This window comes from Collinsella aerofaciens (genome assembly GCF_040915545.1).
Lineage (GTDB): Bacteria > Actinomycetota > Coriobacteriia > Coriobacteriales > Coriobacteriaceae > Collinsella > Collinsella aerofaciens_BE.
This window is the reverse complement of record NZ_JBCPDH010000002.1, coordinates 57,672-115,342: the sequence shown is the minus strand read 5'-3', so window position 1 is coordinate 115,342 and position 57,671 is coordinate 57,672. Positions and strand designations below refer to the sequence as shown.

Here is a 57,671-nt window from a genome sequence, read left to right as displayed (position 1 = left end):
CGCCGAGATTTACGATGAGCTGGGCGAGGACACCATCGTCAACCCGACCTTCGTGTGCGATTACCCCATCGAGGTCAGCCCGCTTGCCAAGCGCTTTGAGGACGACCCGCGCCTGACCCACCGCTTTGAGCTGGTCATCGCCGGCCACGAGTACGCCAACGCATTCTCCGAGCTCAACGACCCGGTTGACCAGGCTGAGCGCTTTGCTGCCCAGATGGCCGAGAAGGCCGGCGGCGACGATGAGGCCATGGAGTATGACGAGGACTACGTGCGCGCCCTCGAGTACGGTATGCCTCCCGCGGGCGGCATTGGCATTGGTATCGACCGCGTGGTCATGCTGCTTACCAACCAGGCTTCTATCCGCGACGTGCTGCTGTTCCCGCACATGAAGCCCGAGAAGGGTTTCCAGTCCGGTGCCGCTGCCGCCAAGGCTGCCGAGGCCGGCAACGCCGCGAGCCCGTTCGTTAAGTCGCTTAAGCCCACGCTCGATTACTCCAAGATCGCCGTTGAGCCGCTGTTCGAGGAGTTCGTCGACTTCGATACCTTCTCCAAGAGCGACTTCCGCGCCGTGAAGGTCAAGGCATGCGAGGCCGTCAAGAAGTCCAAGAAGCTGCTGAACTTTACGCTCGACGACGGCACCGGCACCGACCGTACCATCCTCTCCGGTATTCACGCTTATTACGAGCCCGAGGACCTGGTCGGCAAGACCTTGCTCGCCATCACCAACCTGCCTCCGCGCAAGATGATGGGCATCCCCAGCTGCGGCATGCTCATCAGTGCCATCCACGAGGAGGATGGTGAGGAGCGCCTCAACCTGATCCAGCTCGACGCCTCCATCCCCGCCGGCGCAAAGATGTACTAATTTGTTACGCGGTTCTACGAACCGCGTAACGGTTCGACGCTGCGCGGGCCGCATTTGGACAATCTGACGTTCAACTTCAAGGGCGCGACCAAAAGGTCAGCGCCCTTTCGTTTCACGTCACCTTGTCACAAATGCGACCCGCTCGCTGGCGTTGCCAATACATCGACGTTGTCGGAGTAGTCATTGGGGACGTTCTTAAACGACTAGTCGTTGGGGACGTTCTTAAACGACTACCCAATGGCTATTGCGAACATGGCTCGCATGACAGCCGTCTCTTTTATGTTTCCTTTAGCCGTCGCTGTCTAGGATGGGGGTTAGTCGATAGGAAGGGAGCACCGGGATGGACGATGCGAGCGAGCGCGCGATTGAAGAGGACATGCTCGATCAGTTCAATTACTTTGATGATGAGGACGAGGAGCTGATCGACCGTCGCGAGCCAGCGCCGCTTGATTCCTTTGATCTGGTCGATGAAGAGGCTGATGAGGTTGAGGGTGAATCAGTGGAGCCCCCACAGCCTTCGCGCCTTGACTCGCTGCTTTCGAGAGCCCCCATGCACCACGGCGTTCGTGCCGGCGCGCTCCATATGAAAACTGACTGGCATCAGATCGTGACGGCAGGCGATGAACTTGCCGTCGATGCGCCGCTCACCGATAAGTCATCCATCATCTGCCGCACCGGCATGCTTATGCTCGCGAGCGGAACGGGTGCCTGGCGTGTACGCGATACCATGAATCGTGTTGCTGACGTGCTCGGCGTCACAATTCACGTCGACCTGAGTCTTCTGTCGTTTGAGTGCACTTGCATCGAAGATGGCCACTGCTTTAACGAGGTTGTCAGCCTGCCCACAACGGGAGTCAATACCCATCGCATTTGGATGATGGAGAGTTTCCTCAAGGAAATCGAGACCTATGGTCGTCGCTTCACGGTACACGAGTATCACGAGATGCTCAGGACCGTTGAGAGCTCAAAGCCCGATTACTCTCCCTGGCAACAGGGCCTTGCGGCAGCCTGTGCTTGCGGCGCCTTCGTCTTTTTGCTCGGCGGCGGCCCTATCGAGATGGCCTGCGCGTTTGTGGGCGCGGGTGTCGGCAACTTTGCCCGCTCCCATATTCTCAAGCAAGGCCTTGGTCAGTTCAGCGCGCTGACGACCGGCGTTGCGCTCGCTTGCGTTTCGTATCTGCTGGCATTGCTCGGCCTTGGCCAGGTCATACCGGGGGCAATGTCGCACCAAGAAGGCTATATCGGCGCCATGCTCTTTGTGATTCCCGGCTTTCCGCTCATTACGGCGGGCCTCGACATCGCCAAGCTCGACATGCGAAGCGGTATCGAGCGCCTTTCATATGCCGTATCGATTATTGTGATGGCGACGCTCGTAGGTTGGATGGTTGCCGAGTGTGTTGGCCTGGCGCCGGACGACTTTGCCCCACTGGGCCTTTCGCCGCTTGCCCTTACGCTCCTGCGCGTGGTGATGAGCTTCGTTGGCGTATTCGGCTTCTCGGTGATGTTCAACAGCCCGGTAAAGATGGCCGCGGCAGCTGGGTTGATCGGCGCCGTGTCCAATACCCTGCGTCTGACCCTTGTCGATGCGCCGACGATGATTCCCTTCCTGGGCCTCAGCACGGGAATGCCTCCCGAGGCAGCAGCGTTTATCGGCGCGCTGGTATCGGGTCTGCTGGCAAGCTTGGCCGAAGTCAAGCTCACCTACCCGCGCATCGCCCTCACGGTACCTTCGATTGTCATTATGGTGCCCGGTCTGTATCTCTATCGCTCTATGTATTACATGTGCACCTTCGACACGGTCAACATGCTCGGCTGGTTTGTGCGCGCAGTGCTCATCGTGGCGTTTCTGCCCGTTGGCTTGGGCGTGGCGAGAACCCTCACCGACCCTCGCTGGCGCCATACCAGCTAATTGGTGCAAGGGGGACAGGTTACTTTGCACCAAATGAGTTGCGGTGAAATAGGGACTGAATTGTTGCTTAAAGGGTCAAAACAGTCCGTATTCCACCGCAACTTAGGGGGTCGGGGGATTATTGGTGCCCTGCATCTTCATAAACTCAACGCTTACGAAGCGCGGGGTTTTCGTGCTAGGCTGGTTCCACCACATAAGTAGTCGCAGACGCACGTATCACGGGCGGGCGAGATGAAGTCCCAACAGCTCCATCTTGCCCGCCCGTTTTTGTTGCGTGATGCCGCGGCGTAACACGGAAAGGACCATGCCCTTTATGCCTATCAACAAACGAGAGAGCCTGCTGTTCACCTTTATCATGTGCTTTTGCATGGTGCTCTGGATGAGCATTTACAACGTTGCCCTGCAGCACGGGGCCATCAACGGCGAGGTCGTTGCCGCTGCGTGGCTCGGCTTCCCCGTTGCCTACATTTTTGCCATGTGCTGCGACTGGTTCGTCGCCAGCCCGCTCGCCAAGGGTTTCGCCTTTAAGTACTTGGTCGCGCCGGGCAAGAGCTCGCCGCTCGCCATGACGCTCGCCGTTAGCTCCTGCATGGTCGTTCCCATGGTCATCATCATGTCGCTCTACGGCGCGTGCGAGGGCCTGACGCACATGCCCGGCGGCATCCTTGCGAACCTGTATTCCGTGCCCGCGATCTGGATGATCAACATCCCGCATAATTTTGTGATGGCGCTGCCGTGGAACCTTTTGGTAGCCGGTCCGATTTCCCGCTTCGTCTTCCGTCGCGCCTTCCCTGTGGGGACGGTTTTCGAGGAGGAGCATGCCGAGCTCTTGGAGCAGGCTATGGCTTCTGAGTGCGAGTAGCTCGCTTAGGGACCTGCTGAGCGCGGGCGACTTGCTTGGTTGGAGCCCTAAGCGTGGATAGCTCGCTCGGCGACATCGCGGGCGCGAGCGGTGCGCATGACCGGAGGGCCCGTGCTGCTCCGTTGCCCGACGTGCTAGCGCGCAGACAATCTGTTGGTGCATTCGGCGGCTGCTGAAGCGTTTCGGCAGCCGCTTTTTATACGGAGTTTAAATACAACAGTCTGTTGTATTACGTAGAGTGGTATATCTCTAGCAGGAAAAATGCGAGAGACGGAGCATTATGGCGTTGCTAGTAGGACTGGACGTAGGGTCGACGACGACCAAAGTTTACGCGATGCACGAGGATATGACCGAGGCGTGGTGGGGATATCGCCGCCACGGGGCGTGTCAGACAGCGAGCGTGCGCGCCATGCTCGGCGAGCTCGCCGAGCGCTTTCCCCATGAGTCGCTGCGCGTTGCGGTGACCGGCTCGGGTGCGCGCGATATCGCGACCGCGCTGGGCGCCTCGTACGTTCAGGAGGTGGTCGCCAACGCGCTCGCGATCAGCAGGTTCTATCCGCAGACGCGCTGCGCCATCGAGCTGGGCGGCCAAGACGCCAAGATGATCTTCTTCCGCACCAACGATAAGGGAGACATCGAGGTTGCCGACATGCGCATGAACGGCTCGTGCGCAGGCGGTACCGGTGCATTTATCGACGAGATGGCAAAGCTCATGGGGGTCGGCACCGAATCGGGCGAGTTCGAGCAGCTCGCAAGCCGGGGAACGACCGTCCACGAGGTCTCGGGCCGCTGCGGCGTGTACGCAAAGACCGATATCCAGCCGCTGCTCAACGAGGGCATTCCTACCACCGACCTGGCGCTTTCGGCGCTTCACGCGGTCGCCCGCCAAACGATCGGCGGTCTGGCCCAGGGTATCGACATCGAGCCGCCGGTAATCTTCGAGGGCGGTGCGCTCGCCTACAACCCCACACTGGTCCGCGTGTTCCGGGAGCAACTGAATCTATCGGACGATCAGGTTATCGTCCCGCGCGATCCGCAGATCATGGTCGCGCGCGGTGCCGCCCTGTCGCTGACCGACATGTTCGCATCGTCCCAACCGATCGACCTTCCCGACGCTTTTGTCCGGCTGGATAAGCTCGAGACGGTCGCGCCCGCAAGCGGGGAGGGACGTCTTGCCCAGCCCTTTTTTGCCACACCTGCCGAGCAGGCGGATTTTACGGCACGCCATGGCAAAGAGACGCCGGCAAAGGGTCCGGATGCGTATGCGCCCGGAGAGACGGTGCGTGTGGCGCTCGGTATCGATTCGGGGAGCACGACGACCAAGTTCGCCCTGGTCGATGAGGCGGGTGAGCTTGTCGATTCGTTCTACGCGTCTAATAACGGCAGACCGCTCGACGTCGCCCAACAGGGTCTTGTCAGCTTGAAGAACCGCTGGGAGACAGCGGGAGTCACGCTTGCGATCGATGCCGTGGGCACCACGGGATACGGCGAGGAGCTTTTCGCGCGCGCGTTCCACGCCGACTACCATACGGTCGAGACGGTCGCGCACGCCCGCGCCGCGTGCGCATGCGTTCCCGATGCGACCTTCGTGCTCGACATCGGCGGACAGGATATGAAGGCCATCTGGCTCAACCACGGCGTGCTGACCGATATCGTCGTCAACGAGGCGTGCTCTGCGGGCTGCGGCTCGTTCCTCGAGGGTTTTGCCAAAAACCTCGGAATAGCCGTTGAGGATATCGCGACCGAGGCATTTTCGTCCAAAGCCCCCGCCGTTCTCGGCAGCCGCTGCACGGTGTTCATGAACAGCAGCGTCGTTTCCGAGCAGCGGCGCGGTAAGGGTCCGGGCGACATCATGGCCGGTCTCTGCCGTTCGATTATCGAGAACGTGTTCACCAAGGTCATTCGCGTTTCAAATCTCAACCGTCTGGGCGACAAAGTCGTCGTCCAGGGCGGCACGTTCCGAAACGACGCGGTGCTGCGCGCATTCGAGCAGTATCTGGGCAAACCCGTCACGCGTGCGCCCCACCCGGGGCTGATGGGCGCTATCGGTATCGCCCTGCTCGCGCGCGAGGAATGCCGCAAGGGCGACGCCGGCACGTCGTTTATCGGGCTCGATGCCGTGGAGCGCTTCGAGCATCGCGAGTTCGGCGGCGTTACCTGCCGTCGGTGCAACAACCGCTGCCAGCGCGCGGTCGTGGCATTTGGCGACGGCTCGCTTTACGTCACGGGCAATCGCTGCCCGCGCGGCGGCGCCATCTCATGGGATGAGCTCGTGCGCGAGGTTCCCGCGGCGGAGGAGCTGCGTCCGCAGGGTGCTTGCGAGGCACAGGCACCCGGCACGGGGCGCGACCGGACCGCGGCTGCCCCCAATCTCTTTGTCGACCGCGAGAAGCTGCTGTTCGAGTCGTACCCCACGGTTCCCGTCTGCGGGGGGCGCGATGTCACGATCGGCATTCCCCGTGTGCTCGAGTTCTGGGACACCATGCCGTTCTGGTCGACGTTCTTCAGCACGCTCGGCTTTAAGGTGCGCGTCTCGGGACGCAGCACCAAGGCGATGTACGAGCGCGGTCTGGCGCACGTCACATCCGACACCGTGTGCTTCCCGGCCAAGCTCGTCCACGGGCACATCCGCAATCTCGTCGACGCCGGCGTCGACCGCATCTTCATGCCCATCATCACGACGGTGCCCACCGAAAACACCGCCTCTACCAGCGAGTGGATGTGCGCCGTCGTAAAGGGATACCCCTACGTGATGCGCAATTCCGATAACCCGGAGGAGCGTTTCGGCGTTCCGTTCGATACGCCGCTGTTCCACTGGTACGACGAGGGCGACCGAAACCGCCAGCTCAAGGCGTGGTGCAAGGAGACCTTCGATATCGATGCCGACCTGGTTGCCAAGGCGACCGAGCAGGCGGACCGCGCGCAGGAGACGTTTGAGAACCAGCTGCAGCTGCGCGGCAGGCAGGTGCTCGAGAACGTGCGCGAGGACGGCGGCTACGCGGTGGTGATCGCTTCGCGCCCGTACCACAACGACCCGCTGGTCAACCACGGGCTGCCCAAGCTCTTCTCTGAGCGCGGCATCCCCGTGCTGACGCCCGATGCGGTGCCGGGGGTCTGCAACGTCGATCTTTCCAACAGCCGCATCGACATCGTGAACAACTACCATGCGCGCATGCTGTCGTGCGCGGTCATCGTCGCATCGACGCCCGAGCTCGAGCTCGTGCAGATGGGCAGCTTCGGCTGCGGCCACGATGCGTATCTCACCGACGAGATCGCGCGCATGATGGGCGAGATGGGCTCCAAGGTTCCGATGATGATCAAGCTCGATGAGAGCGACGTCGCCGGTCCCATGGGCATTCGCGTGCGTTCGTTTATCGAGTCGGTCAACCGTCGTCGCGCGGAGGAGCGTGCCGAGGGCGCCCGGGTGCACGCGGTCCATCCGCTCGACGACCCGTATAAGGTCAAGTACACCAAGCGCGACCGGCACGACAAGATCGCGCTGGTCCCCAACACCTCCCATGCGTTCTGCAGGCTCATGACCGCGGCGATGCGCAATCAGGGCGTGCGCGCCGAGGCCCTTGATATCGGGCGCGAGGATGCCATCCGCCTGGGCAAACGCTATGTGCACAACGACATCTGCTTCCCCGCGCAAATCGTGATCGGCGAGGCGCTCGCGGCACTCGAGAGCGGTAAGTACGACCCGCACGACGTCGCCGTGGTGACTGGCAAGTATATCGGCGACTGCCGCCTGACGCACTACATGCCCCTGCTGCGCCGCGCGCTCGACGACGCGGGATACGACTATGTCCCGGTGCTCACCAACGACGACGTCGATGCCCACAATGCGCATCCGGGCTTCAAGCTCGGCCTTGGCCCGAGCATCCAGATCGCCTACGGTCTTCCCATGATCGATGCCCTCGAGGCCATGCTTAGGCGCATCCGTCCCTACGAGCTCGAGAAGGGCGCGGCGGACGCTGCGTTCGACCGCGCGCTCGATGAGGTTATCGAGGGCATGGAGCGCTCCGGGCTGAGAGGCCAGGCGACGGGCTTCAAACGCGCGCTTGCGATCATGGACGCCGTTCCGTACGACCGCTCGAACCCGCATCCGACCGTTCTCATCGTGGGCGAGTACCTGCTCAATTTCCATCTCGGCGCCAACCACGAGATCGAGCGCTACCTCGAGGACAACGGGCTCGAGGTTATCGAGGCGCGCATGACCGACGTGATCCGCAAAACCTATTTCTACAAGCATGCGCAGTCGCGCGAGTTCCACGTCGACCTGTCGCTGCCCGAAAAGGCCTGGTACGCCACGGCGGACAACCTGTTCGAGCTCGCGCACGACCGTTGCGACCGCCTGGGCGCGGCGAGCCCGCTCTACGAGCCGCCGACGCGCATGCCCGAGCTCGTGCGCGCGAGCGATAAGATCCTGCACCATACGTTCGATGCGGGCGAGGGCGTGCTGATTCCGGCGGAGATCCTCGAGCACGCCAAGCGCGGCTGCCGCAACTTCGTGATCCTGCAGCCGTTCGGGTGTCTGCCCAACCATGTCGTGGGGCGCGGGCTCATCCATGCGCTCAAGGAGCAGTATCCCACGGCGCAGTTCCTGCCGCTCGACTACGATCCCGACGTGAGCTTCGCCAACGTGGAGAACCGTCTTCAGATGCTCATCATGAACGCCAAGGCGCAGGGGTGCGGTGAGGCGCATGGCGAGACCGCGTAAGGACGCCGATGCGCCCGATGCACGCACCCGTATCATCGAGGCGTTTTGGGAGCTCATCGAGAACAACAGCATCTTCGAGCTGTCGGTTGGCGAGGTGACCCGCGCCGCCCAGTGCAATCGCGGAACGTTTTACTACTATTTTCACGATTTCGATGAACTCGTCGCCATCGCCATAGCCCAGCTGCTGCAGGATAACGAGCTCATCACCGATGCCCTCTGGCATTTTTCGAGCGAGGGCGACCTTTCGGCGTTCGACCGGCGCGACGTCCGCTGCCTGCTGCGGCGCATCGTCATCACCATGAGGGCGGGTGCCGCCGAGCAGGTCGTGCAGGGCATCCATATGATCATCATCGACCGCGTGAGAGAGATCGTCCACCCCGACGGAGAAGAGCTCAAGGCAGATTCGAGCTTTGCGGTGGGCTTTCTGGTCTCGGGCATCATGGGCTTTGTGATGGCGGTCGGCTTTGCCCGGGAGGGCGGCGAGGAGATAGACCTCGAGCAGCCGGGGGACAGCGCGTGCGCGTACCTGAGGGCGGTTGCCATGCAGACGGTGGAAACGGTCGCGCAAGTCGAGGGCGTCGATACATCCGAGCTGCTCGAACGCGTCTCCAAGGAGGCCGATGCCTATCGCGCATCGCGTGCGACGAGTCCCGACGTGGTGAAAGACGCCTAGGGTTTCTCTTGCGGGGCGCCTGTCGCGCATCGCGCGGTGAGTCCCGCGATGCGGTCATAACTTGCATTCATGTGAGCCGGGTTTATAGATATTCCTCCAGCTGTTAACATAGACAACCTGTGGGTAAAGAGACAAAAGCGCCGCCGACGGGCGGGCGTTTTGATTTCGATGAACTCATGTAAGGAAACGAGCATGTTAGATAGATTTACCGATCGAGCGCGCAAGGTCATGTCGATGGCCAAACAGGAGGCGCTCGATCTGCACTCAAATAAGGTGGGCACCGAGCACCTGCTGCTCGCACTCGCCAAGGAGGACGAGGGCATCGCTGCCGAGGCGCTGCGCTCGCTTGATATCTCCTACGACGACATCATGGACACCCTCAAGGAGGTCCAGACCACGGTTCCCGAGCCCAGCGAGGAGACCGAGGCTGCCAAGCTTGCCTTTACGCCGCTCGTCATCAGCGTGATGGAGCGCTCCTTCCGCGTGGCACGTGAGAACAACCAGACCTACGTGTCGACCGAGCACTTGCTGATTGGCATCGTCGAAGAGGGTAACGGCATGGCCATGGACATCCTCATGCGCCTGGGTGTGTCGTCCGCCTCCATCAAAAAGGCTATCGAGAAACTTACCGCCAAGGACCAGGACAAGAAGCGTCCGCTCGCCGGCGCCGGTGCCGGGCGTCCCGGTGCGGGCCTGCCGTTCTTTAGCGGCTCGGACGCGTCGCAGCAAAAGGGGAGCGGCACCGATACGCTCAAGCAGTTCGCCACCAACCTCACGCAAAAGGCGCGCGATGGCGAGCTCGACCCTGTAATTGGTCGCGAAAAGGAAGTCCAGCGTATGATGGAAATTCTTTCGCGCCGCACCAAGAACAACCCGCTCATTCTGGGCGACCCCGGCGTGGGCAAGACGGCCATCGTCGAGGGCCTGGCTCAGCAGATTGCAGCCGGCAACGTGCCCGAGAACCTCATGAACCAGAATATCTGGACGCTCGACCTGCCGGGTCTTGTCGCGGGCGCCAAGTATCGCGGTGAGTTTGAGGAGCGCCTCAAGAACGTGATCCAGGAGGCCACCGAGGCTGACGACGTCATCCTGTTTATTGACGAGATGCACACCATCATCGGTGCCGGCTCTGCCGAGGGCTCCATCGACGCGAGCTCCATGCTCAAGCCCGTTCTCGCACGCGGTGCTTTCCAGATCATCGGTGCCACCACGGCCGAGGAGTTCCGCAAGTACCTCACCAAGGACCCGGCCTTCGAGCGTCGCTTCCAGACCATCGATGTCGAGGAGCCGAGCGTCGAGGACACGGTCAAGATCCTGACTGCGCTCAAGCCGCGCTACGAGGAGCACCACCATGTGCGCTATACGCAGGGTGCTATCGAGGCCGCCGCGAACCTCTCCAACCGCTACATCCAGGATCGCTTCCTGCCCGATAAGGCCATCGACCTCATTGACGAGGCCGGCGCCCGCGCCCGCATCGCCGCCAACCGCGCGCCCGAGCCGGTGCGCGAGGCCGAGCATCGCATAGAGGAGCTCAAGGCCGCCGCGCAGGAGGCCACCGAGAGCGACGACATGAACAAGGCCGCCGAGATCACCGAGCAGCAGAAGGCCGCCGAGATTGAGCTCGCCGAGGCCAAGGCCGCCTGGACCGCCGAGCTCGACGCCAGCCCGCTCACCATCGACGTCGCCCAGATTGCCGACATCGTGTCCGTGACCTCTGGCGTGCCGGTTTCCTCGCTCACCGAGAGCGAGAGCCGGCGCCTGCTGCAGACCGAAAGCGTGCTCAAGACCCGCATCATCGGCCAGGACGAGGCTGTCGAGGCCGTCGCCAAGGCCGTGCGCCGCAGCCGCTCGCCGCTCAAGGATCCGCGTCGCCCCGGCGGCAGCTTTATCTTCCTGGGTCCCACCGGCACGGGCAAGACCGAGCTCGCCAAGACGCTCGCCGAGTACCTCTTTGGCAGCAAGGACGCGCTCATCAGCTTCGACATGTCCGAGTTCGGTAGCGAGTTTGAGGTCTCCAAGCTCATCGGTAGCCCTCCGGGTTACGTGGGCCACGACGAGGGCGGTCAGCTTACCAAGGCCGTTCGTCGTCACCCGTACTCGGTCGTGCTGTTCGACGAGATCGAGAAGGCGCACCCCGACATCTTCAATATCCTGCTGCAGGTGTTGGAGGAGGGCCGTCTGACCGATAGCCAGGGCAAGACGGTCGACTTCCGCAATACCGTGATTATCATGACGTCCAACGTGGGCGCCCGCGAGATCGCGCAGGATGCGAGCGTCGGTTTTGGCACCACCGGTGAGCAGGGCCTTACCTCGAGTGAGATCCGCGGCCGCGCGATGGGCGAACTTAAGCGCCTGTTCCGCCCCGAGCTGCTCAACCGTATCGACGACATCGTGGTGTTCCAGAAGCTTTCGGGCGAGAACCTGACCAAGATCGCGCACCTGCTGGTGGACGACCTGCGCCAGCGCCTGATCGCAAACGGCATGAACATCAAGCTCACCGATGCGGCCTATGACAAGATCGTGGCCGAGGGCACCGACCTCACCAACGGTGCGCGTCCGCTGCGCCGTGCTATTCAAAAGCTCATCGAGGACCCGCTGTCCGAGGAGCTCCTGGCCGGCGAGTGGGGCGAGGGCGATACCGTCCTGTGCGACGTGGCCGATGGCAAGTTTGTCTTTAGCCACGGCACGGGCGAGATCCCGGCACCGCGTCCGGCGGGCACGCTCGGTGGCGATACCGCCCCGGCGGCACCGCACACCGGCAACGCCGCGCCCGTGAGCGGCGGCGTGACCTCGGGCCCCGGCGGCATGATGCAAGCCGGTTCCGGCGCGCTGTAGGGATTAAACATACCTTGTATAACGGGGGCGTTTCCGATAAGGAGGCGCCCCCGTTTCTATTGAAATGTGCTTCAATCTGCCGTGCTATACTGAAATTGAGATTCAGTATAGCAAAGGAGTTGATATGCCTACATCAATACTCGACACGCGGCCAGTTCAGATGAACGTGCGTATAGATCGCCAGCTCAAAGAGGCAGGAGACGCCGTACTGACTCATATTGGCATGACGCCGTCACAAGCTGTGAGGGAGCTGTGGCAGTACTTGACCGAGAACGGTCATATGCCCGTCGCAAAAAAGAATGATGACGAAGTCCTGCCTGACGACATACGATCGAAGGCGAGATCGTCCCGCGTCTCGGAAGGGGCTGCGTTAATTTCGAATTTTTATGAGCGGTTCTCGATTCAGAGGCCGAGCCCCGATGAAGCCTTTGATTACGACGAGTTATACGATCAAATGATGAGCGAGAGATTCAGCGATTGGATCGAATTATGAGCGGCGTCGGAACGAAACGTGTGCTCAAGCTGTTGATCGACACGAACGTCTGGCTAGATTACTTTCTCGCTCGTACGAATGCGACCAGGCCGATAGTCGAGCTCCTTTCTCGCGCGGCGGAAGCGGAGGATATCGTCCTCTTCTCGTCCTCCCTGTCTGTCAAAGACGTCTATTACATTCTGGGAAGGACGATGAAGGCCGACGCCCGCCGTGAGGGGGCTCTCACTCCCGAAGCCATCGCCGGTGCCGACGAGACAGCGTGGGCGTGTGTTCGCCTGATTCGGCAAAAGTCGATTATTGCCTCGGTCGGTGCAGACGAGGTCTTCGACTCCTTTGTGTTCAAGTATCATCACAACGACTTTGAGGACGACCTGATGCTGGGCGTCGCCAATCGCATTGATGCCGATTACGTCGTGACAGAAGACAAAAATCTCATTAAACATACCAATGGTGTATGCATTAATGTTCAACAGGCGTTGAAGTTGGTTGAAGGGTCCAACGTCCCTTCGGCACGGCCCGTCTAACCTGCTTTATCTTGATAAAGTGGCGTTTCCTCGCCGTTAGCCGATGATGCGAGGGCGCTCGGCGTTTTCGACTGGTTTATGCACGTAAAGTCTGGGAATATACAAGGCGCATGTCTTACTGTCTAACCAGTTGCGCCAAGGAGGCACCATGGACTACAAGATTACCGGCTACGAGCCCGCCCAGCTGTTCCATTTCTTTGAGGAGGTCAGCGCGATCCCCCGTGGGTCTGGCAACGAGAAGGGCATCAGCGATTTCCTGGTTGCGTTTGCCAAGGAGCGCGGCCTCGATGTGTACCAGGACGAGGTCTACAACGTTATCATTCGCAAGCCCGCATCTGCCGGTGCCGAGAATGCCCCGACCGTGATGCTGCAGGGCCATATCGATATGGTGTGCGACAAGCTGGGTTCCGTCGAGCACGACTTTACGACCGATGGTATCGATCTGGTCGTCAAGGACGGCGTCCTCACCGCTAACGGCACCACTCTGGGCGCCGACAACGGTATCGCCGTCGCGCTTATGCTTACCGTGCTCAACGACGATTCGATTGCCCATCCGGCCCTCGAGTGCGTATTCACCACCGACGAGGAGACTGGCCTGGTCGGCGCCGAGACGCTCGACAAGTCCCAGATTAGCGCCCGCACCATGATTAACCTCGACTCTGAGGAAGAGGGCGTTGCCACCGTTAGCTGCGCCGGCGGCGTTGTCGTTACCTACACCTGCCCGATCGCGCGCGAGCACAAGACCGGTAGCACCCTCACGCTCGACATCTCCGGCCTGCTGGGCGGCCACTCCGGCAGCGATATCCACCTGGAGCGCGGCAACGGCAACCTCATCATGGCCCGCATCATCGACCGCCTGATGGTTGCCGGCGAGCCCGCCATCGTTAGCTTTAACGGCGGCACCAAGGACAACGCCATCAACCGTGAGTGCAAGGCTGTTCTGGTCTACGCCGACCACGCTGCCGCCGAGGCCGCGGCCGAGATCGCAAGGGGCATCATCGCCGACGTCACCGCCGAGCTCGAGGTCTTCGACCCCGGCTTTACCTGCACGGTTGAGATTGCCGACAACACTGAGGTCGAGGCCATGGACCAGAAGTCCGCGCTTGCCCTCATCCGCGCCCTGCGTCTTGCCCCTAACGGCGTGATTCGCCGCAACGTCGCCACTGACGGCTCCGTCGAGGTTTCCTCCAACATCGGCGTGGTTGCCACCTCTGACGACCAGGTCAAGATTATGCTGTCCCCGCGCTCCTCGATCACCTCGCTGCAGAACGAGTTCAAGGACCGCCTGCAGACGCTGGCCGATGTCTTGGGCTTCGACGCCAAGTTTGAGTTCGAGTATCCCGGTTGGAGCTATGCCGAGCATTCGCCGGTCCGCGACATCTTTGTCGAGAGCTATCGCGAGCTCTTTGGCTCCGAGCTGCGCATCGAGTCCATTCACGCCGGCCTTGAGTGCGGCCTGTTTGCCGAGGCCCTGCACGGCCTGGACGCCATCGCCGTGGGCCCGACGCTCTCCGATGTCCACACCCCGGACGAGAGCATGGAGCTCGCTTCTGCCGAGCGCTTCTACGAGCTGCTCATCGACGTCCTCAAGCGCCTCGCTGCGTAAAGGTTGCGCTAGCAGCAGTCCGAGCCACGTGCTAGCGGATTGCAAATGACATTATGAGAGGGGGCACCCGAGCTTTTGCGATGGGTGCCCCCTCTCTTCTTTCGGGAAATGGGAATTTGCCGCCACCTAGCCCATATCCGCCTTGATGAGGTCGAGGGTGCGCTGGCAGTTTTCACGGACGGGGCCGAGCATATGCTCGCGCAGGTCCGCCATGCCGGGCAGGTCGGCGTATTCGTCCATGACCTCTTCCATGCAAACGGGTACCTCGTAGGCGAGGTCCATCATGGTCGCAAAGCAAAACTTCTCGGATAGCCCGGCATCGGTGAGCGCCGCCTCCAGCGCGGGACCGCCCATACCGTGGTATCGACGGATAGCGCCTGGACCGATGCGCCCCACACGATTTTCGCCGCCAACGCTCATGGCAAGGCGCGCTTTTCGCCGCATGCGTTCGTATGCCAGCCCCGATGCAACGTCATACATACGGGCCATCATAGCTGTGTCGCCGTTTCCAAGAAGCAGGGAATAGTTCTTCGCATGCGCGTCCGGTGCGCCGATGATGGCGTTAAAGAAGAGAATCTGCGTAAACAGATACAGGTTAAGTTGATGATGACTCGTATTGACGAGGAGTTCCTGAATATCGCGTGCGGTCGGGCCGCCGTCTGCTGTGTACTTTTGAGCGGGCATCACTCCAAGGGCCTGACAGAGGTCTTCTTGATGTAGACGCATGATTGTTCCGTCTTTGACTTTCACGCGGTCATATCGCTCAACAATGAGGGCGGGTTCGTCCTCAAATAAGCGATACTCAACGTTCGCCGTTGCGATACCCGCGCGCTGGGCGCTTTTCATGCAGACGAACTCATTAAGAGCCTCGAGTTTAAATCCGATAACACCATTTTTGAAAATATGCGTCGTGGGCGAGGAGCCTAGGCATTCGCACCAGCGACTGTCTATGAGCGCGAGTGCGAACTTGCCCTGGTTGCCTCCAAGTGACCAACTTTCATCTAAGCCCATCCACGATGTCTCGCGGTCATCCTTGATCGACTTGAGGCGCAAGGCAATCTCGTGGTCGTCTATAGGGCGATATTCGCCAGCGCGATGCAGGACGGCGTCGGCCTCTTCTTCGGCACAAAACTGCACTCCGCCCGGACAGTCGAGTCCGATATGGCTGAGCAACGCAACGGGATTGTTGGGCCTAACGTCGAATTCGGTGGCAATCGCTTTTCGTTGGTCCTCGCTGTCGGGTAGGAGGCCAAACAGGTACGGATTCATGACCTGTTGTCCGTATGTGCGATTCGATACGGGTATGTTGGTCGATAGGGCTGGCCCGTCATAGTCATGATCGTAGGTAAAGCTGATAAGACCGTTCTCATCTTGCGTGAGCGTTCCCGCAGGTACGCCGCAAATAATGGTCCGAAGTGATGTTCTGGCCATTGGCTATTTCCCTTCGGGCTTGGTTTGGTTAGATACGTTTGCGGCAATCGAGACTCCGAGATTGGACATGGCGAAATCGGCGAAGACCTCGTCGTAGAGTGCGGATGTAAAGGGGGCATCTGCAAGAGCCGGAATGGGGGTACTACGACGGTTGCGATGATGAGGACGTTGAGTGTGATGGCGCCTGGGGATGCTGCGAGGCAGCGGATTGGCATGCGGGGCGTCGACTGGTCGCTCGTTTTTCGCTTCGCCGATATCCCCTTGAGCGGCGAGTGCCAGTCCAAGAGCATTGAAAATCGTCAGCAGCTTGTCGAGTCGAATGCCGGTGGCGTCTCCTAGCTCGAGCGATGCGAGCAGGCGCTCCGAAACACTGGCCGTTTTAGCGAGGGCGGCACGGGTGAGACCCTGAGCCTCGCGTGCCTGGCGCACGTAGATGCCAGCTTGGCGCGGTGTGGTGATGGGAAGGGTGTCCACGGCGATCTCCTAACGTGCAGACTTTTGCATATTAGTATGACATGCAAAAGTCTGCACGAAAAGGCATTATGCAAAATTCTGCATGAGGCCTTGTGCGGCGTTGAGTTTTGAGCGATTGTGTTTGGCGTTACAGCGCCAAAATCCCCAGATGCTCAAGCAAGATCTTAAGCCCGATGAGGATGAGCACGACGCCACCCACGATGGTGGCAGGCTTTTCGTAGCGCGCGCCAAAGGTGTGGCCGATCGCTACGCCGGCGACGGAGAAGATAAACGTTGTGATGCCGATAAGCGATACAGCGGGAACGATGTCAACCGAGAGCGCCGCAAACGAGATGCCCACGGCTAGGGCGTCGATTGAGGTGGCGATGGCGAGGATCAGGTACTCGCCCAGGTCGATTTTTTCGGCATCCTTGCCGTCGCCTTCATCCTCGTCCTCGGTAAAGGCCTCCCACAGCATTTTGCCGCCGATAAAGGCCAAAAGGATAAAGGCGATCCAATGGTCTACGGGTCCGATGATGCCCATGAATTGACTGCCGAGCGCCCATCCGATTACGGGCATGCCGGCCTGAAAGCCGCCAAAGAACAGGCCGAGCACGACGGCGACTTTAAGCTTGATCTTTTTCATGCCAAGGCCCTTGCAGATGGAAACGGCAAAGGCGTCCATCGAAAGGCCAACGGCGAGCAGCACGAGCTCTGCGAGTCCCATAGTCTGGCTCCCTCTCTGCGGGCGAGCCCGATTACGCGACTACTCCCTCATTAATATGAGACCCGATGCTACCACATGAGCAGTCAAGAGAGCCTCGTCCCAAATGAGCTGCCTAAGCTGTGTTCGCTCATTCTGTAAGCATCGGATTTCGCAAGCGCCGCAGGGACAAACCGTGAGAAACTATTTAGCGTTTATGGAGCGTATACGACGGGAGCGATGCCTTGGATAAGAACGAGTTGCAAAAGCGTATGGAACAGGCCATCCGCCTGACGGCACCTGGTCAGCCGATCCGCACCGCCCTCGACATGATCATCGCCGGTCACCTGGGCGCCCTTATCTGCGTCGGCGACACCGAAAACGTGCTCGCTGCCGGTAACGACGGCTTCCCGCTCAACATTTCGTTCACCTCGAACCGCCTGTTCGAGCTTTCCAAGATGGACGGCGCTATCGTTATCGATGGCGACCTCACCCAGATCCTGCGCGCCAACTTCCACCTCAATCCCGATCCCTCGCTCGCCACGAGTGAGACGGGCATGCGTCACCGCACCGCCGCTCGCATGTCGGTGCTCACCGATGCCATCGTGATCTCGGTCTCGGCCCGTCGTGCCGTCGTCAATGTGTACGTCCACGGCAAGAGCTACGAGATCCAGCCCGTCACCACCATCATGAGCTCGGTCAACCAGCTCGTAGCCACGCTCCAGACCACCCGTCAGTCGCTCGATCGCTCCTTGCTGCGCCTGACGGCCCTCGAGCTCGACGACTACGTCACGCTCGCCGACATTACCGGTATTTTCTCGAGCTTCGAGATCATGCAGCAGGCAAAGACCGAGCTTAAGGATTGCATCGTCAAGCTGGGCAACCAGGGCAAGCTCGTGCAGATGCAGCTCGAGCAGCTCGCCGGCTCCAGCATGGATACCGAGTATGACCTGATGATTCGCGACTACGCGAGTGATTCCTCCGAGGCAAACGCCGAGAAGATCCGCGCAGAGCTTGCCCGTATGACGCCCAAGGACCTGTCCGACCCACAGCATGTGGCGGCGGTTCTGGGTTACGACGACCTGGACGAGGACTCCGTCATGACGCCGCTGGGCCTGCGCACGCTTTCGCGCGTGTCCGTCGTGCGCGACGGCGTGGCCGAGAAGATCGTCGACGAGTATGGCTCGCTGCAGGAGCTCATGGACGACATCAGCGAGGATCCGGAGCGCCTGGGCGACTTTGGCGTTAACAACCCTGCCATTCTTGCGGACTCCCTGTACCGCATGAAGGGCACCAAACAGGGGAACGCATAATGGCGCCCGTATGCGCCGTGGTCGTTGCCGGCGGCAGCGGCCAGCGCTTTGGAAATCCCGGCGGCAAGCAGCTCGTTAACGTGGCGGGCCGTCCGCTCATGAGCTGGTCCATCCGCGCGTTCGATCGGAGCGACAAGGTCGGCCACATCGTCGTGGTTTGCCCTGCCGAGCGCCGTGCCGAGATGCGCCGCCTGGCCATCGACCCGTTTGACTATGACACGCCCATCAGCTTTGCCGATGCCGGCGATACCCGTCAGGATTCCACCCGTGCCGGCGTGCATGCGGTTCCGGCGGGTTTCGAATATGTCGCCATTCACGACGGCGCTCGTCCGCTCATTACCACCGAGGCCATCGATCACGCTATCGACGTGCTTGTGGGCGACCGCTCGCTCGACGGTGTCGTGTGCGGTCAGCCCGCGATCGACACGCTCAAAATCGTCGACGGCGATAATATCGTCGAGACGCCGCCGCGCGAGCTCTATTGGGCCGCGCAGACGCCGCAGATCTTTAGCGTCGACGCCATGAGGCGCGCTCACGCCGCTGCTATCGCCGAGGGCTTTATCGGTACCGATGATTCATCGCTGGTCGAGCGCATGGGCGGGCGCGTCCGCTGTGTCCAGAGCCCGCGCGATAACCTTAAGGTGACGGTGCCCGAGGATTTGCGTCCCGTAACCGCGATTCTGCTCGGTCGCATGGCCGAGGGAGAGGACCTTCCCCATGTTCAGTAACCTGCGCATTGGCCACGGCTACGACGTCCACCGTTTGGTGGAGGGGCGTCGATGTATCATCGGCGGGGTCGACATTCCCTACGAGCGCGGCCTGCTGGGCCACTCGGATGCAGATGTGCTCGCGCATGCCTTGGCCGACGCCATTCTGGGCGCCTGCCGCGGGGGAGACATCGGTAAGCTATTCCCCGACACCGATCCTGCCTATGAGGGCGCCGACTCGATGGTGCTGCTTGCCCGCGTGATGGACTATGCGCGCGAGCTGGGCTTTGAGTTTGTCGATGCCGATTGCACCATTGCCTGTCAGCAACCCAAGATCACCCCGCACCGCGATGCCATGCGCGCCAACCTTGCCCATGCCCTGGGCGTTGACGTCGAAAACGTGGGCGTCGCCGCCACCACGACCGAAAAGCTCGGTTGGGAAGGCCAGGGCGAGGGAATCGGTGCCTGGGCCGTCTGCCTGCTACAGAAAACCGTTAAGGAGTAACGAATGCGTATCTACAACAGCGCTACCCATAAAAAGGAAGAGTTCCAGCCCGTCGAGTCCGGCAAGGTCCGCATGTACGTGTGCGGCCCCACGGTCTACGACAACATTCACATCGGCAATGCCCGCACGTTCATCAGCTTCGATGTGATTCGACGCTGGCTCATCGCGAGCGGCTACGAGGTCACGTTCGCCCAGAACCTCACCGATGTCGATGACAAGATCATCAAGCGCGCCAACGAGCAGGGCCGTACGGCTGCCGAGGTCGCGACGGAGTTCTCCGACAAGTTCATCGGCGTCATGCGCGCCGCCAACGTACTCGATCCCGATGTGCGCCCCCGCGCCACCAAGGAGATCGGCCCCATGATCGCCATGATCAAGACGCTTATCGAGCAGGGCCACGCTTACGCAGCCGATAACGGCGATGTGTACTTTGCCGTGCGCAGCGATCCCAACTATGGCCAGGTTTCGGGCCGCAACATCGACGACCTTATGGTTGGCGCGCGCATCGAGGAGAACGAGGACAAGAACGACCCGCTCGACTTTGCCCTGTGGAAGGCCGCCAAGCCCGGCGAGCCCAGCTGGCCGAGCCCCTGGGGCGAGGGCCGTCCCGGTTGGCACACCGAGTGCGCCGCCATGGTGCATCGCTACCTGGGCACTCCGATTGACATCCACGGCGGCGGCTCCGACCTTGCCTTCCCGCATCACGAGAACGAGTGCGCCCAGGCCACCTGCGCCTGGCACCAGGGTTTTTCCAACACCTGGATGCACACGGGCATGCTGCTGGTTGACGGCGAGAAGATGTCCAAGTCGCTCGGCAACTTCTTTACGCTGGCCGAGGTCCTCGAACAGCACTCCGCTGCCGCCCTGCGCCTGCTGATGCTGCAGACGAGCTATCGCTCGCCGCTCGACTTTTCTTGGGAGCGCCTGGAGGGTGCCGAGAACTCGCTCACGCGTATCGCCGGTACGGTTGAGAACCTGCGCTGGGCCGCGAACCATGCGACGGCCGATGCCGATGCGGCTGCCGCCGAGGCGTTTGCCGCCAAGGCCGCCGAGACTCGTGCCGCCTTTAAGGAGTGCATGGACGACGACTTTAACACCGCTGGTGCCATGGGTGCCGTCTTTGGCTTTGTGACCGAGTGCAACCAGTACCTGGAGCAGGCGGGCGACGCTGCCGACAAGGCCGCCGCGCTTGCCGCCGCCGACACGCTGGCCGAGCTGCTCGATACGCTTGGCGTTGAGCTCCCCGAGCCCAAGGTCGAGTTGCCGCTGGGCCTGCTGGGCGTTGCCGCCGGTTTGGTTGCCTACACGGGTGACGACGTGGACGAGGCCGCTGCCAAGATTCTCGAGGCCCGCGCCGAGGCCCGCGCCGCCAAGAACTGGGGTCTGGCCGACGCCATCCGCGACCAGCTCAAGGACCTGGGCCTCACCATCGAGGATACGACCGCTGGCACCCGTATTAAGAGTCTCTAGTATTTGTCGACCGTTCGAGGTGCGGCAGATTGCCTTGAAAGAGGAGGGCATAGACCTGGTGGTCATGCCCGACGATTGAAAGGCAAGGTGCCGTGGCTCGGACGGTCGATTCTTGTTCGTTATCTATTTAAGGAGGCCGTTTTATGGCCGACAATCGCAAGCGTGCACCGCGTGGAGGCAAGCAGGCTGCTTCTGGCTCGCGTCCTATTCGCCGCAACGATCGCGCTGCCACTTCCAAGGGCCAGCGCGAGCGCTCCCAAGCCCAGGCTGCGCGTCCGCAGCGAGATCGCAACCGCGACAACGTTCAGGCCCCCAAGGGCGAGTTTATCGAAGGTCGCCGTGCTGCCGCCGAGGCGCTGCGTACCGGCTTTCCCGTCAAGTGCGCGCTCATCGCTGAGGGCGGGGAGCGCGATGCCGCCTTGTCGCGCCTGGTCGACGACCTCAACGCTGCAGGCGTCCGCATTAAGTATGTGCCGCGCGCGCAGCTCGATGCGCTGTCGAGCCATGGCGCTCACCAGGGCATTGCGCTCGAGGTTGGCAACTTCCCCTATGCCGATGTTGCCGATATCCTCGACCGTGCGGGCGACGGTCCGGCGCTCGTCGTCGTGCTCGACCATGTGACCGACGACGGCAACTTTGGCGCCATCGTGCGCTCCGCCGAGGTCGTGGGCGCGGCGGGCGTCATCATTGCCAACAAGCGCGCCGCCGGTGTGACCGTCGGCAGCTATAAGACTTCTGCTGGCGCCGTCATGCACCTGCCCATCGCGCAGGTTCCCAATATCGCCCGTGCGCTCGATGACCTCAAGGCCGCCGGCTTTTGGGTGAGCGGCGCCTCCGAGCGCGCCGAAGGCAGTTGCTGGGACGCCCCCTTCGAGGGCCGCGTTGCGCTCGTCATGGGTTCCGAGGGCGACGGCATCTCGCGTCTTGTGCTCGAGAAATGCGACTTTTTGACTAAGCTTCCCCAGCGCGGCATGACCGAGAGCCTCAATGTTGCCCAGGCGACCACGGCGCTATGCTTTGAGTGGCTGCGTCGCAACGCCGGCGAGCTCATGGGGGAGGAGTAGCGCATGTCCAAGAAGAACCGCGCCAAGTCCAAGGCCAAGCGCTTTGGCGAGGGCTCGGCCAAGCCGATTGTTTCGGCCGCGACCTATGGCGTGGGCGGCAATGCGTTTGCGCAGGCTATCGCCGACCCGGTCTCGACAGTGCATTCCAATAAGCCCGAGCTGCTGGTGGTCGACGGCTACAACGTGATTCACTGCACGCCGCGCTACGAAAAGCTCGTCTACGACCATTCCGACGATCCGTATTCCAGCGACGTCCACGATATGGCGCGCACCGCCCTCATCAACGATGTTGCGGCGTTTGCCCAGGGTCGCTACGAGGCCGTGATCGTGTTCGACGGTGCGGGCAATATCTCCAGCGAGCGCCCCAACCTGCCGGCCCGTGGCGTGCGCATTGAGTTTTCGCCGACGGGCGTCTCTGCCGACACCGTGGTGCAGAAGCTCTGCATCGAGGCGCGCGAGGAAGGCCGTGCGTGCTCCGTGGTATCGAGCGACGGCACGATCCAGGCTGTCGTCATGGGCAAGGGCGTCACGCGCATCTCGAGCCGCATGCTGGTGGACGAGATCAAACAGATCGATAACGACGTTCACGAGGCAGAGGAAGCTCCGCAGATCAAGATGACCTTGGGCAGCCGCCTGAGCCCCGAGGCGCTGGCCAAGCTCAAGGCCCTGCGCGGGAGGTAGGGGAGTTGGCGGGGCAATGCTGCCTCGCTAACTCCATTCAGCGATGTCGATCATTCTTTCGAGGCGCCACGTTAGCGCCTCTTTTAGATAAGGCAGTCTCGCTGCTAGGGCATCGTTTTTAGACAGAATCTCGATTGCCTCGTCGACAAAACCTTCGAGTTTGTCCCCGTCAAACCAGTTCATATCCTCAACAAGCAACATTTGTTTCGCGGGACTTGAATGGAACTGCGCGCTGGCAAAACTGTGCTCTCCTGCCCTAAGCTCATCTAGAGATATGTTGCACCAGAGCGATGAGCCCGAATCGAAGATGGGGGCTGGTCTGCAGACTAGTGAGTTGACGTTTCGCACGAGGCCGAAGTTGCGCCAATGACGATCGTAGTTGGCGATGATGTCGTCACACACGATCATGTGGTCAAGGGCATCCTTGACGCCTGTCACCCCGAGTTCCTCGCAGTTTGCTACGTATCGCTCGTAGTCAGTTAGCCGTTCATCTGCGTTTGCGTGCTGGTTTACATAGAACGCAGGGACATACTCTTCTTCATCAGTTAAGAAGACATCGCATATGCTCAGGGCGGAAGTGCCCGTGCCCTCGAGCGAGTAAGGTACATAATCGCAGGCGTTTAGGATGCGACGGTGGAGCGCGGTCGCCACCAGCTCGTTATAAGGTTCCTGGTTCAGGTGCGCTCCTGCCTTATGCAGAATTCGACGCCCGCCCTCGCACGTCCAGTACTTTTGAAGATTGCCGTCCGAGGTGTTATCGGGCTTTGCGGCAGCCGCTTTTCCCTCTGGGGCAAAGGGCGCAATGGACAGCGAGACGTCATCAAAGGCGTTATTGAAGAAGTTAATATCCTCCCAGACGAGACCGGAATCTTGGGGTCTAATCCAATACTGGTCGGATAAGGAGAGGCCAAGATTTCGCTGTACGAGTTCATCGGGAACATCGACTGCGGCTTCTGCAAGCAGGGAGGCTAGCCCAATGCGTGCGAGCGGGATACCGCGACCGCGCCACCAGATGCGGAAGGAGTCGAGCGATACGGAGCTATTGGGGCCAAATACCCCAATAGGGGCGTGGGCGTAATCGATGTCGGCGCCGATGTGGGTAAAGTCTTTTCGCGATGTGTTGTAGACCAGCTGAGCGACTTCGTGCGTGCGGTTCATGAGGGTGAACGCGATCTCGCTCTTACCGTGGCCGCGGCGGGGACGTCCTCCCGTTTTGGTCACGGAGCGGAGTCGCGTGTCGACGCTGTCTTTGTCGATGAGCCATACACCAGAAGCCTTGCGGGCATCAAGTGCTCCGTTTTTTATGAGCTCCTGCACCCTGCGCGGAGTGATGCCGAGCAGCTCGGCGGCTTCCTTGGTAGTAAGCATCACGAAACCCTTCGTCAAAACGAATAGTTTTATATATAGCAATTGTAATTAAAACTATTCGTTCTGACGAATAGTTTTGAGATGTGGTCGGGTGAAGGGCCTGTTGCGCCTCGTCGGCAATTCCTTTATTCTTAATTGGCTTCGCGCGAAAGCGCCAAGTGTGCCAGTGTGGCGCAACGGTAGCGCAACTGATTTGTAATCAGTGGGTTGCAGGTTCGATTCCTGTCACTGGCTCCATGAGAGTTTCGGGCTCTGTCTCTATATGGGACAGGGCCCGTTTCTATTTAGGTGGTGCGCCATCGGGTTAGCGCCCATCCCGTTTTTGGTTTGTCTCGTCCTCCAGTTTGTCTAAATCTGTAACACCAAGACCGATATTTGGCATCTAACTGTTACAGATTGAGATGAAACTTAGGGTGTTTTAGGAATATCTTGATCTGTAACATGTAGAAGCGGAATAGGCCTCTTGCTGTTACAGATCGAGACAAGGGCGGGTGCGGACCTGGATGTCCTGCTCGAGCGTGGATTTCTGGACACGCGAGCGAAGAAAATCTCCCGACCGGAGAACGAGCGTGGATAATTAACTTGGATAGGGAGCTAAGGTAAACACCGATTGTCTATCGACGGCTTTAGAAACAACGACCCCGATTTCATTGTGGAATCGGGGTCGTTTGTGCCTCAGGAATCCGAATGGATTAATCGAGCTCCTAAGGGACTTCTTGGGTTCTTGCTAATGGTCTGCCGAGGATGTCCCCAATGCAAACAGCGGGCATCTACTCAATATAGCTGGGGTTCTTCTTGATGATTACGCGTGCAGCGATGAAAGAGACGACGATGGCGATGATGGCGACAACGCATGCCAGCACGAAGTTGCCCATGGACCCATCGGGAGCGATAAAGATGAGTGCCGAAAGAAGGCCGGGGCATGCTCCCGCAACATACTCTTTCAGAACAAAGATGCCTGCAGGGAGTCCAGCGCAGAGCGCGCCGATTGCCGTGCCGACAAGCAGGCGGGGACGCTCGATGAGGCAACCGTAGAACGCGGGCTCGGTTACGCCACAGAGTGCGGTAACGGCAACCGTGGTGACCATACCCCTCTTCTCCTTGTTTCCCTTCATGGCAGTTGCCAGGGCGAGGCTCGTGCCGCCAATGCAGAGGTTCGAGATGAATCCAAAGATAATGGGTGCCCAACCGAGCTGCGCCAGGCTCGTAACTTCGATTGCGATGTAAGCCTTATCGAGACCGAGCATGACGAAATAGGGGTTAAGGGCTGCCAGGATCGGAGTAGCGATAAATGCCACGTTGTCCATAAGCCACGTGACGGCATCACTCAGCGCGTAGCCCATCATACTGCCGGCGGGGCCAAGGATAATCAGCTCGACGGGCACGACGATGATCATGGTGAGCAGCGGCTTCAAGAACAGTTTGGTAACGTCGGGAATGATCTTCTGAAGGCTGCGGTCGACAAAGTACATGAACACAACGCCCAGTACGATGGGCACTACCGTACTCGAATAGTCGTTCGTCGGGATGGGGATACCAAGAAAGTCGAGACCCTCGGCACCGCTAATGGACGAGCTGATCATGATCGCGCCCAGCAATGCGCCCATGATGGGCTGCATCTTCATGACGGCTGCGAGCTGATAACCAAGATAAACGGGCAAGAAGCTAAACGAAGCGCTAAAGATCGCCAACAGGACCTGGGCGGTTCCGCTATCGGTGCTTAATCCGCAATAATTGACCAGGAGATTCTTGATCGAAAGAATGAGTCCGCCAACGATGAGCGCCGGGACGATGGGCATGAATACCTGTGCAGAGACGTTCCCGAATTTCTCAATCAAGCCCATGGCGGTGTTACCGCTTTTAATGCCTTCTGCAAGGTCTTTGGCGGTTTGGGCATCGTCGGCAACCGTGCCACCGCCGACTTCGATTCCCGCGAAGTCGAGGAAGTCGTTGTAAGCCTCGGTGACGTTGGGGCCGATGATCACCTGAAGCTGGCCACCGCTGACTACTGCCCCGAGCGCCTGATCGGCCGATTTGGCGAGCTGGAGATCGATGATCGAGGTGTCTCGTGCGTCGATGCGAAGGCGCGTCGCACAATGAGTTACCGATGTAATGTTCTCTTTGCCGCCAACAGCCTTTAGGACTGTTTCGGACATTGCCTGATATTTCATCTCTTTCTCCTAACCTTCCTGCTCCTGATACTTCGAGATAAGGTCTCTGTACCAATACCAGCTCTTTTTGGGGGTGCGCTCCAGATTGTTCTCGAAGTCGATATGGACAAGTCCGTATCGTTTTTCGTAGCCGTTGATCCAGCTATACAGATCCATCGTCGACCAGAGGTAGTAACCCTCAACGCGCGCGCCGTCGCGCTTAGCCCTCATCATGTGCTCGATGAACTGGCCCAGAAGCTCGATGCGGTCATCATCGTGGATCATTCCGTCTGTGTCTGGTTGCTCATAGGCGCCATGTCCGTTTTCCGTAATAAAGATGCGGGGCGCGTCATAGCGCTCGTGGACATCCATGATGGTTGAATACATGCAACTTGGGAGTATTTCGCGGCCCCATTTATTGCGGGGAACATTGCTGTCGCGGGCGCTTTCAAACAAGGGCGCAATGCATTTTCCTTCGACCCTTTTGCTCGAACTGCCCTTATTGTTCGCCGAAACGGCAAGCTCTCCACCGTGCCAGTCGGTTACATACTCTCGGCAATACACGTTGAGTCCAATAAAATCGACTTTACCGTCTCTGAATTCTTTTACGTCATTTGGGGATCGATAGAGCGAGACGCCAAGTTTTTCAAGGATTTCGTCCATTTCTGGCGGCAGTTGACCCTGAAGCGCTGGTGCCAGAATCATGCGATTGGCGAAAAAGTCTGCGTATCGAAATACGTCATCAGGGTGCTCGGTTGCCGGGTCGAGTTCGACAACGCCGCCATCGTGGACGGCGCCGATGATGCCGTCGTAGCCCATTTGACGATATGCTCGGACTGCGAGTGCGCTTGCGCGCATCAGGTTGTACTGAAACTGCATGTACGACTGAACATCGAGCGATCGATTGGGGGGATAGTTGCCCAACATGTTTACGCAGTAGCTGTAGAAATGCGGCTCGTTAACGGTAGCCCAGATTTTGACGCGGTCTCCAAAGCGCTCAAAGCAAATCTTGGCGTATTTGCAGAACCACTCTGCCATGTCGTTGTTCAGCCATCCGCCTTTGCAAGCAAGCGTGAATGGCAGATCGTAATGGAACAGCGTAACGTTGGGCTCTATGCCATTTTCGAGGCAGCAATCAATGATCCGATTATAAAAATCGATACCCTCTTCATTCACTTCGCCGATACCCGTGGGGATGATTCGACTCCATGAAAGAGAGAAGCGATAGGTGTTTTGTCCGCCTTCTTTCATCATGCGGATGTCTTCTTCATAGCGATGGTAGAAGTCGCAAGATACATCACCGTCAACATGGTTGATGTTCTTATTGCTTGTGTGGCTAAAGAAATCCCACTCACCAAGGCCTTTGCCGTCTTCGTTCCAGGCACCCTCGCACTGATAAGACGCCGTGGCGGAACCCCAGAGAAACGGCATGTTGTTCACGTTGCCCATGAATCCCCTTTCCATCATTCAACACGGTGGATACGTGTGGCGGAATTATGATTAAGATGACGTCAACTGATTTGAATCATAGGAGAACGACCAAAGCTGTTTGATTCAATAAATGAACCATGATTTCGAGGAGAGCGGAAAGAGGGATCACGTGAATATCAATGACTTCGATGTGCTCAATCGCATTAGCTCCATCATCAACAGCGAGTTTGGGTCAAACGATGCCGCCATCGCTCGATATCTCATCGCTCACATTAGGCGTTCGAGCGAAATCAATGTTGCCGCAATAGCCCGCGATGCATTCGTGACCCGTTCCGCTGTTCGTCGTTTCTGCAATCGATTGGGCTACCAGTCTCTTAGCGATTTGAAAGAATCATTTACTCAGTCAGTCTTTCCAAGCGACTTAAGCCATCGAGAGGAGGAATTTGGCTACGAGGAGTACAGGGCAGAGCTCGACGTTCGCATGATCGAGATGTTCGCTGAGGTTGAAAGCGGCGTGTCCGATATCGCTATTAAGCATCTTGTCGACGAAATTGATGGCCATAAAAACGTTGAAATCTGGTGCACCAATAATGTGAGCGCCAATCTCGTACGATTTCAGCAGGAAATGTTTTATGCGGGCAAGATAGTTCGCATAGTTGCTGGGGCTAACGTCGCGGAATTGAAAAACATGGGAGACGCTTCGCAGTCATTGATAATTCTCGTATCGGTCTCCGGGCTATTTGCGTCACAGGCGCGTGAGTATCTTGATTGCCGTTCGGGCAGGAAGATTCTAATTACTGCGTTTAGCAACGATGACAAATCGAGGTCTTTTGACCGTGTATATCGTCTTGGTAATGCGGGAAACGGAATTGACCGACTCGGCGTTTATTCGAAATACGCCATGACTTATTTTTTCGACTTGCTATCGTCGTGTTACTTGAGTCGCTACCCCTGCACCAAGGGGGAGCCGCTCTATGGGTCTACTTTGGCCTGGCCCGAGTAGTTGCGGCTTTACAGTTCTCTCGCCTGGAGAATGAACGTGGATAATCTGCCACTTTGGCCTTAGAGCCGCGCTAAAAGTGGGAGATAATCCACGCTCGATCGTGGCGTGGAAGCCCCGATCTCGACCTATATATAGGTGCAAATAAGCTGGTATCGAAGTTCGATACTGAAGGTGTACTCCACTACAGCAAAGTGTTACCTCGGGAAACGTCACCTCAGTATCCAAAACCACCGTCCTTCATATCCAAACTCAGCAAAACCGCAGGTCAAAAGCATATAGATACGCCCGGCACCGTGTATCTAGAGGTTTTCGTTGACAGCCCCCAAGGTTGCATCGTATTATCTTTTTCGTTCGCGGGGGCGGCGGTCCAAAAGACCAAAGGACCTGCGGATACTTGAACGATTGGGAGTTTGCCCGAGTGGTTAATGGGGACGGGCTGTAAACCCGTTGGCTCTGCCTACATAGGTTCGAATCCTATAGCTCCCACCCGTCAAGTGCCTGTATAGCTCAGTCGGTAGAGCACTTCGTTGGTAACGAAGAGGTCACCAGTTCAAGTCTGGTTGCAGGCTCCATCCGGCGGTGTAGCTCAGTTGGTTAGAGCACACGGTTCATACCCGTGGCGTCACTGGTTCGAATCCAGTCACCGCTACCATAGGTAACACGGTGGCTTCTCAATAGTATGTTGAGAGGCCACTATGGTATAAAGGCAAAGTCCCGTCCGGGGACGACCTGTTTAGAGGAGGGCTTTATGGCCAAAGAGAAGTTTGAGCGCACTAAGCCGCATGTTAACATCGGCACCATTGGTCACGTCGACCACGGCAAGACCACGCTGACCGCTGCCATCACCAAGGTTCTCTCCGAGACCGAGGGCTGCAAGGCTGACTTCACTGCGTTCGAGAACATCGACAAGGCTCCCGAGGAGCGCGAGCGCGGCATCACGATCTCCGTCTCCCACGTTGAGTACGAGACCGCTGCCCGTCACTACGCTCACGTTGACTGCCCGGGCCACGCTGACTACGTCAAGAACATGATCTCCGGTGCTGCTCAGATGGACGGCGCTATCCTGGTCATCGCCGCTACCGACGGCCCCATGGCTCAGACCCGCGAGCACATCCTGCTCGCCCGTCAGGTCGGCGTTCCCTACATCGTCGTCTTCCTGAACAAGTGCGACATGGTCGACGATGACGAGCTCATCGACCTCGTCGAGATGGAGACCCGTGAGCTCCTCTCCGAGTACGATTTCCCCGGCGACGACATCCCCGTCATCCGTGGCTCCGCTCTGGGCGCTCTCGAGGGCGACGCCAAGTGGATGGACGCCATTCGCGAGCTCATGAAGGCCGTCGACGAGTACATCCCGACGCCTGCTCGTAACAACGACCTCCCGTTCCTGATGGCCGTTGAGGACGTTATGACCATCTCCGGCCGTGGTACCGTTGCTACTGGCCGTGTCGAGCGCGGTGAGCTCAAGCTCAACGAGCCCGTCGAGATCGTCGGCATCAAGGATACCCAGAGCACCGTCGTTACCGGTATCGAGATGTTCCGTAAGTCCATGGACTTCTGCGAGGCTGGCGACAACGTCGGTCTGCTGCTCCGCGGCATCAAGCGTGAGGACATCGAGCGCGGCCAGGTTCTCTGCAAGCCCGGTTCGGTTACCCCGCACACCAAGTTCACCGGCGAGATCTACGTTCTGACCAAGGAGGAGGGCGGCCGTCACACCCCGTTCTTCGATGGTTATCGTCCTCAGTTCTACTTCCGTACCACCGACGTTACCGGTACGGTCAAGCTCCCCGAGGGCACCGAGATGGCTATGCCTGGTGACCACATCACCATCGAGGGCGACCTCATCCACCCGATCGCCATGGAGGAGGGCCTGCGCTTCGCTATCCGCGAGGGTGGCCACACCGTCGGTTCGGGCATCGTCTCCACGATCATTGAGTAAATTAGCTCTTTGATATAGCTGACTTAGAGAACCCGGCACTTATATGGGTGCCGGGTTCTTTTCTGCAATGGATATTGAGCCGTTGCTGGTGTCGAGAGGATCGATAATGGTCCTGGATGCACCGTCGATTAGCTCTCGATGGCTTCATTGATGTGTTCCAAATATGAATGGATCCACCGAGAACCAATTGACTCGAGGTTTTCATTGACAGCACTTACGTGGAGCTGATAAAGTAACAACTCGTGCCCGTACGGGGCGGAAATGAAAGGTTCAGGATACATGCGTACTCTAGTTACTCTTGCGTGCACTGAGTGCAAGCGCCGCAACTATACGACCACCAAGAACAAGTCGACCATGCCTGATCGTATGGAGATCAAGAAGTATTGCCCCTGGTGCCGTCACCACACGCTGCACAAAGAGACTCGCTAGTCTCTAGTCACATACGCCAGTAGTTCAATTGGTAGAGCATCGGTCTCCAAAACCGAGTGTTGAGGGTTCGAGTCCTTCCTGGCGTGCCAGTCATTATTCCGTAAGCTCCCAATTGGGGGCTTACGGTTTACTCATGTATAAGCGCATTGCGCGGAGGTAACCCAAATGGCCAACAAGAAGAACAAGAAGAAGGCTCAGCAGCAGGCGCCTGCCAACAACGCTGCCGCCAACTCCAAGGTTGAGGCCAAGAAGGCCGTTGCCAAGAAGAACGAGAAGGCTGCGAAGTCCAAGAAGAACGAGAAGCCTGGTTTCTTCGCCCGCACCAAGAAGTATTTCGCTTCGGTCAAGTCCGAAATGAAGCGTGTCACGTGGCCCGATAAGAAGGAGCTCGTGAACTACTCGGTCGTCGTTTGCGCTTCTCTGATCGTCGTCGGCGTCGTCATCGCTCTGCTCGATGCTGGCTTTGGCGAGGCTCTTGCTCTGTTCTCTGGATTGAGGGGCTAAACCATGTCTAAGCGTTGGTACGTCGTTCACACTTACTCTGGATACGAGAACCGCGTTAAGTCCGATCTCGAGCATCGCATCGAGACCATGGGCATGCAGGACCGTATCTTTGATATCGAGATTCCTATGGAGCGCGTCACCGAGATTAAAGAGGGTGGCAAGCGCGAGACCAAGGATTCCAAGATCTTCCCGGGTTATGTCCTGGTCCGCATGGAGATGGATGACGATGCTTGGACGTGTGTTCGTAACACGCCTGGCGTCACCGGTTTCCTGGGCGGCAACGGCAAGCCCGCTCCGCTTTCCCGCGACGAGTACAACAAGATGACTCGTCGTCCCGGTAAGGGCGATTCGCCCAAGCGCACCTCGGTTGATATTGAGGTCGGCACGTCCGTCCGCGTCACCGATGGTCCGCTTACCGACTTTGATGGCAAGGTCTCGGAGGTTAACACCGAGGCTGGCAAGCTCAAGGTCACGCTGATGATCTTTGGCCGCGAGACGCCGGTCGAGCTCGACTTTAACCAGGTCGCTGTCATCGCTTAAGATTTTCGTCCGTTCGCGCGAGCGTGCTTCTTCTGTGACTGCTCATCTCAGGAGTGCTTCTAACACGTGCGTGCTTACGATATAGCAAGTACTTCACACTCGTGATTCGAAAGGAATGACCATGGCTGAGAAGAAGGTTGCCAACGTCATTAAGCTCCAGATTCCTGCTGGTGCAGCTAACCCCGCTCCTCCCGTCGGCCCCGCCCTGGGCGCTGCTGGCGTGAACATCATGCAGTTCTGCCAGGCCTTTAACGCCGAGACGCAGGACAAGAAGGGCGACATCATCCCCGTTGAGATCTCTGTCTACGAGGATAAGTCCTTCTCCTTCATCACCAAGACCCCGCCGGCGGCTCACCTCATCAAGAAGGAGCTCAACCTCAAGTCTGGTTCCGCTAAGCCCCAGGCCGACAAGGTTGGTCAGCTCTCCCAGGAGCAGCTTACCAAGATCGCCGAGATCAAGATGCCGGACCTCAATGCCAACGACATTGACGCCGCCAAGAAGATCATCGCCGGTACCGCCCGTTCCATGGGCGTCACCATCGCTGAGTAGCGATTTCTTATGGTAACGACGGGTGCTCCGACCGGGGCGCCCGTTAAATGTGTGCAATAGGGCACACGAAACGATGTGGGAGGGCTCACGCCCGTTTAACCACAGGAGGTAATGCACATGGCTAAGCATGGTAAGAGCTATAACGCCGCTGCCGAGAAGATCGACCGCGCCACGCTCTACACCCCCCTTCAGGCTGCCAAGCTCATCAAGGAGCTCGACACCGCCAAGTTCGACGAGACCGTCGAGGCCCACTTCCGTCTGGGCATCGATACTCGTAAGGCTGACCAGAACATCCGTGGTTCCATCTCCCTGCCCCACGGCACCGGCAAGACCGTTCGTGTTGCCGTCTTCGCCGAGGGCGAGAAGGCCCGCGAGGCTGAGGCTGCCGGCGCCGACATCATTGGTTCCGACGAGCTCGTCGCCCAGATTCAGAAGGGCGAGATCAACTTCGACGCCGCTATCGCTACGCCGAACATGATGGCCAAGGTTGGCCGCATCGGTAAGATCCTTGGTCCCCGTGGCCTCATGCCGAACCCCAAGCTCGGCACTGTGACCATGGACGTCGCCAAGATGGTCTCCGAGCTCAAGGCTGGCCGCGTTGAGTACCGCGCCGACCGCTACGGCATCTGCCACGTGCCCCTGGGCAAGAAGTCCTTCTCTGAGCAGCAGCTCGTCGAGAACTACGCTGCCCTGTACACCGAGATCCTGCGCGTCAAGCCCTCTTCTGCTAAGGGCAAGTACGTCAAGTCCATCTCCGTGTCTTCCACCATGGGCCCTGGCGTCAAGGTCGATCCCGCTGTCCAGCGTGACTTCCTGGCTGAGTAACTGCTAGTTACTGCCTGAGCAAAGCAAGCATTGCTAAAGAAACCCGGTTCCGCCTCGTGTGGGACCGGGTTTCTTGCTATCGCGTGCCAAAACCACCTCAAAGGGGTCAGCGTCCCCTTTGAGGTGGTTACCAGGGTGTTCTGGCGGTTGAGGACTCTATGGCTTCGTGGCGTTTGAGCTCGCGGCGCATGGTTTGTGAGTTGAGCCAAGCTGCTTGCCAGCCGCGGATGGGGTAGTGCGTCTGGTCGAGCTCAAACTGCGTATAGCCGCAGGCGTTGATGATCGTCGTTCCACACACATGCTGACGCTCGCGCTGAAAATCGCAACCGTAGCTTTGGTGCACATGCCCGTGCACCATGTAGTCGGGATTCCAGGATTCGAGTGCTGTGTTAAAGCACTCGAATCCTCGATGCGGCAGATCGTCCAGATCACCCATACCGGCGGCGGGTGCATGGGTAAGCAGAATGTCGCACCCGCCGACCATCCTAACCTTACGCGACAGCTTACGCATGCGCTTGGACATCTCGCGTTCGGTGTACATGTTGGCGCCGTCGCGATAACGCATGGACCCGCCAAGGCCCGCAATGCGAATCCCTCGGTACGTGTACACGTTGTCTTCTACGCAGATACATCCGCCCGGTGCATGACGTGCGTAGCGGTCATCGTGATTGCCACGCACGTAGATGAGCGGTTTGTTGATGACCGTAACCAAAAACTCAAGATAGTCCGGGTCCAGATCGCCGGCGGACAAAATCAGGTCGACGCCCTCAAAGCGTTCCTTGCGAAAGCACTCCCAAAGGCATCGTTCTTCGGTATCGGCTATGGCAAGGATTTTCATAGGGCAGGGACTTTCGGCTCATCGTCGAGCTGCGGAATGGTGCCTACCACGTTATCCGCCAGCCAATTCATCTCGACAATCTGCGTGCTCGGCAGCGGAGGGAAGCCTTCGATCTGTACCACGCCGTTCTGACTGTGGAGCTCGCCGCCAAAGGGGTTGATGGATCCCTCGACAATGCCGTTGCGGAGCAACTGCACGAGTTTGCGCGTCTGGTAGGGTAGGCCCGGAGCGTAACGGATGTCGATAACGCCGGAGCTCATGCCGTACCAGTAGTTGACGGCGCGCACTTGGTTGTCATCGCTGGTCTCGTCCCACGTGCCGTGCAGAAGGCTGCGAACGATGAGCTCGTAGTAACGGCCCCAGTTCCATACCGGCATGGCGATGCCGGAAACCTTGCCATCGACCAGGCGGTGGAGTCCGTAGGCCGTAGGGTCTTCGAGCGACTTTGACATGTCAGCGCCGGTCATGACGCTCACGCCTTCGCGGCACATGGCCTCGGCAAGACCGCCGGCGGGCACATCGCCCCAGGTGAGGATAATTTGCGCGCGGGGGTCGAGCAGCGAGGCGCCGATGGCAAAGGCATTGATCTCGCTGAGCGCGCCGGATGCGAAGACCGACGCGTGGTAGCCGATGCGATGGTTGTCCGCCATGCTGGCGGCAAGGGCGCCCAGGAGGAACTTGGCCTCGTACATCTTGCCAAAGTACGAACGGACGCTTTGGTGGGGAAGGCCGATAGAGCAGTTAAGGAACCGAACCTGGGGATACTCAACGGCAGCTCTGAGCGTGTATTCCATCAGGCGGTGCGAGGTCGAGAAGATGACGTTGTCTCCATGTTTGACAGCCGTTTCCACGGCGGCGTAGAACACGTCCGGATCGTGACAGTCCTCGAACGCCTCGGTGCGCACGATGCCGTCAAAGTGCTCATCGAGATACTGACGCCCTTGGTCGTGCAGACTGTCCCAGCTCGACGCCGCACAGGGGAACTCATGGATAAAGGCGATACGCAGGGGGTTGGCCGCCGAATAGACAGTCTTGCCCATAAAGAAGTTGAGCACGCCAGAGGTGGACTTGGCGGGCGACTCCTCCTCATCGACGCTCGGCGCTTCGACAAGATCGACCTTGTCCTCGTCATTTTTGCCGGCAATGACCAGCTCGCGCCAAATCTTGCACAGGCGGTTTACGACGATATCCGTCGGCGTATCCAGCAGGCGGTCCTGGTTGTACACATTGAGGTAAACGAGCATGGCGTCGGCAGGCGTAATGTCCAGGTGGTCGCCGCCTGCGCGAAGGTAGGCGCGCTTAAAGAGCAGGAAGGTGTGGCGCAGGTAGTCGACCTTTTTCTGCGGCCATTTTTCGATAAGGTTCTGACCGAGCATCTTGGCGAGCGTCTCGTAGCTTCCCTCACGCGAGAACTCGATCTCATATAGGGGGCAGACGCGCCAAAACGCGCAGAATTCACCGTACAGGCGGCTTTCGACGGAATCCCATGTGCCGGGGTAGAGACGGGTAACCCTGGCCGAAACCGTTGGAGCGTCCAGGAATTTGAGGACACTGACGCGTTTGTTGCCTTCCTGGACATAGAACCGATGCATGAACTCGGTGACGATGATGGGGTCGCGATAGCCCTCGGTTACCTGGATATCGTAGAGGTTGGACCACTTGCGGGCGAACTCGGTGTTAAACGGCAGCAGGGGCATAAAGTTGCATGAAAAGGCGGACTGACGGCCTTTGGTGACCGTGCCGACGACCATTTCGAGCGGAATATCCCGCAGGCCGACATTCTCTCGCTGACCTAAGGGGAGCTGAGCAACCAAGCTATCGAGGTCCGTAAGGTATGGATGCTCGCTTTGGCTAATGGCGCGTCGACGTCCTTGCTCGCCGCGCTTGCGTGCTTGACGATAGGCCTCTTCCATAATGTTGCTCCCTTAGTCGTTTAAACAACTATATGAACCATGGTACCACGAATGAAAACCACTACAAAGATGCCTGACCCCTTTGCGGTGGTTTAGGCGATGATGGGGGCGATGGCGCGGATGCAGGCGTCGGCAGCGGTGAAAGTGGTGCTGTCGTCGCTGACGATAAAGATGATCTTTCCTTTGATGCCAAAGTCGCCGATTTCGCTAAAGAGCACGTAGGGCTCTTTGTCAAAGCCCGAGATGGGCGAGACGGCCGTTTTGGTTGCGCTCGTGAGCTCGTCTGCCAGCACGTCAAGGGAAGCCCACTTAGACGTGTCCTTTACGGCAACGGGCACGGCCACGCGTCCAAAGGGCATCAAATGCACGAGCGTGTTCTTGGAGATGTTGGAGTTGGGCACAATGATGGTCTGTCCACAGGCATCCTCAATCGTTGTATGACGCCAAGTGATGTCTTGGACCACGCCGGATACGCCGCCGACCTCGATATTGTCGCCGGGTTTGATGATGCCCATAAAGGTCACTTGCATGCCGCCGATAAGGTTTGACAGCGTGTCCTGAAAGCCGAGCGAGATGGCGATGCCGCCGACGCCAAGAGCGGCGACGAGCGCGTTTGCGTTAATGCCAAAGCAGTTGTCGAGGATAAAGCTGCCGCCAATCATCCAGATGACGGCGCGCGCGATGTTGATGAAGATACTTGATGCCGGAAGCGGGTTATCGTCTCGGTTAAGCAGATGGTTCAGGGTCTTGGATACGACCTTGGCGGCGACGGCGGTGCCTATCGCCAAGATGACGGCCCAGATGATGTTGTGGACCCATCGTTGTGCAAAGAAATGAAGAATTGGCTCAAACAATTCCATGTAGGGAAACCTCCTAATGATCGTCCAACCATGATACCCACCAAGAAGCCCGTCCGATCACATCGGACGGGCCGATAACTTGAGATGGGGTGGCCGCGGTGGCGTAAGCTGGGGCGCCGGCGAGCACGCCGGCAAGGAGTGCGGCGGTCAAGGCGAGACGGGGAAGAGAGCTTCTCGTGGCAGTTTCCTTAGTCCTTAACCAGTAGTTCCTGCTGACGCTGGATTATCGACATAATATGCGAAAACCGCCGCAAGGGCGCCTGTCCCTTAGCGGCGGTTTTGACGTTTGCGCAGATAAAACCTGCCAAAATAAACCTGTCCCTTTTTGGTAGGTTTAGCTTAGCAGCATGCGGTCGTTGGCGAGCTCGCCGCCCGAGACCTCCTCGAATTTCTGCAGCAGGTCGGCTACGGTGAGCGACTTCTTCTCATCGCCCGCCACGTCGTAGATCACGTGGCCTTCGTGCATCATGATCAGACGGTTGCCCAGACGGATGGCGTCGTTCATGTTGTGCGTGACCATGAGCGTGGTCAGGTGGTTCTCGTCGACGATCTCCTCGGTCAGGTTGAGCACCTTAGAGGCCGTCTTGGGGTCGAGGGCCGCGGTGTGCTCGTCGAGCAGCAGCAGGCGCGGCCTGGTGAGCGTGGCCATCAACAGGGTGAGTGCCTGGCGCTGTCCGCCCGAGAGCAGGCCGACCTTGGCGTTGAGACGCGTGTCCAGACCAAGGTCCAGGCGCTTGAGCAGCTCAACGTACTCATCTTTCTCGGCCTTGGTGACGCCCCACGAAAGGCCGCGACGCTGGCCGCGACGCTTGGCGAGGGCCAGGTTCTCGGCAATCTGCATGTCGGCTGCGGTGCCGCGCATGGGGTCCTGGAACACGCGGCCCAGGTACTTGGCACGCTGCGACTCGCTCAGACGCGAGATATCGTTGCCGTCGAGCTCGATAACGCCCGAATCGAGCGGATATACGCCGGCGATCATGTTGAGCAGCGTGGACTTGCCGGCGCCGTTGCCGCCAATCACGGTTACAAAGTCGCTGTCATTCAGGGTGAGGTCGACGCCGGTGAGCGCGCGCTTCTCGGTGACGGTGCCCTTGTTAAAGGTCTTTTTGACGTGCGAGAGCTTAAGCATCTGCCTCATCCCCCTTCGTGTAGGAGCTGCGGAGCTTATAGCGCTCCCAAACCACGGGCACGCACAGGGCCACGGCGACGATCACGGCGGAGAGCAGCTTCATGTCGTTGGCGTCCATGCCCAACTGCAGCACGATGGCGCGGATAAGGAAGTACACCACGGAGCCAAAGACGGCGGAGGCAAGACGGACGCTAAACTGCGTGAGGCCGCCGGGCAGCAGACGGCCGAGCACCTCGCCGATAACAATGGCGGCAAGACCGATAACGATGGCGCCGGTGCCCATGCCAATGTCGGCATACTTCTGGCTCTGGCAGATGAGTGCGCCCGAAAGGCCGATGAGGGCGTTGGAGAGCACGAGGGCGATCATCTTGGTGGAGTTGGTGTTGACGCCCAGAGCGCGGATCATGTACTCGTTGTTGCCGGTGGCTCGCAGCGCCGAGCCGATCTCGGTGCCAAAGAACCAATACAGGATGGCAACGATAGCCACGGCGAGCAGGATGCCCAAGATGATGGCAACGGTGGACTGCGGCAGACCGGTCATATTGCTGACGGCCGAGAACACGGTGCCCTTGGCAAGAATGGGCGTATTGGACTTGCCCATGATGCGCAGGTTGATGGACCACAGGCTGATCTGGGTGAGGATTCCGGCGAGGATCGCAGGAATCTCAAAGACGGTGGTCAAAATGCCCGTGACGGCGCCCGCGATGGCGCCGGCGCACATGCCGGCCAGCACGGCGAGCAGCGGGTCGACGTTGTTATTGACGATGAGCACAGCGCAGACGCAGCCGCCGAGGGCAAAGCTGCCGTCGCAGGTCATATCGGGAATGTCGAGCAGGCGGAACGTGATAAACACGCCAAGCACCATAATGCCCCAGAGGACGCCCTGCGAAACGGCGCCCTGCAATGCAATGAGCATGCTTCATACCTCCTAGAATAGGGTGGACACGTGATTTTCCATAATAGCGGTAACAATGCATAGAAGAGTTACGGACAGACGTTTTGTTTTACCTGAAACAAGCAGGGCGGACGCCGGTCTACAGCGCCCGCCCCTGTGGCTCAGATATTGAATAACGCGGCTAAAGCGCGAGCACGGGCTCTAGACGCATGCCGCGTATGGCATTACGCGTCCAGGGCGGAAAGGTCGATGCCCAGGGCCTCGGCCATTTCGTCGTTCTTGACGACGACCAGGTCCTTGCTCGAGAGGTGCTTGATCGGCATATCCTCGGGCTTGGCCTCGCCCTTCAGGATCTTAACGGCCATCTCGCCCGCGGCGTAGCCCAGGTCCTCATAGTTGATGGAGAGGGTAAACAGGCCGCCGGCCATGCACATACCCTCCTCGCCAGTCACGAAGGGAAGCTTGTTTTCCTTGCAGATCTGGCCGACCTGCGAGGCACCCGCGGCGATGGTGTTGTCGGTGGGGGAGTACAGCGCGTCGACCTTGCCCACGGCAGACTCGACGACGGACTGAATCTCGTTGGAGCTCGAGACGGTGAAGTCAGTGTACTCGAGGCCCAGCTTGTCGAGCTCCTTCTTGGCGGCCTTGATCTGGACGTCGGAGTTGGACTCGGCGGTGCAGTAGAGCAGGCCGACCTTTTTAACGTCGGGCAGGACCTTCTGCATCATCTCGAGCTGCTCGGCGACCGGGGTGAGGTCGGAAGCGCCCGTGACGTTGGTGCCGGGCTTGTCGTTGTCCTGGACCAGGCCGGAGGCGGCGTAGTCGGTGATGGCGCAGCCCACGATGGGGATATCGGCCGTGGCGCCGGCGGCAGCCTGCGCGGCGGGCGTGGCGATGGCATAAATCAGGTTGACGTTGTCGCCCACAAACTTGTCGGCAATGGACTTACACGTGGACTGGTCGTTCTGGGCGTTCTTCTGGTCGATCTTGACCTTAAGGCCGCTCTCCTTGATGGCCTTGACAAAGCCGTCGTTGGCGGCATCGAGTGCGGAGTGCTCGGTGAGCTGCAGAACGCCGATGGTGTAGTCGGAACCGGCGGCAGCAGAGCCGGAGCCAGAGTTGCCGCCGCATCCGGCGAGCGGGGCGAGCGCGAGCAGGCCGGCGGAGACCAGAAGGCTCCTGCGGCTGATGGTGATGTCCTTCATATCATTACCCCCAGTATAAAAATGGCTGGAAACACTGCACTGGGACAAAGTGCAAGTGGAACTATAGTAGCGCTGATGTCCATTTTTACAACAGCCTGGCGGGTTTTTTAATACAGAATCGGATGGGCGGTACGGGTAGTCGAATGGGCGGCGGAGGGTCTTATGCGGCGGAGGAGGCGTCGTCCTCGTCTAGGGCGGCGAAGAGCTTCTTGCCGTCGAGGAGACGTGTGGTGACGTTTCTCATTCGGCCAATCTCTACGGTACGCAACGTGTCATCGGCGCCTCGGGCGTCGTAGACCGTTCCCAGCAGATACGAGATGCCATCGCGCTGCCTGATGGCAAAGGGACGGAGTGTCATCCGTGCTGCTTCGGTTTCGCCACGCGTCGTGACGCTCGAAATATCAAAACTCACCGTGGTTCCGTGGTCGATGGCCTGCTCGACGAGCTCGCACGTGTCGATGCGCTTGATGGGCGTGCGTGTTGCCTTGGTAGCCTTGCTGCCTGCGCTTGGAGCAGGTTCGGGTGTATCGAGATAGCCGCGAACGTCGGCACTCGCCATGGCAACTAAGTGCTGCGCCATGCTCTTGCGGATGGCGATAGGCGTGGAGCGGTTGCGCATGACCATGCCGTGAAGCCGGATGATCTCCTCGTCGGTGAGTGGACGGGTCAAGAGCCGATACCCCACGCCGCGTTTGTACTCAATTTCGTATCCGGCATGGCGAAGCGCGGAGATGGCGGTGTAGATGCTGCGCCGCGCCGCCGAGATGGGCATGCGGGCGGGGTCGTCGGGATGGGCGAGGCGCCGGATCAACTCATCGGAAAGCATGGCCTTGTCCTCGCCGGTGTTTTCGCTTAATAGTTGCAGGATGCGAACGGCGCGATAGGCTGCCATCGAGGCGGCGCCTCTCGTCGTGGTGTCGTAGGTTTCAACAGCGGCTTCGGTCATGGTGCCCACGTCCTTTCCGTTTTGGGTGGCGACGGTATGGAGCCTAGGACGCGGGGCTTTCTCAGGGGCGCAGGGCGCTCTGGGCGGTCGGTAGTCGTCGGCAAACGGCGGGTCGAGTTTTCAACAGCCCTGCTCAACTGACCAAAACCTTGCCAAAAGCTTGACGGATGCTGTTGAAAAAAGCGCCTCTCGACCGATGTCGAGAGGCGCTTGTGCGATGAGCGTTGGCGTGTGGCGACGCGAGCTAGCGTCCGACGATTAGAAGTCGGCGTTGCCCACGGTGCGCGGGTGCGGCAGGACGTCGCGGATGTTGCCCACGCCGGTCAGATACATGACCAAGCGCTCGAAGCCCAGACCGTAGCCGGCGTGCTTGCAGGAACCGTAGCGGCGCAGGTCAAGGTAGTACTTGTACTGCTCGGGATTCATGCCCAGGTCCTTGATGCGGGCCTCGAGCAGATCCAGGCGCTCCTCGCGCTGGGAGCCGCCGATAATCTCGCCGATACCGGGCACCAGGCAGTCGGCGGCGGCGACGGTCTTGCCGTCCTCGTTCATGCGCATGTAGAACGCCTTGATCTCGGCCGGGTAGTCGGTCACAAAAGTCGGTCGCTTAAAGTGCTCTTCGGTCAGGAAGCGCTCGTGCTCGGTCTGCAGGTCGATGCCCCAGCTGACGGGGTAATCAAACTGGTGGCCAGCAGCGACTGCCTGCTCCAGGATTTCGACGGCCTCGGTATAGGTGACGCGGGCGAAGTCGGAGTTGGCGACATGGTCCAGGCGCTCGAGCAGACCCTTGTCCACAAACTTGTTGAGCATATTGAGCTCGTCGGGGCAGGTTGCCATGACGTCCTTGAGGACATACTTGAGCATGGCCTCGGCGTTATCCATGTAGTCGTTAAGATCGGCAAAGGCCATCTCGGGCTCGATCATCCAAAACTCGGCGGCGTGGCGCGTGGTGTTGGAGTTCTCGGCGCGGAAGGTGGGGCCAAACGTGTACACGTCGCCAAAGGCCATGGCAAAGTTCTCGGCATTGAGCTGGCCGGACACGGTGAGGCTTGCATGCTTGCCAAAGAAGTCCTGGCTCCAGTCGACCTCGCCGGACTCGGTGAGGGGCGGATTTTTGGGGTCGAGCGTGGTCACGCGGAACATCTCGCCGGCGCCCTCGCAGTCACTCGTGGTGATGATGGGGGTGTTGACGTAGACAAAGCCCTGCTCCTGGAAGAAGCGGTGGATGGCGGCAGCCGCGACAGAGCGGATGCGGAACACGGCGCGGAACAGGTTGGTGCGCGGGCGCAGGTGCTGCTGGGTGCGCAGGAACTCGACGGTTGCGCGCTTCTTCTGCAGCGGGTAATCCGGGGCGCTCGTGCCCTCGACCTCGATGGAGGTGGCAGAAAGCTCGAAAGGCTGGGGCGCATCGGGGGTCAGCTTGACGGTGCCGGTGCAAATGAGTGCGGCCGAGACGTTTTGATGGGCGATCTCGTCGTAGTTGTCGAGTGCCTCGCGGTTCATGACGACCTGCAGGTCGCGGAAGCAGCTGCCGTCGTTGAGCGTAACAAAGCCAAAGTTCTTCATGTCGCGGACGGACTTGACCCAGCCGGCGACGGTGACGGTCTGGCCGCCGAGCGACTCGGCATCGGCATAGAGCTGCGCGATTTTGGTGCGGTTCACGTATCCTCCCATAACGGTTGAATGATAGTTATCCATACAGTTCGATATTCTAGCAGCTCGGCTCATTTGAGCTATACAGATAAAGCATTGGCGGGATGGTTTTTCAAACGAAAAGCGCCCGCGGCCAAATGGTCGCGGGCGCTTGACGAGGTGCCTTTTGGCTGTGTGGCGTGGGGCCTGGCTACTTGGTCTTGGCAACCAGCAGCGGGTCGCCAAGCTTGACGAGCGGGTTGCCGCCGATAAGCGTTCCAGACTCGCCGACATGGTCGATGCTTTTAAGACGATCGAGCTCGGAGACGATGACGGTCACGATGTCCTCGTGACCAGCGGCCTTAATGGCCTCGCGGTCGAAGCTGATGAGCGGCTGGCCTGCCTTGACCACATCGCCCATCTCGACAAAGCGGGCAAAACCCTTGCCGTTCATTTCCACGGTGCCCAGGCCAACATGGATGAACACGCGCAGGCCGTCCTCGGTGATCATGCCGATGGAGTGGTTGGTGACAGTGGTGGCACCGATGCGGCCGTTGGCGGGCGCATAGATGGTGCCGGTAATGGGCTCGATGCCATAGCCCTGGCCAAGCATGCCCGAGGCGATCGTCTCGTCGGGAACCTCGTTCAGGTTGACGAGCACGCCGTTGACGGGGGCATAGATGACGCCTTCGCGGGTAGCGAAGCTTGCTGCGGGCGGAACGGACGCCTCGCCGGTCGAGGTGAAGGTGGACTTAAGCGAATCGAGCAGACCCATAGTTGCCTCCAACTTAAATAGGCGCATATCGCGCGTTTGGTTTGCCGGAAACGTTTCACATGTGTTTCGCGGCTTGGTCAACGCCCCTATTCTACGCTGCTCAACGATACCTCTGAACTGGGATTATGTGATATATCAGTTGAAGGGAAACTTATTGCTGGAGTGTTTCTGCGCCACGGGTTCAAGTGGGGTACGCTTGAAGGCGAAAAACAAGGGCGCATAATTTGCGCGAAGGGAGCACATATGATTGTCGAGAACCATGCGCTGTGGGGCGAGGAGCCGACCGAGGATTATCCGGCGACGTTTACGTATTTGGGTGCCGAGCCGTTGCCCGATAAACCGAATGGCCGCCGCCCCGCGGTGATTATCTGTGGCGGAGGTGCGTTTACGCATATCGCTCCGCATGAGCAGGATCCTGTGGCGTTTGCGTTTTTGGATCACGGTTACCAGGTCTTTGTGCTCAACTATGTCACGAGTTCTACGGGTGACGTGAGCTTTCCGCACCCCCAGGCAGATCTTGCCAAGATGGTCGCCACGGTGCGCGCCAACGCCGACGAGTGGCATGTCGATCCTAAGCGCGTGTGCGTCGTGGGCTTTTCTGCTGGCGGCATGATTTGCGCCTCGCTGGCAACACAGTGGAAGACCGGCCCCTTTGCGGCACTTGCCGGGGCGCGTCCGGACGACATTCGTCCCGATGCCGTGGTGCTGGGCTATCCATTGCTCGACTTTGCCTATGTGCGCGACATGCAGACGCGCGATCCGCGCATTGACTTGCGTGTGCCCAAGACGGGCGGCAAGACGGGGCGCGATTTGCTCAACGACTACCTGTCGATGGTGACGGGCGGCGAGGCAACTGACGAGCATCTGGCCGACATCTGCCCCACTACGCATGTTTCGCGTCAGATGCCACCGACCTTTGTGTGGGGCGTGTCCGACGACAAGACGGCGCCGATCGCGCAGGTCTACCCGTTTGCCCAACGCATGGCAGAGGAGGGCGTCCCTTGCGAGATGCACGTCTTTGACCAAGGTGGTCACGGCCTTTCGCTCGGCAACGCCAACACCGCGGTCGACAACGAGGACAAGCAGGTGGCGGTCCGTCCCTGGATTCGCCTAGCCTTCCGCTTCCTGGAGCGCCATCTGTAAGAGTAAGAGGGCCAGCCCCATCCCGTCCCTCATAACTTGCGGTGAAATAGTTCCAATTAAAGTCACGGGGCTTTAAACAGGAACTATTCCACCGCAACTTCGTTTTGATCTGTTGGAGACGGAGGAAAATGGATCATTTTGTCGAGGGAGCGGGCGGCTGTTTCTGCTCCCGCGGGAAACCACGTCCCGTTTGGGAAATCGTGACCCGTTTTGGGCGCAGATTCCGGGTCGCAGTTTCCCCGAGGGGCTCGATCGGGAAATCGCATCCCAGTCTGAGCGCCGATTCCGGGCTGCAGTTTCCGCTAGATGCCTCAACCGGAAAGCCCGTCCCGTTTAGGTGTTCCGGAGTGGGATTCGGTTTCCGCAACAGGCCCGTCTGGGAAGCAATGGCCCAGAATTCCCCTTGCACCGATCTGTCGATTGAACGTCATTGTGTGTTCACGCTATCATGTAAGTTTAAAATTGGTTAGCCATGGCAAACGGTTAGCCATGGTGAACATAAATACAACGCCCTGCGGGCGCCGGGGGAGGAACACGGACGTGAAGCTCGATACACTCGAGATTGGAAAGGACGCCGTTGTCGCATCGGTGGCATCGGACGATCAGGCACTCCGACAGCATATTTTGGACATGGGTCTAACGCCGGGCACCGAAGTCACCATGATGAAGTATGCCCCCATGGGCGACCCGCTCGAGATTCGCCTGCGTGGCTACGAGTTGACACTGCGTAAGGACGATGCCGCTCGCATCGAGCTCGTGGGTATTCACGACACCGATACGGGTCCGCGCGCTAACGCCGCAATCGGCACGACGGAGCATCCGGCCCTGGGCGAGGGGACGTATTCGCCCCGTGCGGCAAAGACGGCCGTGCCAGAGGGCGCGCCGCTGCACTTTGCCCTCGCCGGCAACCAAAACTGCGGCAAGACCACGTTATTCAACCAGCTGACGGGCTCCAACCAGCACGTCGGTAACTTTCCCGGCGTGACGGTCGACCGCAAAGATGGCACCATCCGTAACCATCCCGAGGCGAGCGTTACCGACCTGCCCGGCATTTACTCCCTGTCGCCGTACACAGGCGAGGAGGTCGTGAGCCGTCAGTTCATCCTCGACGAGCGTCCGGACGCCATCATCGACATCATTGACGCCACCAACATCGAGCGCAACCTGTACCTGACACTGCAGCTCATGGAGCTTGACCGTCCTATGGTCATCGCGCTCAACATGATGGACGAGGTGACCGCCAACGGCGGCGCCGTGGACGTCAACTTGCTCGAGAGCCTGTTGGGCGTGCCCGTTGTCCCCATTAGCGCTGCCCGCAACGAGGGCATCGGCGAGCTGGTGGACCACGCCCTGCACGTGGCGCGGTTCCGCGAGCGCCCTGGTCGCCTGGACTTTTGCGCGCCCGACGGTCCGGACGGCGGTGCGCTGCATCGCTGCATCCACGGTATTGCTAACCTGATCGAGGACCATGCCGTGACGGCGCACATCCCGGTGCGCTTTGCGGCGACCAAGCTGGTCGAGGGCGATGAGCTGGTAACCGAGGCGCTTCACCTGGATCGCAATGAGCTCGACGCTATCGAGCACATCATCACCCAGATGGAGGACGAGGCCGGCACCGACCGCCTATCTGCGCTGGCCGATATGCGTTTTAGCTTTATCGGCGACGTGTGCGGGCGTTGCGTCGTCAAGCCGCACGAGAGCCGCGAGCACGTGCGCTCCGTCAAGATTGACCGCATCCTGACAGGTCGTTACACAGCCATTCCGGCGTTTCTGGTGATCATGGGCCTCGTCTTTTGGCTGACGTTTGGCGTGATCGGCGCGGCGTTGCAGGGACTTATGGAGGACGGTATCGCTGCCATCATCGCCTCGGCCGATGCGGGCCTCAAGGCGTTCGGTACCAACGACGTGGTGCGCTCGCTGGCTGTCGACGGCGTGCTAACGGGCGTGGGCAGTGTGCTGACCTTCCTGCCGATTATCGTCGTGCTCTTTTTGTTCCTCTCCATTCTGGAAGACTCCGGATACATGGCGCGCGTGGCCTTTGTCATGGATAAGGTGTTGCGTCGCTTTGGCCTGTCGGGCCGCAGTTTCGTGCCCATGCTCGTCGGTTTTGGCTGCACCGTGCCGGCTATCATGTCGACCCGTACGCTCCCATCCGAGCACGACCGCAAGATGACGGTCATGCTCACGCCGTTTATGAGCTGCTCAGCCAAGCTGCCGGTTTACGGCTTGCTGTGCGGGGCGTTTTTCCCGCAGGCGACGGTTCCCGCCATGGTCTCGCTCTATCTGATCGGTATCGTGGTCGGCTGCGTCGCGGCTTTGGTGCTCAACCGCACGGCATTTAAGGGCGACCCGGTGCCGTTTATCATGGAGCTCCCCAATTACCGCCTGCCGAGCGTCAAGACGACGGTGATGCTGGCATGGGATAAGGCCAAGGACTTCATCACCAAGGCCTTTACCATTATCTTTGCCGCTACGGTGGTCATCTGGTTCCTGCAGACGTTCGATATCCGCTTTAACGTGGTCGCCGACCAGTCGCAAAGCCTGCTTGCCGGTCTGGGTAGCATCATCGCGCCGGTGTTGGCCCCGCTCGGCTTTGGCGACTGGCGCGCCTCGACGGCGCTCGTCACGGGGCTCATTGCCAAGGAGAGCGTCATCTCGACGCTCACGGTGCTTTTGGGCGCAACGTCGCCCGCGGCGCTGTCGACCATGTTTTCGCCGTTTACCGCCTACGTGTTCTTGGTCTTTACGTTGCTGTACCCGCCTTGTGTGGCGGCAATCGGCGCCGTCAAGAGCGAGTTGGGCGCGCGCTATGCCGTGGCCGTATTCGCGTTTCAGGTCGCCGTTGCCTGGATCGTGGCGTTTGTCGTGCATTCGGCGGGCATATTGCTGGGGTTGGCTTAAGGGCACGTTGATGCTCTGCGCTTTTGGGCGAGCAACAATTCAATAAAATGAGCCAAAATAACGGCAATTGTCGGCCTGCGGGGACTGTCCTACGCTTCAGATTGCCGTTCGCTGTCTATTTGCTGCCGTTTACGGATTCGTAAATACTTGCAATCGTCGGTCGATTTAACCGTATTACGCGATGTCGATGCGCATTTTGTGCGCCCCTTTCTACAATCACCTTGTTTCTATTGCCGAACATGTCTTCCGTTTCGCCTGTGTGGGGACGTGGGGTGCAATAGTCGTTTATAGAGGATCATTGAGAGGGGAATTGATGAAAGAAAAATTCCAATCGTTCGGAAAGGCAATGCTCGTTCCGATTACGCTCATTGCCATTTCCGGTCTCTTTTTGGGTATCGGCAGCGTTTTTACGACCGAACTGACCCTTGTGTCCCTTGGCGTTAATTGGGACTGGTATGCCGCTTCGCCGCTCTTTACGTTCTTCTCGGTATTTAAGGGTCTCGGCGAGGTTATCATTGGAAACCTCGGTGTTTTGTTTGCCGTCGGCTGTGCCTTCTCCTTGTCTCGCAAAGAGAAGGGCTGGGCTGCCTTTTCTGCCCTTGTCTGCTATCTCACCATGCTCAAGACGGTTGAGATTCTGCTTGGAGCAGCTGGCTTGGCTGCCGACAATACAACGGTGGAAGCTCTTCAGAAGGTCGGCCTTACGTCCATTCAGGCGAGTGAGCAGTCCGCACTCTACACTACCTCGCTCGGCTTTTTTGGCTACAGCTCTGGTGTCTTTGGCGGCATTATCGTGGGCTGCCTGGTCGCCTGGATCACCGGCCGTTTTTACAAGACCAAGCTCCCAACGGCGCTGGCGTTTTTTGCGGGCAGTCGAACGGTCCCCATTGTATCGCTGGTCGCCGGTGGCGTCCTGGGCGGCATCATGTACTTCGTCTGGCCCGTCATCGGTGGATGCTTCTCGGGTATTGCGACGTTCGTGAAAGGCTCCGGTCTGGTCGGTACGTTTGTCTATCGCTGGGTGCTCGAGAGCCTTGTGCCGTTTGGCTTGCATCCGCTGCTCGAGACGCCCATGTATTGGACTGAGCTTGGCGGCTCCATGGTCGTCGATGGAACGCGCGTGGTGGGCAATAGCGCCATTCAGCTTGCACAGCTCGCTTCTCCCAGCAGTGACAAGCTCTTGGTTAGGGCCTTCATGGCCGGCTATGGCATTAACGATTACGCGTTGTTCCCGGGCATCGCCCTTGCTATGTGGTCTTGTGCCAAGCCCCAGAACCGCAAGAAGGTTGCTGGTCTTTTAATCCCCACAGTGATTTCGACTGTTTTCTTTGGCGTCACGGAGCCTATTCTCTTTACGTTCCTGTTTGCCGCCCCCTGGCTCTACTTTGGCGTTTACGCTCCGCTTTCCGGACTGGGTGAAGTTCTCTCGGAGGCAATGGGCGTTTCGGTGTACCAGGGAAATATCAAGGACCTTATCCCATTCTTATTCCGCCCCGAGAAGCTTAATCTGCTTCCGTACCTTATTCTGCTCCCCGCCTTTTTCCTGGCAGCTTTCTTCCTCTTCCGGTTCTTTATTACTAAGTTCGATATCAAGACGCCCGGTCGAGACGATGGTGACGATATTGAGTTGATCAACAGCAGAGCTGAGTTCGAGGCAAAGGCCGCTGAGGCAAAGGGCGAGTCTGGTAGCACTCCCGAGAAGGCGGTCCAGGACCGTGCGACCAAGGACAGCGCGCTTGCTGTCGGCATTGTCGAAGCGCTTGGTGGAGCCGACAACATTGATGATCTTGACAACTGCATCTCACGTCTTCGCGTGATTGTCAAGGATGGTTCTAAGGTTGCAGACGACGAGGTGTTCACCAAGAATCTTGAAGCTATGGGCGTTATCCGCCTGAGCGACAAGGCAATCCAGGTCATTTACGGTCCTCGTGTCGGCGAAGTCGCTTCTGAGGTGCACGAAGTTCTCGGTGACGAGTAAAACGCGCAAGTGGCTTTCAATTGCATAGCGCAATTCCAGGGCTTGGCTTCCTATCGCATGATTTAGGGGGCCAAGCCTTCTTGTTTTAGATTGTCAAGGCAGATACTCAATAGTTCTTCGAATGCGAGAATACAACTTCCGGTAAAGCAGTTAGGCTTAACGTTCTTAAGATCCATTGGGTGATCGTCATGTATCGTAAAGATCGCGTCTGCCGTCTTGGCGAGTTCACTGTCTTCGTTGCCGGTAAACGCGAGAGTCGTAATGCCCGCGTCGTGGCATGCCCTTGCGGTTTCCAGGATGGCTTCTGTCTGGCCCGATTTGGATATGAGCATCATGCAGCTGAGCGTATTTCGGTTGGATTCGACAAACTGATCGGTTTCTAGGAAGTCCTGTATGACGGCCAAAAAGCCAAGTCCAACGAGCTTGGTCGCCATGTACTGCGCAACGATGCGTGAGAAGCCCTCTCCGTTTACTCCGATCATTCTGTTGCGATGCAGTGCGGCGATGAATACGTCTACATCTCCGGTGTGGCATACGAAGTGGACGCTACTGTCTTTGAGTGATTGATTCATTTCGCGGGAGACATGCTGAAGGTGCTTGAGATCGTACATCATTTCGCGGTAGCCACGGTAGCCGAGCTTTTTAGAAAGCCTGATGACTGTCGTCATGCTGGTAAAGCATGCCATGGCGACGGGTTTTATGCCAATATCATCGAGGGTGTCGATATTGTTGAGCAGGTATTCGAGTACGCTTTGCTCGGTTTCGGATAGCTTTGCGGCTGAGTAGAGCTTGGAAATCTGCTTTTTATCAACCATCGGTGCTCCCTTCCCGCCGGACGTGTGTGGCCGCTTCCGTTGCGTAAATAATAACTCCTTGGGGAATTCCTTTCCCGCCTTGCAGTCGGGGCGGGAAGCGACCCTCCATGCTGGATACAATATCCAAACACAGGCGAACCATGCAATATTGAATGTGCTATTGGGGGTTTCGATATGAAACTTACGGTCATAGGTGGCGGTGGCGTCCGCTCCATGTTTTTGGCAAAGAGCATAGCCCAGCAGGCGTCATCGCTTGGGATCGACGAACTTGTGTTTATGGACAATGATCCCGAGAAGCTGCGCATCTACGGTGGCCTTGCCGCCCATGTCTCGAGCATGCTTTGCCCCACGCTTAATTTTTCACTGACGGGCGATGCAGTCGAGGCTGTTAAGGACGCCGATTATGTGATCACGACGATTCGCGTCGGTGGGGACCATATGCGCGTTCGCGATGAGCGCATTGCTCTTTCGCATGGGGTTCTTGGCCAAGAGACGACTGGCGCAGCCGGCGTGTCTTTTGCCATGCGCTCCGTCCCTGCGCTTGCTTCGTATTGCGAGTTAATCAAGAAGTACGCAAAGCCGGGCGTCAAGGTGTTTAACTTTACTAATCCCGCTGGCGTCGTATCTCAGGCCCTACGCGATATGGGCTATGATTTTACTTATGGCATTTGCGATGCCCCCTCGGGCATGTTGCATCAGTTTGCCGAGTATAAAGGCGTTGATCCCGCATCGGTTCAGGGCGAGTGCTATGGACTCAACCACCTCTCGTTCTTCCGCAATGTGACGGTTGACGGCGAGGACATCATGCCCGACTTGATCCACGACGACGGGGCATATGCTCATACAGATCTTAGGTTCTTCGAGAAGGACCTCGTTCTAAATCGCGGATGCGTGCCAAATGAGTACCTATACTATTTCTACTATCGCGAGCGCGCCGTTGCCAACGTTCTCTCTTCGCCCCAGACACGCGGCGAACTAATCGAAGAAATTAATCGAGAAATGACGAGCGAGCTTGCATCTATCGATATTGAGAACGACTTCGAAAAGGGCCTCGCGTGCTTTGAGAAGTGGTACGGAATGCGTGAAAACAACTACATGGCGGCCGAGACGGGTATTCACCGCGACAAGCCGTGGACGTTTGACGTGTACGGCAAAGATGCTGGCGGATACGCAGGTGTCGCGCTCCGTTTCATGGATATTGCTCGCTCTGGCAAGACACAGCAGATGATCCTGTGCACCCCCAACAATGGCGCCATCCCTGGCCTTCTCGATACAGACGTCATTGAGTCAACGTGCGATATCTCCACCGATGGCTGTGTACCGCATCGCGTCGAAGCCGATTCTGTGCCCGCGGGAAACCTCGAATTGATTCGTCGCGTCAAGTACTACGAGCGCACCGTGGCGCGTGGCATCGTTAACCGATCGAAGCGCGACATTGTCGAGAGCCTCGCGATGCACCCGCTCGTTAATTCGTACTCCTTGGCGAAAGATATCGCCGCGCAGTACTTTGAGCTTAACCGCGACTTCATCGACGGCTGGACAGACTAGTCTGGACGTTAAAACTAGAAATTATGGATGGGCGGACCGGCGTTTATATTGGCGCCCGTTCGCCCTGCCTAGTAAGAAAACGGGTATAGAGTGAACTTGCGAGAGAACTTCAATGTCTTTCTGGAATCGGGCGATCGGGCGAAGGAATGCCGGAGTGGCTGCACGATGGCGTTATATATCCCCTTGTTTGTTATGAGCGCGCTTCAAATTGGTGTATCAAACGTTGCAACTGAGCTCGCCTATATCAATCCGTCCATTACGCTTATTTGCACTGTGGTCGCGGCCTTTTTAAACCTGCTTCTATCGAATGTGGCTTTTTCATTATTTGCCGTCGACCGGTCCAAAGAGACGGTGCAACCTGCTCGAACCCCTCCGGTTTATCTCTTGGCCTCGACGGTTCCCCTCCAGATTTCTGGGGCGCTGCTAATTTATTTGGTTCATTTGATTTTATCGGCAATTGTAGTCTTTGCCTCGCTTGCGAGCAGTCAGCTCGGGGTGTTGTGCTCTCTTGTGGTGGCAGTAATCGTGACGCTTCTTTCCGCGTCGTTCGTATTCGTGTTAATTGAAGATGCGGGCGTGGAGCAGAGGGGACTACGAGGCATTCGGTTTGCACCACGCTACATCATGCGTTCGGTCACGGTGCTTCGTTCCTCCTGGAGAGAAATCGCGCGTCCCGCAGCGCTGCTGGTGGCATGGAACCTGGTTGCAAGTTGCGCTATCCAGGTTCTTGTTGGATGGGTAGTTTCGAGTGCGGCGCTGCCGTCGGCACTTTCAGTGACGGCGCTTGTGCATGAGGGACTTTATTATGGGGCGTTTGCTTATATGCTGCTTTTGCTAGTTCATTGTGCGGTTGCGAGTTGGCTCGAAATTGACGTGCTCATGGGGGTGTCCTTGTGCGTATCCGAGCAGGCGCGATAGCCCGAAGATAAAGCCGCGTTTTCGACATTGAGTTCCTGCGTACCTTGCTTTCTAAGCAGAATTGGCGCGCCGTCTGTTAACGATCGTTTTCCAAGAATTCTTTTGTTGCTCATTTTATAGACTTCTCATTGCTATAATCGCCCACCGCTCAAGATAATCGGAGAGGTTTTCCTATATGGCTCAAACAAAGCAAGGTGGTATCGCACTCAGGCAGTGGCTCCCGCTTATCGGGCTCGCCTGTTGCGCGTTCGTGTTCAATACGTCGGAGTTTATGCCCATCGGCCTTCTGACTGATATCGCCGCATCGTTCTCGCTCACCGAGGCCCAGGCAGGCATCATGATCTCGGTCTACGCCTGGGGCGTCATGCTGCTGTCACTGCCGCTTATGGTGTTTGCCTCGCGCTTTGAGTTCAAGCGTATGCTGCTCGGCGTGCTCGCCGTGTTTTCTCTGGGTCAGTTCCTGTCCGCTGTGGCACCGACATATCCTATCCTGGTTTGCGCACGCCTGGTGGTCGCCTGCGCGCATGCCGTGTTCTGGTCAGTCGCCTCGATTATGGCCTCGCGCCTGGTCGACACCCGCCACGGGGCGCTCGCCATCAGCATGATCGCCACGGGCTCGTCCATCGCGCAGATCTTTGGCCTGCCGATCGGCCGCGCCATCGGGCTGGCTGTGGGCTGGCGCATGACATTCGCCGTGGTCGGGGCCTTCTCCGCCGCCGCGGTGGTGTACCAGGCCGCGGTGTTCCCGGCCATGCCGGCGAGCGAGCGCTTTACCGTCAAACAACTGCCCGAGCTGCTCAAGAACCCGTTCCTGATCGCGCTCTACGCAGTCACGGTCTTTATGGCGACCGGCTATTACGCAAGCTACAGCTATATCGAGCCCTTTCTGGCGCAGGTCGCGCACGTCGACGCGGGCGCCATCACCATGACGCTGACGGCGTTTGGCTGCTCTGGTCTGGTGGGCAGCTGGCTGTTCGGCCGCCTGTTCGATGGGCACCGGTTCCCGTTCTTGGCTATTACGCTCTCCGGCGTGCCGGCGGCCCTGCTGCTCATGGGTCCGGCCACATCGTCGCTCGTGGCAGTGCTTGCCGTCTGCGCGCTGTGGGGCTGCTGCGCCACAGCCTTTAACGTGGCGTTTCAGGCCGAGCTCATCAAGTACACGCCGGCGGACTCGTCGGCCGTCGCCATGTCGATCTTCTCGGGCCTGTTTAATCTGGGTATTGGCACAGGTACCGCGATCGGCGGAGCCGTGGTTTCGGGCCCCGGTATCGCCTGGATCGGCTTCGCGGGCGGGTCAATTGCGGTCGTGGGCGTTATCCTCGCCATCACGGTGATGTTCCCAGCCATCCGTCGCGCAAAGCCTATCGCCTAATCACGTTCCCTCATCAGTTGCGGTGGAATAGTTCCTGTTTAAGGCCTCTGAAGGCCCAAGCAGGAACTATTCCACCGCAACTTATTTTGGGGAAGAGGATACAAGCCGGGCATACAATGGATGTCGTTGTGTTGAGCTTACCGGGAGGTTGCTATGTGGGCATACGAGACGACGTTCTATCAGATCTATCCGCTGGGCTTCTGCGGAGCTCCGCGCGAAAACGCCGCGCCCGTTGCCGAGGATGAGCTTACCCAGGCCGCCAACGTTGCTCCTAACCCCGATGCGCCCATCATGAAGATCGCCCAGTGGGCCGACTACCTGCAGGAACTCGGCGTTGGCGCCGTGCTCATCAACCCGCCGCTTGAGTCCGATAGCCATGGCTACGACACGCGCAGTCTGCGCCATATCGACCGCCGCCTGGGTGGGGATGCCGACTTTGCCGCCGTGTGCGAGACGCTGCACGCCCATGGCATCCGCGTGGTGCTCGATGCCGTCTTCAACCACGTCGGTCGCGGCTTTTGGGCCTTCCGCGATGTGCAGGAGCGCAAGTGGGACTCGCCCTACAAGGACTGGTTCCACATCAGCTTTGACGGCGATTCTTGCTATGGCGACGGCTTTTGGTACGAGGGCTGGGAAGGCCATTTTGAGCTTGTGAAGCTCAACCTGCAAAATCCCGCTGTGGTCGATTACCTGCTCGAGTCCGTGCGCCGTTGGGCCGACGTCTTTGGCGTCGACGGCCTGCGCCTGGACGTTGCCTATATGCTTGACCGCGACTTTATGCGCCGCCTACACTCCTTTACCCGTGAGCTCAAGCCCGGCTTTGTGCTCATCGGCGAGACGCTTCACGGCGACTACAACCAGATCGTCAACGACGAGATGCTCGACTCCTGCACCAACTACGAGTGCTACAAGGGCCTGTACTCCAGCTTTAACTCGGTCAACATGTTCGAGATCGCCCATTCGCTGCACCGTCAGTTTGGCGGCGACCCCTGGTGCATCTACCGCGGCAAACATCTGCTGTCGTTTATCGACAACCACGATGTGCCGCGCCTGGCAAGCATCCTCACCGACAAGTCCTGTCTGCGTCCCGCCTACGGCATGCTCTTTGGCATGCCGGGCATCCCGTGCGTCTACTATGGCAGCGAGTGGGGAATTGCTGGCGAAAAGGGCGGCCCCGATGGCGACTGGGCGCTGCGCCCTGCGCTCGATGAGCCTGCGCCCAATGAGCTGACGGCGTTCATCACGCAACTCGCACACCTTCGCTCGGCCGATGACGCGGCGGCCCGTGCTCTCAACTACGGTGCCTATCGCAACGTGGTGATCCAGAACAAGCAGCTGCTGTTCGAGCGCGCCTGTGACGACGCGACGGTGCTCGTGGCGGTGAACGCCGTGGGCGAGCCTTACACCTTTGGCGCCGGCGAGCTCAACGGGTCCTTCGTCGACCTGCTTGCCGACGATGCGCCCACGGTCGAGCTGACGGGCACCCTTGAACTTGCACCCTACGAGGTGCGCTATCTGTTGAGAGCCTAGCCCATGGCCGCATCTGACAAGGGCTACCAACATATTGAGCATGGGTTTGAGCCCGTGTTCGACCAGCACTCGCGCGTTTTGGTGCTCGGGTCGTTTCCCTCGGTGCTTTCGCGCGCCAATGCCTTTTATTACGGCAACCCTCAGAATCGCTTTTGGCGTGTGGTGGCCGCGTGCCTCGGTGTGCCTGTTCCGCCCAACGAGGGCGATTCTTTGGCAAGCGGTGAGCCCGCGACGCTCGATGCCTCCATTGCCGTCAAGCGGGTCATGCTGCTTAACGGCGGCGTAGCCCTGTGGGATGTGATCGAGAGTTGTGACATTAAGGGCTCGAGCGACGCGAGCATTCGCAACGTTGTGCCGGCACATATCGAGCGCATTACCGATGCCGCGCCGATTGAGGTCGTTGTCTGTAACGGCGGCACGGCAGGGCGACTCTACAAACGCTACTTGCAAGATCGGACGGGGCTGCCTGCCATCGTCCTGCCCTCGACAAGTCCCGCCAATGCCGCCTGGCGCCTGGAGCGTCTTGTTGAGCGTTGGCACGAAGCCGTTGACTGGGCTGTTATTTAATTTAGATTTTTGTTTGAGCGTGGGCGCCCAGACGTTTCAGAACGCCTCGCCAGATCGGCGCGGGCACGGCTGGCTCGGCGCAAACCATGCCGTCGGTGTCGACGTTGGCGGCATTGCCGCCGCCAAGTCGCTGTGCATGCTCGACGGAGCAGCCCATGCGCACAGCGCCCACAAGCTTATCTATCGCTTCCGAAAACGGTCGGCGCAAAAGTCCCATGCGCGGAGAATGACGAAGCGCCGCGAAGCCGCTGCCGGCACAGATGACAACGCCTCCACACCACAATTGGTCATGGCGCTCACATGCCTTGTGCAGGCGAACGGCGGTCCCACGCGCCTGCTCAGTGCCCTCTCGTGCGGCTCGAATTGCGGCATAGACGCGCGTTCCCGTACCGCCAAAGCGCTCAAGCGCCTGCTCGATAGCTGTCAACGTCTCATCGTCAGCCACATCTTCAATGGCCAGCACGATGCCATCGGCAACGCTGCCGGCGTCATTTGCCTTCAAGTCGACCGGGCGGGGGAGTGCGGTGCCGGAAAGCTGTGCATAGGCGGCGATGGCATCCTGCAGGTCCCAGAGCAAAAACTCAAGATCGGCACTATTGGGAATGCTGATATACGCAATGGTTTGCAGCGTTTTTGGTACATCGCTGCGCGCGGTCGGCTCCATGCTGCCTCCTTTCCGGTTGGTTTCCGTTTAGGTTACACCGTCCGGCGGCGCCCCGCCGCGCTATCCTAGTGCAACCCTTACGAAAGGAACGCCATGCGACTGCCCATGAATACCTCGCTTGCCACGCTCAAGCCCTCCGGCATCCGTCGGATCAATGCGCTCGCCGCCCAGCACCCGGGGTGCATCGCGCTTGCGCTTGGCGAGCCCGATTTTCCCACGCCCGATGTGATTAGCGCCGAGGTGACCGCCGCACTGGACCGCGGTGACACGCACTATCCGCCCAACAACGGTCGCCCCGCCCTGCGTGAGGCGTTATCTGCCTACATGGGGGATGCGGGCCTTACGTTTTCGGCCGACGAGGTCATCCTAACCGACGGTGCGACCGAGGCCCTGTCGGCAGCATTCATGGCTATGCTCAACCCCGGCGACGAGGTCATTATCCCCACGCCGGCCTTTGGCCTGTACGAGAGCATCGTCGTGGCCAACCACGCC

Annotated in this window: 48 protein-coding genes and 5 tRNA genes (2 of these 53 cut by a window edge); 36 read left to right on the top strand and 17 right to left on the bottom strand. The window is 59.0% G+C overall.

From position 1 onward, the window contains the following. From lysS to AB5202_RS01300, 9 genes are all read left to right on the top strand, one after another. Window positions 1-862, top strand: the final stretch of a protein-coding gene (gene lysS, locus AB5202_RS01340; protein WP_346982257.1) for a lysine--tRNA ligase. 1,103 nt of this gene lie to the left of the window's left edge; 862 of the gene's 1,965 nt are visible here — the last part of the coding sequence; its start codon lies beyond the left edge, outside the window; it ends in the stop codon at window positions 860-862. Window positions 863-1,202: 340 nt separating this feature from the next. After that, window positions 1,203-2,771, top strand: a complete 1,569-nt coding sequence (locus tag AB5202_RS01335) for a threonine/serine exporter family protein (protein WP_229030355.1) — start codon at window positions 1,203-1,205, stop codon at window positions 2,769-2,771. A gap of 313 nt (window positions 2,772-3,084) precedes the next feature. Continuing rightward, entirely contained in the window at window positions 3,085-3,633 is a 549-nt protein-coding gene (locus tag AB5202_RS01330; protein ID WP_368143991.1) for a DUF2798 domain-containing protein, read from the top strand. Window positions 3,634-3,913: 280 nt separating this feature from the next. After that, complete coding sequence (locus AB5202_RS01325) at window positions 3,914-8,353, top strand: acyl-CoA dehydratase activase (protein ID WP_368143992.1); 4,440 nt, start codon at window positions 3,914-3,916, stop codon at window positions 8,351-8,353. Next, the gene (locus AB5202_RS01320; protein WP_368143994.1) at window positions 8,337-9,026 is read left to right on the top strand and encodes a TetR/AcrR family transcriptional regulator; all 690 of its coding nucleotides are present in this window, start codon (window positions 8,337-8,339) and stop codon (window positions 9,024-9,026) included. Before AB5202_RS01325 ends, AB5202_RS01320 begins: the two co-directional genes overlap by 17 nt. A gap of 192 nt (window positions 9,027-9,218) precedes the next feature. Further along, window positions 9,219-11,861, top strand: a complete 2,643-nt coding sequence (locus AB5202_RS01315) for an ATP-dependent Clp protease ATP-binding subunit (RefSeq protein ID WP_368143995.1) — start codon at window positions 9,219-9,221, stop codon at window positions 11,859-11,861. Between the two features lie 124 nt (window positions 11,862-11,985). Beyond that, a complete protein-coding gene (locus AB5202_RS01310; protein WP_368143996.1) occupies window positions 11,986-12,354 on the top strand; it encodes a type II toxin-antitoxin system RelB/DinJ family antitoxin in 369 nt (122 codons plus the stop codon). Further along, the gene (locus tag AB5202_RS01305) at window positions 12,351-12,878 is read left to right on the top strand and encodes a PIN domain-containing protein (RefSeq protein WP_117745784.1); all 528 of its coding nucleotides are present in this window, start codon (window positions 12,351-12,353) and stop codon (window positions 12,876-12,878) included. Before AB5202_RS01310 ends, AB5202_RS01305 begins: the two co-directional genes overlap by 4 nt. Window positions 12,879-13,026: 148 nt before the next feature. Then, on the top strand, window positions 13,027-14,484 hold the full coding sequence (locus AB5202_RS01300) for an aminoacyl-histidine dipeptidase (protein ID WP_368143997.1): 1,458 nt from the start codon (window positions 13,027-13,029) through the stop codon (window positions 14,482-14,484). A 126-nt stretch (window positions 14,485-14,610) separates the two neighbouring features. On the opposite strand, the gene AB5202_RS01295 is transcribed toward AB5202_RS01300, so the two are convergent. The 3 genes from AB5202_RS01295 to AB5202_RS01285 all read right to left on the bottom strand — a co-directional run bounded on the left by AB5202_RS01295 (window position 14,611) and on the right by AB5202_RS01285 (window position 17,095). Then, window positions 14,611-15,915, bottom strand: coding sequence for a type II toxin-antitoxin system HipA family toxin (locus AB5202_RS01295; protein WP_368143998.1), 1,305 nt, complete (start codon window positions 15,913-15,915; stop codon window positions 14,611-14,613). 3 nt (window positions 15,916-15,918) lie between these two features. After that, on the bottom strand, window positions 15,919-16,389 hold the full coding sequence (locus tag AB5202_RS01290) for a helix-turn-helix domain-containing protein (protein WP_324249527.1): 471 nt from the start codon (window positions 16,387-16,389) through the stop codon (window positions 15,919-15,921). Between the two features lie 127 nt (window positions 16,390-16,516). Beyond that, window positions 16,517-17,095, bottom strand: coding sequence for a manganese efflux pump MntP (locus AB5202_RS01285; protein WP_368143999.1), 579 nt, complete (start codon window positions 17,093-17,095; stop codon window positions 16,517-16,519). Window positions 17,096-17,343: 248 nt separating this feature from the next. Here AB5202_RS01285 and disA point away from each other — a divergent pair, with 248 nt between their 5' ends. The 6 genes from disA (at window position 17,344) to AB5202_RS01255 (ending at window position 22,811) form a co-directional block, all read left to right on the top strand. Then, complete coding sequence (disA, locus tag AB5202_RS01280) at window positions 17,344-18,384, top strand: DNA integrity scanning diadenylate cyclase DisA (protein WP_006234973.1); 1,041 nt, start codon at window positions 17,344-17,346, stop codon at window positions 18,382-18,384. Further along, window positions 18,384-19,112, top strand: coding sequence for a 2-C-methyl-D-erythritol 4-phosphate cytidylyltransferase (gene ispD / locus AB5202_RS01275; protein ID WP_368144000.1), 729 nt, complete (start codon window positions 18,384-18,386; stop codon window positions 19,110-19,112). Before disA ends, ispD begins: the two co-directional genes overlap by 1 nt. Continuing rightward, window positions 19,102-19,596 (top strand): 2-C-methyl-D-erythritol 2,4-cyclodiphosphate synthase, encoded by a 495-nt coding sequence (gene ispF, locus AB5202_RS01270; protein WP_006234975.1) that lies wholly within the window; start codon window positions 19,102-19,104, stop codon window positions 19,594-19,596. Before ispD ends, ispF begins: the two co-directional genes overlap by 11 nt. Before the next feature lie 3 nt (window positions 19,597-19,599). Beyond that, on the top strand, window positions 19,600-21,066 hold the full coding sequence (cysS, locus tag AB5202_RS01265) for a cysteine--tRNA ligase (RefSeq protein ID WP_368147465.1): 1,467 nt from the start codon (window positions 19,600-19,602) through the stop codon (window positions 21,064-21,066). A 143-nt stretch (window positions 21,067-21,209) separates the two neighbouring features. Continuing rightward, a complete protein-coding gene (gene rlmB / locus AB5202_RS01260) occupies window positions 21,210-22,130 on the top strand; it encodes a 23S rRNA (guanosine(2251)-2'-O)-methyltransferase RlmB (RefSeq protein WP_368144048.1) in 921 nt (306 codons plus the stop codon). A gap of 3 nt (window positions 22,131-22,133) precedes the next feature. Continuing rightward, on the top strand, window positions 22,134-22,811 hold the full coding sequence (locus AB5202_RS01255; RefSeq protein ID WP_055285223.1) for an NYN domain-containing protein: 678 nt from the start codon (window positions 22,134-22,136) through the stop codon (window positions 22,809-22,811). A 27-nt stretch (window positions 22,812-22,838) separates the two neighbouring features. Here the strand turns inward: AB5202_RS01255 and AB5202_RS01250 are convergent, their stop codons facing one another. Beyond that, complete coding sequence (locus tag AB5202_RS01250; protein ID WP_195362186.1) at window positions 22,839-24,179, bottom strand: DNA-binding protein; 1,341 nt, start codon at window positions 24,177-24,179, stop codon at window positions 22,839-22,841. Between the two features lie 162 nt (window positions 24,180-24,341). Here AB5202_RS01250 and AB5202_RS01245 point away from each other — a divergent pair. Next, a tRNA-Thr gene (locus tag AB5202_RS01245) sits at window positions 24,342-24,416 on the top strand. A gap of 533 nt (window positions 24,417-24,949) precedes the next feature. Here the strand turns inward: AB5202_RS01245 and AB5202_RS01240 are convergent. Further along, window positions 24,950-26,350 carry a PTS transporter subunit EIIC gene (locus AB5202_RS01240; RefSeq protein ID WP_368144050.1) on the bottom strand — a complete coding sequence of 467 codons (1,401 nt, stop codon included), beginning with the start codon at window positions 26,348-26,350 and terminating at the stop codon, window positions 24,950-24,952. Between the two features lie 9 nt (window positions 26,351-26,359). After that, on the bottom strand, window positions 26,360-27,778 hold the full coding sequence (locus AB5202_RS01235) for a glycoside hydrolase family 1 protein (protein WP_368144052.1): 1,419 nt from the start codon (window positions 27,776-27,778) through the stop codon (window positions 26,360-26,362). A 151-nt stretch (window positions 27,779-27,929) separates the two neighbouring features. On the opposite strand from AB5202_RS01235, the gene AB5202_RS01230 reads away from it, so the two are divergent. From AB5202_RS01230 to rplA, 11 genes are all read left to right on the top strand, one after another. Beyond that, the gene (locus tag AB5202_RS01230) at window positions 27,930-28,763 is read left to right on the top strand and encodes a MurR/RpiR family transcriptional regulator (RefSeq protein WP_368144054.1); all 834 of its coding nucleotides are present in this window, start codon (window positions 27,930-27,932) and stop codon (window positions 28,761-28,763) included. 404 nt (window positions 28,764-29,167) lie between these two features. Then, a tRNA-Tyr gene (locus tag AB5202_RS01225) sits at window positions 29,168-29,249 on the top strand. A 10-nt stretch (window positions 29,250-29,259) separates the two neighbouring features. Then, a tRNA-Thr gene (locus AB5202_RS01220) sits at window positions 29,260-29,335 on the top strand. A 3-nt stretch (window positions 29,336-29,338) separates the two neighbouring features. Next, a tRNA-Met gene (locus tag AB5202_RS01215) sits at window positions 29,339-29,415 on the top strand. Between the two features lie 96 nt (window positions 29,416-29,511). Next, the gene (gene tuf, locus AB5202_RS01210; RefSeq protein WP_368144055.1) at window positions 29,512-30,702 is read left to right on the top strand and encodes an elongation factor Tu; all 1,191 of its coding nucleotides are present in this window, start codon (window positions 29,512-29,514) and stop codon (window positions 30,700-30,702) included. Window positions 30,703-30,981: 279 nt separating this feature from the next. Then, window positions 30,982-31,131, top strand: coding sequence for a 50S ribosomal protein L33 (rpmG, locus tag AB5202_RS01205; protein ID WP_022093895.1), 150 nt, complete (start codon window positions 30,982-30,984; stop codon window positions 31,129-31,131). A gap of 13 nt (window positions 31,132-31,144) precedes the next feature. Continuing rightward, window positions 31,145-31,220: transfer RNA gene (locus AB5202_RS01200), tRNA-Trp, on the top strand. 76 nt (window positions 31,221-31,296) lie between these two features. Beyond that, window positions 31,297-31,635, top strand: a complete 339-nt coding sequence (gene secE, locus AB5202_RS01195; RefSeq protein ID WP_006234983.1) for a preprotein translocase subunit SecE — start codon at window positions 31,297-31,299, stop codon at window positions 31,633-31,635. Window positions 31,636-31,638: 3 nt separating this feature from the next. After that, window positions 31,639-32,175 carry a transcription termination/antitermination protein NusG gene (gene nusG, locus AB5202_RS01190; protein ID WP_099432095.1) on the top strand — a complete coding sequence of 179 codons (537 nt, stop codon included), beginning with the start codon at window positions 31,639-31,641 and terminating at the stop codon, window positions 32,173-32,175. A 121-nt stretch (window positions 32,176-32,296) separates the two neighbouring features. Next, entirely contained in the window at window positions 32,297-32,725 is a 429-nt protein-coding gene (gene rplK, locus AB5202_RS01185; protein ID WP_022093893.1) for a 50S ribosomal protein L11, read from the top strand. A gap of 117 nt (window positions 32,726-32,842) precedes the next feature. Further along, complete coding sequence (rplA, locus tag AB5202_RS01180; protein ID WP_022093892.1) at window positions 32,843-33,550, top strand: 50S ribosomal protein L1; 708 nt, start codon at window positions 32,843-32,845, stop codon at window positions 33,548-33,550. 127 nt (window positions 33,551-33,677) lie between these two features. Here the strand turns inward: rplA and AB5202_RS01175 are convergent, their stop codons facing one another. The 9 genes from AB5202_RS01175 to AB5202_RS01135 all read right to left on the bottom strand — a co-directional run bounded on the left by AB5202_RS01175 (window position 33,678) and on the right by AB5202_RS01135 (window position 43,743). Then, entirely contained in the window at window positions 33,678-34,388 is a 711-nt protein-coding gene (locus AB5202_RS01175; RefSeq protein ID WP_368144057.1) for a metallophosphoesterase family protein, read from the bottom strand. Then, window positions 34,385-36,301, bottom strand: coding sequence for a BMP family ABC transporter substrate-binding protein (locus tag AB5202_RS01170; protein WP_368144059.1), 1,917 nt, complete (start codon window positions 36,299-36,301; stop codon window positions 34,385-34,387). The genes AB5202_RS01175 and AB5202_RS01170 overlap by 4 nt, the downstream gene beginning before the upstream one ends. A gap of 92 nt (window positions 36,302-36,393) precedes the next feature. Beyond that, window positions 36,394-37,161: a mechanosensitive ion channel family protein gene (locus tag AB5202_RS01165; RefSeq protein WP_368144061.1), complete on the bottom strand. Its 768-nt coding sequence runs from the start codon at window positions 37,159-37,161 to the stop codon at window positions 36,394-36,396. A gap of 334 nt (window positions 37,162-37,495) precedes the next feature. Beyond that, entirely contained in the window at window positions 37,496-38,290 is a 795-nt protein-coding gene (locus AB5202_RS01160; protein WP_368144063.1) for an ABC transporter ATP-binding protein, read from the bottom strand. Next, window positions 38,283-39,206, bottom strand: coding sequence for an ABC transporter permease (locus AB5202_RS01155; protein ID WP_006234992.1), 924 nt, complete (start codon window positions 39,204-39,206; stop codon window positions 38,283-38,285). Before AB5202_RS01155 ends, AB5202_RS01160 begins: the two co-directional genes overlap by 8 nt. Before the next feature lie 203 nt (window positions 39,207-39,409). Beyond that, window positions 39,410-40,390, bottom strand: coding sequence for an ABC transporter substrate-binding protein (locus AB5202_RS01150; protein ID WP_022093885.1), 981 nt, complete (start codon window positions 40,388-40,390; stop codon window positions 39,410-39,412). Window positions 40,391-40,550: 160 nt separating this feature from the next. Continuing rightward, a complete protein-coding gene (locus AB5202_RS01145) occupies window positions 40,551-41,336 on the bottom strand; it encodes a hypothetical protein (RefSeq protein WP_022093884.1) in 786 nt (261 codons plus the stop codon). A 258-nt stretch (window positions 41,337-41,594) separates the two neighbouring features. Beyond that, window positions 41,595-42,998, bottom strand: a complete 1,404-nt coding sequence (gene asnS, locus AB5202_RS01140) for an asparagine--tRNA ligase (protein ID WP_022093883.1) — start codon at window positions 42,996-42,998, stop codon at window positions 41,595-41,597. A 181-nt stretch (window positions 42,999-43,179) separates the two neighbouring features. Beyond that, window positions 43,180-43,743, bottom strand: a complete 564-nt coding sequence (locus AB5202_RS01135; RefSeq protein ID WP_040359007.1) for a PTS sugar transporter subunit IIA — start codon at window positions 43,741-43,743, stop codon at window positions 43,180-43,182. A gap of 243 nt (window positions 43,744-43,986) precedes the next feature. On the opposite strand from AB5202_RS01135, the gene AB5202_RS01130 reads away from it, so the two are divergent. The 3 genes from AB5202_RS01130 to AB5202_RS01120 all read left to right on the top strand — a co-directional run bounded on the left by AB5202_RS01130 (window position 43,987) and on the right by AB5202_RS01120 (window position 49,765). Next, window positions 43,987-44,886, top strand: coding sequence for an alpha/beta hydrolase (locus AB5202_RS01130; protein WP_368144065.1), 900 nt, complete (start codon window positions 43,987-43,989; stop codon window positions 44,884-44,886). A gap of 489 nt (window positions 44,887-45,375) precedes the next feature. Beyond that, entirely contained in the window at window positions 45,376-47,787 is a 2,412-nt protein-coding gene (gene feoB / locus AB5202_RS01125; RefSeq protein WP_195503403.1) for a ferrous iron transport protein B, read from the top strand. 313 nt (window positions 47,788-48,100) lie between these two features. After that, window positions 48,101-49,765 carry a PTS transporter subunit EIIC gene (locus tag AB5202_RS01120; RefSeq protein ID WP_368144067.1) on the top strand — a complete coding sequence of 555 codons (1,665 nt, stop codon included), beginning with the start codon at window positions 48,101-48,103 and terminating at the stop codon, window positions 49,763-49,765. Window positions 49,766-49,827: 62 nt separating this feature from the next. Here AB5202_RS01120 and AB5202_RS01115 read toward each other — a convergent pair whose 3' ends face one another. Continuing rightward, on the bottom strand, window positions 49,828-50,580 hold the full coding sequence (locus AB5202_RS01115; protein WP_158550125.1) for a MurR/RpiR family transcriptional regulator: 753 nt from the start codon (window positions 50,578-50,580) through the stop codon (window positions 49,828-49,830). A 174-nt stretch (window positions 50,581-50,754) separates the two neighbouring features. Here AB5202_RS01115 and AB5202_RS01110 point away from each other — a divergent pair, with 174 nt between their 5' ends. The 5 genes from AB5202_RS01110 (at window position 50,755) to AB5202_RS01090 (ending at window position 56,515) form a co-directional block, all read left to right on the top strand. Then, a complete protein-coding gene (locus tag AB5202_RS01110; RefSeq protein WP_195503401.1) occupies window positions 50,755-52,128 on the top strand; it encodes a family 4 glycosyl hydrolase in 1,374 nt (457 codons plus the stop codon). A gap of 90 nt (window positions 52,129-52,218) precedes the next feature. Beyond that, on the top strand, window positions 52,219-53,046 hold the full coding sequence (locus AB5202_RS01105; RefSeq protein ID WP_368147463.1) for a hypothetical protein: 828 nt from the start codon (window positions 52,219-52,221) through the stop codon (window positions 53,044-53,046). A 175-nt stretch (window positions 53,047-53,221) separates the two neighbouring features. Continuing rightward, a complete protein-coding gene (locus tag AB5202_RS01100) occupies window positions 53,222-54,418 on the top strand; it encodes an MFS transporter (protein ID WP_195503399.1) in 1,197 nt (398 codons plus the stop codon). Between the two features lie 153 nt (window positions 54,419-54,571). Beyond that, on the top strand, window positions 54,572-55,948 hold the full coding sequence (locus tag AB5202_RS01095; protein ID WP_368144068.1) for an alpha-amylase family glycosyl hydrolase: 1,377 nt from the start codon (window positions 54,572-54,574) through the stop codon (window positions 55,946-55,948). A 3-nt stretch (window positions 55,949-55,951) separates the two neighbouring features. Further along, complete coding sequence (locus AB5202_RS01090; protein WP_195503397.1) at window positions 55,952-56,515, top strand: uracil-DNA glycosylase family protein; 564 nt, start codon at window positions 55,952-55,954, stop codon at window positions 56,513-56,515. Between the two features lies 1 nt (window position 56,516). Here the strand turns inward: AB5202_RS01090 and AB5202_RS01085 are convergent, their stop codons facing one another. After that, the gene (locus tag AB5202_RS01085) at window positions 56,517-57,179 is read right to left on the bottom strand and encodes a hypothetical protein (RefSeq protein ID WP_195503396.1); all 663 of its coding nucleotides are present in this window, start codon (window positions 57,177-57,179) and stop codon (window positions 56,517-56,519) included. Between the two features lie 93 nt (window positions 57,180-57,272). On the opposite strand from AB5202_RS01085, the gene AB5202_RS01080 reads away from it, so the two are divergent. Further along, a protein-coding gene (locus AB5202_RS01080) for a pyridoxal phosphate-dependent aminotransferase (RefSeq protein ID WP_215674034.1) crosses the window boundary here: on the top strand, window positions 57,273-57,671 show its 5' portion. It continues 738 nt past the right edge of the window; 399 of the gene's 1,137 nt are visible here — the first part of the coding sequence; it begins with the start codon at window positions 57,273-57,275; its stop codon lies off the right edge, out of view.

Coding starts and splice junctions, on each gene's coding strand:
- AB5202_RS01335 (WP_229030355.1), top strand. CDS start 1,203: ATGGACGATGCGAGCGAGCGCGCGATTGAAGAGGACATGCTCGATCAG.
- AB5202_RS01330 (WP_368143991.1), top strand. CDS start 3,085: ATGCCTATCAACAAACGAGAGAGCCTGCTGTTCACCTTTATCATGTGC.
- AB5202_RS01325 (WP_368143992.1), top strand. CDS start 3,914: ATGGCGTTGCTAGTAGGACTGGACGTAGGGTCGACGACGACCAAAGTT.
- AB5202_RS01320 (WP_368143994.1), top strand. CDS start 8,337: ATGGCGAGACCGCGTAAGGACGCCGATGCGCCCGATGCACGCACCCGT.
- AB5202_RS01315 (WP_368143995.1), top strand. CDS start 9,219: ATGTTAGATAGATTTACCGATCGAGCGCGCAAGGTCATGTCGATGGCC.
- AB5202_RS01310 (WP_368143996.1), top strand. CDS start 11,986: ATGCCTACATCAATACTCGACACGCGGCCAGTTCAGATGAACGTGCGT.
- AB5202_RS01305 (WP_117745784.1), top strand. CDS start 12,351: ATGAGCGGCGTCGGAACGAAACGTGTGCTCAAGCTGTTGATCGACACG.
- AB5202_RS01300 (WP_368143997.1), top strand. CDS start 13,027: ATGGACTACAAGATTACCGGCTACGAGCCCGCCCAGCTGTTCCATTTC.
- AB5202_RS01295 (WP_368143998.1), bottom strand. CDS start 15,915: ATGGCCAGAACATCACTTCGGACCATTATTTGCGGCGTACCTGCGGGA.
- AB5202_RS01285 (WP_368143999.1), bottom strand. CDS start 17,095: ATGGGACTCGCAGAGCTCGTGCTGCTCGCCGTTGGCCTTTCGATGGAC.
- disA (WP_006234973.1), top strand. CDS start 17,344: ATGGAACAGGCCATCCGCCTGACGGCACCTGGTCAGCCGATCCGCACC.
- ispD (WP_368144000.1), top strand. CDS start 18,384: ATGGCGCCCGTATGCGCCGTGGTCGTTGCCGGCGGCAGCGGCCAGCGC.
- ispF (WP_006234975.1), top strand. CDS start 19,102: ATGTTCAGTAACCTGCGCATTGGCCACGGCTACGACGTCCACCGTTTG.
- cysS (WP_368147465.1), top strand. CDS start 19,600: ATGCGTATCTACAACAGCGCTACCCATAAAAAGGAAGAGTTCCAGCCC.
- rlmB (WP_368144048.1), top strand. CDS start 21,210: ATGGCCGACAATCGCAAGCGTGCACCGCGTGGAGGCAAGCAGGCTGCT.
- AB5202_RS01255 (WP_055285223.1), top strand. CDS start 22,134: ATGTCCAAGAAGAACCGCGCCAAGTCCAAGGCCAAGCGCTTTGGCGAG.
- AB5202_RS01250 (WP_195362186.1), bottom strand. CDS start 24,179: ATGCTTACTACCAAGGAAGCCGCCGAGCTGCTCGGCATCACTCCGCGC.
- AB5202_RS01240 (WP_368144050.1), bottom strand. CDS start 26,350: ATGAAATATCAGGCAATGTCCGAAACAGTCCTAAAGGCTGTTGGCGGC.
- AB5202_RS01235 (WP_368144052.1), bottom strand. CDS start 27,778: ATGGGCAACGTGAACAACATGCCGTTTCTCTGGGGTTCCGCCACGGCG.
- tuf (WP_368144055.1), top strand. CDS start 29,512: ATGGCCAAAGAGAAGTTTGAGCGCACTAAGCCGCATGTTAACATCGGC.
- rpmG (WP_022093895.1), top strand. CDS start 30,982: ATGCGTACTCTAGTTACTCTTGCGTGCACTGAGTGCAAGCGCCGCAAC.
- secE (WP_006234983.1), top strand. CDS start 31,297: ATGGCCAACAAGAAGAACAAGAAGAAGGCTCAGCAGCAGGCGCCTGCC.
- nusG (WP_099432095.1), top strand. CDS start 31,639: ATGTCTAAGCGTTGGTACGTCGTTCACACTTACTCTGGATACGAGAAC.
- rplK (WP_022093893.1), top strand. CDS start 32,297: ATGGCTGAGAAGAAGGTTGCCAACGTCATTAAGCTCCAGATTCCTGCT.
- rplA (WP_022093892.1), top strand. CDS start 32,843: ATGGCTAAGCATGGTAAGAGCTATAACGCCGCTGCCGAGAAGATCGAC.
- AB5202_RS01175 (WP_368144057.1), bottom strand. CDS start 34,388: ATGAAAATCCTTGCCATAGCCGATACCGAAGAACGATGCCTTTGGGAG.
- AB5202_RS01170 (WP_368144059.1), bottom strand. CDS start 36,301: ATGGAAGAGGCCTATCGTCAAGCACGCAAGCGCGGCGAGCAAGGACGT.
- AB5202_RS01165 (WP_368144061.1), bottom strand. CDS start 37,161: ATGGAATTGTTTGAGCCAATTCTTCATTTCTTTGCACAACGATGGGTC.
- AB5202_RS01160 (WP_368144063.1), bottom strand. CDS start 38,290: ATGCTTAAGCTCTCGCACGTCAAAAAGACCTTTAACAAGGGCACCGTC.
- AB5202_RS01155 (WP_006234992.1), bottom strand. CDS start 39,206: ATGCTCATTGCATTGCAGGGCGCCGTTTCGCAGGGCGTCCTCTGGGGC.
- AB5202_RS01150 (WP_022093885.1), bottom strand. CDS start 40,390: ATGAAGGACATCACCATCAGCCGCAGGAGCCTTCTGGTCTCCGCCGGC.
- AB5202_RS01145 (WP_022093884.1), bottom strand. CDS start 41,336: ATGACCGAAGCCGCTGTTGAAACCTACGACACCACGACGAGAGGCGCC.
- AB5202_RS01135 (WP_040359007.1), bottom strand. CDS start 43,743: ATGGGTCTGCTCGATTCGCTTAAGTCCACCTTCACCTCGACCGGCGAG.
- AB5202_RS01130 (WP_368144065.1), top strand. CDS start 43,987: ATGATTGTCGAGAACCATGCGCTGTGGGGCGAGGAGCCGACCGAGGAT.
- feoB (WP_195503403.1), top strand. CDS start 45,376: ATGGTGAACATAAATACAACGCCCTGCGGGCGCCGGGGGAGGAACACG.
- AB5202_RS01120 (WP_368144067.1), top strand. CDS start 48,101: ATGAAAGAAAAATTCCAATCGTTCGGAAAGGCAATGCTCGTTCCGATT.
- AB5202_RS01115 (WP_158550125.1), bottom strand. CDS start 50,580: ATGGTTGATAAAAAGCAGATTTCCAAGCTCTACTCAGCCGCAAAGCTA.
- AB5202_RS01110 (WP_195503401.1), top strand. CDS start 50,755: ATGAAACTTACGGTCATAGGTGGCGGTGGCGTCCGCTCCATGTTTTTG.
- AB5202_RS01100 (WP_195503399.1), top strand. CDS start 53,222: ATGGCTCAAACAAAGCAAGGTGGTATCGCACTCAGGCAGTGGCTCCCG.
- AB5202_RS01095 (WP_368144068.1), top strand. CDS start 54,572: ATGTGGGCATACGAGACGACGTTCTATCAGATCTATCCGCTGGGCTTC.
- AB5202_RS01090 (WP_195503397.1), top strand. CDS start 55,952: ATGGCCGCATCTGACAAGGGCTACCAACATATTGAGCATGGGTTTGAG.
- AB5202_RS01085 (WP_195503396.1), bottom strand. CDS start 57,179: ATGGAGCCGACCGCGCGCAGCGATGTACCAAAAACGCTGCAAACCATT.